53 protein-coding genes (1 of these 53 cut by a window edge) are annotated in these 57,671 nt (G+C 53.7%); 21 read left to right on the forward strand and 32 right to left on the reverse strand.

Features of this window, described 5'->3' with window-relative positions:
* The 9 genes from ACGHM3_RS23765 to ACGHM3_RS23805 all read right to left on the reverse strand — a co-directional run.
* Positions 1–1,494, reverse strand: the start of a protein-coding gene (locus ACGHM3_RS23765) for an LEPR-XLL domain-containing protein (protein WP_345424782.1). 2,964 nt of this gene lie to the left of the window's left edge; the window shows 1,494 of its 4,458 coding nt (coding positions 1–1,494); its start codon is at positions 1,492–1,494; its stop codon lies off the left edge, out of view.
* A gap of 11 nt (positions 1,495–1,505) precedes the next feature.
* Positions 1,506–2,354 carry an efflux RND transporter periplasmic adaptor subunit gene (locus tag ACGHM3_RS23770; protein WP_345424785.1) on the reverse strand — a complete coding sequence of 283 codons (849 nt, stop codon included), beginning with the start codon at positions 2,352–2,354 and terminating at the stop codon, positions 1,506–1,508.
* A gap of 306 nt (positions 2,355–2,660) precedes the next feature.
* Positions 2,661–4,835, reverse strand: a complete 2,175-nt coding sequence (locus ACGHM3_RS23775) for an efflux RND transporter periplasmic adaptor subunit (protein ID WP_345424788.1) — start codon at positions 4,833–4,835, stop codon at positions 2,661–2,663.
* On the reverse strand, positions 4,772–6,460 hold the full coding sequence (locus tag ACGHM3_RS23780; protein ID WP_345424791.1) for an HlyD family efflux transporter periplasmic adaptor subunit: 1,689 nt from the start codon (positions 6,458–6,460) through the stop codon (positions 4,772–4,774). The genes ACGHM3_RS23775 and ACGHM3_RS23780 overlap by 64 nt, the downstream gene beginning before the upstream one ends.
* A gap of 403 nt (positions 6,461–6,863) precedes the next feature.
* Complete coding sequence (gene phoU / locus ACGHM3_RS23785; RefSeq protein WP_345424794.1) at positions 6,864–7,595, reverse strand: phosphate signaling complex protein PhoU; 732 nt, start codon at positions 7,593–7,595, stop codon at positions 6,864–6,866.
* An 86-nt stretch (positions 7,596–7,681) separates the two neighbouring features.
* Positions 7,682–8,518, reverse strand: coding sequence for a phosphate ABC transporter ATP-binding protein PstB (gene pstB, locus ACGHM3_RS23790; protein ID WP_345424797.1), 837 nt, complete (start codon positions 8,516–8,518; stop codon positions 7,682–7,684).
* Between the two features lie 56 nt (positions 8,519–8,574).
* A complete protein-coding gene (gene pstA / locus ACGHM3_RS23795; protein ID WP_345424800.1) occupies positions 8,575–9,846 on the reverse strand; it encodes a phosphate ABC transporter permease PstA in 1,272 nt (423 codons plus the stop codon).
* Positions 9,839–11,251: a phosphate ABC transporter permease subunit PstC gene (pstC, locus tag ACGHM3_RS23800; RefSeq protein ID WP_345424803.1), complete on the reverse strand. Its 1,413-nt coding sequence runs from the start codon at positions 11,249–11,251 to the stop codon at positions 9,839–9,841. Before pstC ends, pstA begins: the two co-directional genes overlap by 8 nt.
* Positions 11,252–11,257: 6 nt before the next feature.
* Positions 11,258–12,301 (reverse strand): substrate-binding domain-containing protein, encoded by a 1,044-nt coding sequence (locus ACGHM3_RS23805; protein WP_345424806.1) that lies wholly within the window; start codon positions 12,299–12,301, stop codon positions 11,258–11,260.
* A 556-nt stretch (positions 12,302–12,857) separates the two neighbouring features.
* Between ACGHM3_RS23805 and ACGHM3_RS23810 the strand changes: the two genes are divergently transcribed.
* Genes ACGHM3_RS23810 through ACGHM3_RS23820 form a run of 3 tightly spaced genes read left to right on the forward strand, consistent with a single transcriptional unit; the run spans position 12,858 to position 15,260 of the window.
* Positions 12,858–13,448 (forward strand): TRAP transporter small permease subunit, encoded by a 591-nt coding sequence (locus ACGHM3_RS23810; RefSeq protein ID WP_345424809.1) that lies wholly within the window; start codon positions 12,858–12,860, stop codon positions 13,446–13,448.
* 8 nt (positions 13,449–13,456) lie between these two features.
* Positions 13,457–14,815 carry a TRAP transporter large permease subunit gene (locus tag ACGHM3_RS23815; protein ID WP_345424812.1) on the forward strand — a complete coding sequence of 453 codons (1,359 nt, stop codon included), beginning with the start codon at positions 13,457–13,459 and terminating at the stop codon, positions 14,813–14,815.
* Positions 14,816–14,858: 43 nt separating this feature from the next.
* Complete coding sequence (locus ACGHM3_RS23820; RefSeq protein WP_345424815.1) at positions 14,859–15,260, forward strand: acyl-CoA thioesterase; 402 nt, start codon at positions 14,859–14,861, stop codon at positions 15,258–15,260.
* Positions 15,261–15,368: 108 nt separating this feature from the next.
* On the opposite strand, the gene ACGHM3_RS23825 is transcribed toward ACGHM3_RS23820, so the two are convergent.
* Both ACGHM3_RS23825 and ACGHM3_RS23830 read right to left on the reverse strand, forming a co-directional pair.
* Positions 15,369–16,049 carry a hemolysin III family protein gene (locus ACGHM3_RS23825; RefSeq protein ID WP_345424818.1) on the reverse strand — a complete coding sequence of 227 codons (681 nt, stop codon included), beginning with the start codon at positions 16,047–16,049 and terminating at the stop codon, positions 15,369–15,371.
* Positions 16,050–16,220: 171 nt separating this feature from the next.
* The gene (locus ACGHM3_RS23830; protein ID WP_345424821.1) at positions 16,221–18,350 is read right to left on the reverse strand and encodes a PQQ-dependent dehydrogenase, methanol/ethanol family; all 2,130 of its coding nucleotides are present in this window, start codon (positions 18,348–18,350) and stop codon (positions 16,221–16,223) included.
* Positions 18,351–18,556: 206 nt separating this feature from the next.
* Here ACGHM3_RS23830 and ACGHM3_RS23835 point away from each other — a divergent pair, with 206 nt between their 5' ends.
* Positions 18,557–20,845 (forward strand): TonB-dependent receptor, encoded by a 2,289-nt coding sequence (locus tag ACGHM3_RS23835; RefSeq protein WP_345424824.1) that lies wholly within the window; start codon positions 18,557–18,559, stop codon positions 20,843–20,845.
* Between the two features lie 15 nt (positions 20,846–20,860).
* Positions 20,861–22,300 (forward strand): aldehyde dehydrogenase family protein, encoded by a 1,440-nt coding sequence (locus tag ACGHM3_RS23840; RefSeq protein WP_345424827.1) that lies wholly within the window; start codon positions 20,861–20,863, stop codon positions 22,298–22,300.
* Positions 22,301–22,333: 33 nt separating this feature from the next.
* On the opposite strand, the gene ACGHM3_RS23845 is transcribed toward ACGHM3_RS23840, so the two are convergent.
* A complete protein-coding gene (locus ACGHM3_RS23845) occupies positions 22,334–22,936 on the reverse strand; it encodes a MarR family transcriptional regulator (protein WP_345424830.1) in 603 nt (200 codons plus the stop codon).
* 101 nt (positions 22,937–23,037) lie between these two features.
* Here ACGHM3_RS23845 and ACGHM3_RS23850 point away from each other — a divergent pair, with 101 nt between their 5' ends.
* From ACGHM3_RS23850 to ACGHM3_RS23900, 11 genes are read left to right on the forward strand one after another with little or no spacing between them, the layout of a single operon-like run.
* Positions 23,038–24,237, forward strand: coding sequence for an amidase (locus ACGHM3_RS23850; protein ID WP_345424833.1), 1,200 nt, complete (start codon positions 23,038–23,040; stop codon positions 24,235–24,237).
* Positions 24,224–25,372, forward strand: a complete 1,149-nt coding sequence (locus ACGHM3_RS23855) for an acyl-CoA dehydrogenase family protein (protein ID WP_345424838.1) — start codon at positions 24,224–24,226, stop codon at positions 25,370–25,372. Before ACGHM3_RS23850 ends, ACGHM3_RS23855 begins: the two co-directional genes overlap by 14 nt.
* 26 nt (positions 25,373–25,398) lie before the next feature.
* Positions 25,399–25,752: an IacB protein gene (locus ACGHM3_RS23860; protein ID WP_345424841.1), complete on the forward strand. Its 354-nt coding sequence runs from the start codon at positions 25,399–25,401 to the stop codon at positions 25,750–25,752.
* 3 nt (positions 25,753–25,755) lie between these two features.
* The gene (locus ACGHM3_RS23865) at positions 25,756–26,301 is read left to right on the forward strand and encodes a nuclear transport factor 2 family protein (RefSeq protein WP_345424844.1); all 546 of its coding nucleotides are present in this window, start codon (positions 25,756–25,758) and stop codon (positions 26,299–26,301) included.
* Positions 26,294–27,583, forward strand: coding sequence for an aromatic ring-hydroxylating dioxygenase subunit alpha (locus tag ACGHM3_RS23870; protein ID WP_345424847.1), 1,290 nt, complete (start codon positions 26,294–26,296; stop codon positions 27,581–27,583). Before ACGHM3_RS23865 ends, ACGHM3_RS23870 begins: the two co-directional genes overlap by 8 nt.
* Entirely contained in the window at positions 27,576–28,055 is a 480-nt protein-coding gene (locus tag ACGHM3_RS23875; protein WP_345424850.1) for an aromatic-ring-hydroxylating dioxygenase subunit beta, read from the forward strand. The genes ACGHM3_RS23870 and ACGHM3_RS23875 overlap by 8 nt, the downstream gene beginning before the upstream one ends.
* Before the next feature lie 10 nt (positions 28,056–28,065).
* The gene (locus ACGHM3_RS23880) at positions 28,066–28,806 is read left to right on the forward strand and encodes an SDR family NAD(P)-dependent oxidoreductase (protein WP_345424853.1); all 741 of its coding nucleotides are present in this window, start codon (positions 28,066–28,068) and stop codon (positions 28,804–28,806) included.
* A 16-nt stretch (positions 28,807–28,822) separates the two neighbouring features.
* On the forward strand, positions 28,823–29,794 hold the full coding sequence (locus ACGHM3_RS23885) for a PDR/VanB family oxidoreductase (RefSeq protein ID WP_345424856.1): 972 nt from the start codon (positions 28,823–28,825) through the stop codon (positions 29,792–29,794).
* Positions 29,795–29,819: 25 nt separating this feature from the next.
* Positions 29,820–30,011, forward strand: a complete 192-nt coding sequence (locus tag ACGHM3_RS23890; RefSeq protein WP_345424859.1) for a 2-hydroxymuconate tautomerase — start codon at positions 29,820–29,822, stop codon at positions 30,009–30,011.
* A gap of 29 nt (positions 30,012–30,040) precedes the next feature.
* On the forward strand, positions 30,041–30,976 hold the full coding sequence (locus ACGHM3_RS23895; protein WP_345424862.1) for a flavin reductase: 936 nt from the start codon (positions 30,041–30,043) through the stop codon (positions 30,974–30,976).
* 24 nt (positions 30,977–31,000) lie between these two features.
* On the forward strand, positions 31,001–32,350 hold the full coding sequence (locus tag ACGHM3_RS23900) for an MFS transporter (RefSeq protein WP_345424865.1): 1,350 nt from the start codon (positions 31,001–31,003) through the stop codon (positions 32,348–32,350).
* Here ACGHM3_RS23900 and ACGHM3_RS23905 read toward each other — a convergent pair.
* From ACGHM3_RS23905 to ACGHM3_RS23920, 4 genes are all read right to left on the reverse strand, one after another.
* Positions 32,347–33,501, reverse strand: coding sequence for a TRAP transporter substrate-binding protein (locus ACGHM3_RS23905; RefSeq protein WP_345424868.1), 1,155 nt, complete (start codon positions 33,499–33,501; stop codon positions 32,347–32,349). The genes ACGHM3_RS23900 and ACGHM3_RS23905 overlap by 4 nt on opposite strands.
* 174 nt (positions 33,502–33,675) lie before the next feature.
* The gene (uvrD, locus tag ACGHM3_RS23910) at positions 33,676–35,856 is read right to left on the reverse strand and encodes a DNA helicase II (RefSeq protein WP_345424871.1); all 2,181 of its coding nucleotides are present in this window, start codon (positions 35,854–35,856) and stop codon (positions 33,676–33,678) included.
* A 141-nt stretch (positions 35,857–35,997) separates the two neighbouring features.
* Positions 35,998–37,218 (reverse strand): NAD(P)-dependent alcohol dehydrogenase, encoded by a 1,221-nt coding sequence (locus tag ACGHM3_RS23915; protein WP_345424874.1) that lies wholly within the window; start codon positions 37,216–37,218, stop codon positions 35,998–36,000.
* A 120-nt stretch (positions 37,219–37,338) separates the two neighbouring features.
* The gene (locus ACGHM3_RS23920; protein ID WP_345424877.1) at positions 37,339–38,466 is read right to left on the reverse strand and encodes a carboxymuconolactone decarboxylase family protein; all 1,128 of its coding nucleotides are present in this window, start codon (positions 38,464–38,466) and stop codon (positions 37,339–37,341) included.
* A 417-nt stretch (positions 38,467–38,883) separates the two neighbouring features.
* Here ACGHM3_RS23920 and hexR point away from each other — a divergent pair, with 417 nt between their 5' ends.
* Positions 38,884–39,732 (forward strand): transcriptional regulator HexR, encoded by an 849-nt coding sequence (gene hexR, locus ACGHM3_RS23925; RefSeq protein ID WP_345424880.1) that lies wholly within the window; start codon positions 38,884–38,886, stop codon positions 39,730–39,732.
* Here hexR and ACGHM3_RS23930 read toward each other — a convergent pair.
* Positions 39,721–40,488, reverse strand: coding sequence for a TlyA family RNA methyltransferase (locus tag ACGHM3_RS23930; protein ID WP_345424883.1), 768 nt, complete (start codon positions 40,486–40,488; stop codon positions 39,721–39,723). The two genes, hexR and ACGHM3_RS23930, sit on opposite strands and share 12 nt — an antisense overlap.
* Positions 40,489–40,510: 22 nt before the next feature.
* Between ACGHM3_RS23930 and ACGHM3_RS23935 the strand changes: the two genes are divergently transcribed.
* Complete coding sequence (locus tag ACGHM3_RS23935; protein ID WP_345424885.1) at positions 40,511–40,963, forward strand: GNAT family N-acetyltransferase; 453 nt, start codon at positions 40,511–40,513, stop codon at positions 40,961–40,963.
* Positions 40,964–41,006: 43 nt separating this feature from the next.
* Here the strand turns inward: ACGHM3_RS23935 and ACGHM3_RS23940 are convergent, their stop codons facing one another.
* The 3 genes from ACGHM3_RS23940 to ACGHM3_RS23950 are packed head-to-tail and all read right to left on the reverse strand — an operon-like array spanning position 41,007 to position 42,562.
* Positions 41,007–41,717, reverse strand: coding sequence for an LrgB family protein (locus ACGHM3_RS23940; RefSeq protein WP_345424888.1), 711 nt, complete (start codon positions 41,715–41,717; stop codon positions 41,007–41,009).
* The gene (locus ACGHM3_RS23945) at positions 41,714–42,052 is read right to left on the reverse strand and encodes a CidA/LrgA family protein (RefSeq protein WP_345424890.1); all 339 of its coding nucleotides are present in this window, start codon (positions 42,050–42,052) and stop codon (positions 41,714–41,716) included. Before ACGHM3_RS23945 ends, ACGHM3_RS23940 begins: the two co-directional genes overlap by 4 nt.
* Before the next feature lie 3 nt (positions 42,053–42,055).
* Complete coding sequence (locus ACGHM3_RS23950; RefSeq protein WP_345424892.1) at positions 42,056–42,562, reverse strand: disulfide bond formation protein B; 507 nt, start codon at positions 42,560–42,562, stop codon at positions 42,056–42,058.
* Positions 42,563–42,697: 135 nt separating this feature from the next.
* Here ACGHM3_RS23950 and ACGHM3_RS23955 point away from each other — a divergent pair, with 135 nt between their 5' ends.
* From ACGHM3_RS23955 to ACGHM3_RS23965, 3 genes are all read left to right on the forward strand, one after another.
* Positions 42,698–43,129 (forward strand): flagellar basal body-associated FliL family protein, encoded by a 432-nt coding sequence (locus ACGHM3_RS23955; protein WP_345424895.1) that lies wholly within the window; start codon positions 42,698–42,700, stop codon positions 43,127–43,129.
* A 261-nt stretch (positions 43,130–43,390) separates the two neighbouring features.
* Positions 43,391–44,197 (forward strand): AraC family transcriptional regulator, encoded by an 807-nt coding sequence (locus ACGHM3_RS23960; RefSeq protein ID WP_345424897.1) that lies wholly within the window; start codon positions 43,391–43,393, stop codon positions 44,195–44,197.
* A gap of 83 nt (positions 44,198–44,280) precedes the next feature.
* Entirely contained in the window at positions 44,281–44,856 is a 576-nt protein-coding gene (locus tag ACGHM3_RS23965; RefSeq protein ID WP_345424900.1) for a YbhB/YbcL family Raf kinase inhibitor-like protein, read from the forward strand.
* 207 nt (positions 44,857–45,063) lie between these two features.
* Here ACGHM3_RS23965 and ACGHM3_RS23970 read toward each other — a convergent pair whose 3' ends face one another.
* From ACGHM3_RS23970 to ACGHM3_RS24025, 12 genes are all read right to left on the reverse strand, one after another.
* On the reverse strand, positions 45,064–45,981 hold the full coding sequence (locus ACGHM3_RS23970) for a LysR family transcriptional regulator (RefSeq protein ID WP_345424902.1): 918 nt from the start codon (positions 45,979–45,981) through the stop codon (positions 45,064–45,066).
* Between the two features lie 30 nt (positions 45,982–46,011).
* Positions 46,012–48,354 carry a membrane-bound PQQ-dependent dehydrogenase, glucose/quinate/shikimate family gene (locus tag ACGHM3_RS23975; RefSeq protein WP_345424904.1) on the reverse strand — a complete coding sequence of 781 codons (2,343 nt, stop codon included), beginning with the start codon at positions 48,352–48,354 and terminating at the stop codon, positions 46,012–46,014.
* A 613-nt stretch (positions 48,355–48,967) separates the two neighbouring features.
* Entirely contained in the window at positions 48,968–49,159 is a 192-nt protein-coding gene (locus ACGHM3_RS23980) for a hypothetical protein (protein ID WP_345424907.1), read from the reverse strand.
* A gap of 1 nt (position 49,160) precedes the next feature.
* Positions 49,161–49,601 (reverse strand): hypothetical protein, encoded by a 441-nt coding sequence (locus ACGHM3_RS23985; protein ID WP_345424909.1) that lies wholly within the window; start codon positions 49,599–49,601, stop codon positions 49,161–49,163.
* 511 nt (positions 49,602–50,112) lie between these two features.
* Entirely contained in the window at positions 50,113–50,340 is a 228-nt protein-coding gene (locus ACGHM3_RS23990; protein WP_345424912.1) for a hypothetical protein, read from the reverse strand.
* 698 nt (positions 50,341–51,038) lie between these two features.
* The gene (locus ACGHM3_RS23995; RefSeq protein ID WP_345424914.1) at positions 51,039–51,380 is read right to left on the reverse strand and encodes a hypothetical protein; all 342 of its coding nucleotides are present in this window, start codon (positions 51,378–51,380) and stop codon (positions 51,039–51,041) included.
* Positions 51,381–51,409: 29 nt separating this feature from the next.
* Positions 51,410–52,387, reverse strand: coding sequence for a hypothetical protein (locus ACGHM3_RS24000; protein WP_345424917.1), 978 nt, complete (start codon positions 52,385–52,387; stop codon positions 51,410–51,412).
* Positions 52,388–52,564: 177 nt separating this feature from the next.
* Entirely contained in the window at positions 52,565–52,987 is a 423-nt protein-coding gene (locus tag ACGHM3_RS24005) for a hypothetical protein (protein WP_345424920.1), read from the reverse strand.
* A gap of 132 nt (positions 52,988–53,119) precedes the next feature.
* Positions 53,120–54,094, reverse strand: a complete 975-nt coding sequence (locus ACGHM3_RS24010; protein ID WP_345424922.1) for a CAP domain-containing protein — start codon at positions 54,092–54,094, stop codon at positions 53,120–53,122.
* 284 nt (positions 54,095–54,378) lie between these two features.
* Positions 54,379–54,903 carry an NAD(P)H-dependent oxidoreductase gene (locus ACGHM3_RS24015; RefSeq protein ID WP_345424925.1) on the reverse strand — a complete coding sequence of 175 codons (525 nt, stop codon included), beginning with the start codon at positions 54,901–54,903 and terminating at the stop codon, positions 54,379–54,381.
* Between the two features lie 199 nt (positions 54,904–55,102).
* A complete protein-coding gene (gshA, locus tag ACGHM3_RS24020) occupies positions 55,103–56,701 on the reverse strand; it encodes a glutamate--cysteine ligase (protein WP_345424928.1) in 1,599 nt (532 codons plus the stop codon).
* Positions 56,702–56,855: 154 nt separating this feature from the next.
* Complete coding sequence (locus ACGHM3_RS24025) at positions 56,856–57,296, reverse strand: hypothetical protein (protein ID WP_345424930.1); 441 nt, start codon at positions 57,294–57,296, stop codon at positions 56,856–56,858.
* Positions 57,297–57,671 lie beyond the last annotated feature (375 nt).

The raw sequence follows: 57,671 nt of genomic DNA on the forward strand, positions 1-57,671 counted from the left end.
AGAAATAAAGATCGAGCCGGCCGGGCCGTCGTTGATATTGGCAACGGCTGCGGTGGCAGCACTGGTAACCTGTTCATTGGTTCCGCCACCGTCGGTATAACTGATGCGGACCGTCATTTGGCTGCCGACATCGGCATCGCCTAAGGTGTAGGTTTGCCCGGTGGCCCCGGCGATGGCAACACCATCTCTAAACCACTGAAAACTTGCCCCGCCCATGCCATCTTCATCACTTAAGCTGGAGATAGCGGTAAGTGTTTCGTCCTCTGTAGCAACGCCTTCAATCACCAGAGAACCAGTGGGCTCGGCATTAACGTCTACCACGTAAGGCGCCACGCTTAAAGCATCAATGCTGGTAACGCCCTCTAAAGCAGTGGCGTAGGACAATTGCGATGTAATGGTCGCATCGGCGAGTTCTAGGTCGGTACTTGAGCCACTAAACGACAACGACAGCACCGCTTCGTCACCATCGGAGGCCACCAGCAACGTGCCAGCAGAGAAAGTCACGCCACCTACGGTTTGCTCGGTTTCTAACAGCTCCAGGCCATTAATTCCAGCGAGGTTGAGGTTCCAGCCAAAATCGTCTTCTTCGGTATCTCCTTCCTCAATTATTGCTGCGGTGGAAGGGGTGGTTAATACCAGAATATCGGTGTAGTAATATCGATAAATCGCTTCGTCATAGTCCTTGTCAGAGGACACAAATAAAATGTCGCCCGGGTTGAGCGTATTGCCGGCCACTGTGGTGGTTTGCTCCACAACGGTGAGCGCTTGCAGGTCATCATTGCTACCTGCAATTTGCTCTACCACCATAGAGAATGTACCGGCGGTGTAATCACCCACGGTATCTGGGCGGAAGGCTAAAACGTCGCCGCGTTTGCCAGTAAACCAGGAACCGTCGCTGTTCAGCAAGGCAGCGGTGCCGTCCACGGAAAACACAATATCACCGGCTTCAAGATCATACAGGCCGACCGAAACATCGTTATCTACAAAATGAATCGCATTTATGCCTGCGGTTTCGTCCAGCATAAATTTGGAGAGATCGAACTGCACATCGAAGCGGGCAGTTTCCGATCCCGAAGGTGCAAAACTCATACTGGTAGCAGAAACGGCGTCGCCCTCGGTCCAGCTACCCGAGCCCCCGGCCTCACCAATTGCCGCATCGACGTCATCCGCTGTGGATATCAATAAACCTTGCTCTTGAACGGTTTTTACGTAGTCAACTCGGTAGCCTTTGCCATCGGCGTGGGCCGTTACTACCGGTGAGGGCTCTTCCTCGGTTTGTGCCAGCCTCTCCAGTGCCACTGCGAGTTCTTGCGAGGCTTGGGCGGAATCATTAGCCAAGGCCAGTTCGGCATTAACGCCGTCGTCGAAAATCCCGGTAATGGGGTCTGCCGAAAGCAAAAGCCGTGGCTCCACCGCCTGCAAAGCAAACTGCGGGTTACCGGTGGCAACCGCTGCTCTGGGCAACCGGGGTTTGCGCTTGAAGAGTGACAACACGCTGGCTGGCCCTAGCGGGTGGTGACGCGTGGGGCTGGGGTTTGGTCGAACTCCATAACGCACTTAACCCCGGCCAGCACACTGTAGTCTGGGTTGGGCAGGGTGAGCTGTACGGCGATGGTGCCGCTGGCCACGTCGGCCACTCTGTCGATGGTGGTGACGGTGGCCACTACCGGGTTGGCGTTACTGGTTTCTGGGTGTATTTGAGCGCTTTGACCGGTTTGTAGCTGGGCCAGGTGCTCCACCGGCACGACAGTTTCTACCCGCAGCGGGTCCAGTTGGGCAATGCGCATAATGGCTTGGTCTTCAACGTATTCGCCGGGCTCTTTGTAGTGCTCCACCACAAAGCCATCGATGGGCGAGCGAATGGTTTTTTGCGCCAACTGCGCTTGGGCCCGCACTAATTCTAGCGAGCGAATCTCCACTAAGTCTTTGGCTTGCTGCAGGCGAAACTTAGACAGGGAAAATTCGCGATCGGCCTGGTCTTTGGTGTCGAAGGAGACGCTTTTTTTGTCGTACAGGGTATCAATGCGCTTCTTGCGTTTGCGATCGTAGTCGTAGTTGACGTTATTCACCTCAACCTCAGAGCTCACTTCCGAACGCGCCTTGGCCAAGGCCACCGAGGCCATTTCCACATCCGACTCTAGGCTCGCCGTTATCTCGCCCCGGCGCACAAAGGCACTTTCGTCCACGGCAATGGAGTGCAACACCCCCGGCACCGGGCTGGCCAACTCCACGCTACGAAACGGGCTGATAATACAATCCATGGGCGGAATTTGCTCCGCCGACAGGCTGCCAACACTGGCAAACAAGCCAGAGGCAAGGGTGAACAGTCGAACATCTAAACGCATAGGTCGCATTCGCTACAAATTTCCATGGGGGTAACTACATTCCTCGGCACGGATTCATTAGCCTTTAACAATGCGCTAATGAAAACGTGTACATAACGTACTACTTCAGCTTAGCAACGCAGCCGGGGGTTTGCCGGCAAGGAAGCTGCCGCCAAACCAGTAAGAATGACCATTGGGGAGAAGGGCAGTTTTTAGGTTTTTTACTCAAAAACGGTGGAGTAGAAGCGGCACGGGGATACGCGTAACAGCACGCTTTGGCGGCATCCGCTGCCAACGGGCCGCAGGCTTAGAGGTTTTAGTTGAGAGAGTGCAGCCCTAGCCCATATCTGAATGGGCCAGCCACCACCGCCGTAAATGACGCCATAGTTGCACCCCCACCGGTTGGTTTTGATGCACAAACTGCACGTGCAATCGGTTGGGCACCACCGGTGCCATCATCGATGCCGGTAGGTCCAACTCGGCCACAAACCAGCTTTGTAACGTGGTGAGGCCTTGGCTGTCGTTGGCGTCCACCGGAATATAACCGCCACCGGCAGACCCCAACACAGGGCTTGGCAGCTGATCAATGGCCTTGGGAGACAAGTTACTGATGTGCGCGGCAAAGGTGTGGTTAGGTTGCAATGCGGATTTTACTCGCACTGTACCGGCGCTGGCGCTTATGGCGGCGAGGTCTTGCTGATTGATCAGCACCTGGGCTTGCAGTTGCTGGCCATCGAACACGTGGGCCAGCACGTCGCCTTCCTCCACCCAGCGGCCGGGCAGATTTTGCGCCGCCGGCAGCGCCAACCGCCCTGCCCTGGGTGCGGTAAGTGTCAGGGAAGCCAGCTGCTGTTCTAAGTCCGCCAATTTGGCGGTGACCAACTCCATGGCCATGGCGGCGGCTTGGGCCTGGGCCGGTTGGCGCACCAACGAGGCCTGGCGCAGTTGTCGTTGCTCGGCCAGCTCGGCGCGCAGTTTGTTGGCCTGCAATTGCAGTTCGGTATTGCGCAGTTGAATAATCGGCGCACCGGCGGCCACCCACTGGCCATCCGCCACCAAAATGGTATCCACAAAACCTGGCGCGGCACTGAACACGGCGGCATCTGGCAGCTTAACCACACCCTGGGCGTAACTGGTGTGGGGCAATGGCATCACGAAGGCTAAGCAATACAGCGCCGCAGCACTGCCGGCCACTACGCCCAGCAAGCGCCACTCCCGCCGCTCGGCGTAGCATTTATGCCATTGCGACCACAGGCCCTTAGCCGCCGGCAGCAGCCATTGCCCAGCCAGAGCCCACAGAGCCACCAGCAAGCCTGCCCACAGCCAGCGCTGGGCCAAAAAGCTGACTATCCAGCACAAAATTAAGATGCGATAGGCTCCAGCCGCTATACCGTAGCCCGCTAACCAAGGTTTGTCACCGGGCAGCTCTGCTGGCGAGTGAGCGCTTGCCAACCCCAGACCGTAGCGCTGCCAGAGATAGCCTAAATATTGGTTGGCCCGGGAAGCGAGGCTGGGTATCTGTACCGCGTCGGCCAGTAGGTAGTAGCCGTCGAATTTCATCAGCGGGTTGGCGTTAAACAGCAAAGACGCCGCAAAACCAACCACCAACACATTGAACGCCAAATCCTGCAGTAGCCCCTGCCCTGCCATGGCCCAGGTGATAAGGCCCACCGCCGCCATGGCGCACTCAGCCAAGATTCCAGCGGCGGAAATCCACAGGCGTTGGCTTCGTGGCAGACTGTTGGCGGCACCGGCGTTGACGTAGGGCAAGGGCATAAACACCAAAAACATCACCCCCGCCTCACTGCACTGCCCACCAAAACGCCGGATCATTGCGCCATGGGCCCATTCGTGGAACAGCTTCATTACCACGTACACCAGCGGCAACCACAGCAAGTTGCCCGGGTCCAAAAATCGACTGTGCCAATGGTGCTTAAGCTCATAGCTATGGCCTGCAGCCACCAACACAGTAATCGCCATTAACGCCACCCAGCCCCACCAACCAGCGGCGCTGAACAATTTGTCGGTGACCGGTTGGCATCGCTTTAACCATGCATCGGGGTTGATCAGCGGCAAGCGCTGGGCCAATGGGTTTAACCAGCGCTGCCAGCGGCCGCGCTGGGAGCGGCTCACCAAATTTTGCGCCAGCACGGGGAAGTCACCTGCCAGCAAATTGGCCTGGTACAGGCCCAACAATAGCTGGGTGAGCTCGGCTTGGGGATCATCGCCGGGCCAGCTGTCTGCCAACCTGGCTACCGTGGTGTTGCCGTCCAACCGCTGCAAAACCGAGTAGGCGGCTGGGCTTATGTGAAAATGTTGCTGGTTAAGGGAATCTTCCACCACCGGCCAAGGGCTGCCGCGATAATGGTGGCAGTAGAGAATGACCTGTGGCTTTAGGCGTGGTTTTAGGCCTGCCAAGGTTTGCCATTGGGCGGTAGTCAGCGAGCTCACGGCGTAATCGCCCACCACTTCAACACCAACCAATGCCAAGGCCGATGTAACAGCACCCATATCAAATTGCGTCGGCCGGCATCCACCTTAGCAACGCCCTGCATGCCGGGCTGTAATACCAGCTCCGCCGGTAGATCGCTGAGCGTGGCTTCCACACGGTATTTTTGTGGGCCACCGGCATGGGCTTCGGCCACATGGGCAATGCGCTCTACCACAAAGCCCAAACCTTGGCCGGGCTGGGTGTTTAAGTACAAATCGCCGGCACTGCCGGGCGTTAGGTGAGCCATATTGCGTTCATCCACCAACAGCACCAGGCGAAACTCTCCGGCGGGCGCTATTTCAAAGAGCACCTGGCCCTTGTCCACCGGCGCACCCTCGCTGCGGGTTAAATCGCCCTGGATAATCACCCCAGCAAAGGGGGCTATGAGTTGGGTGCGGCCCAGTCGGTGCTCAATGATGTCCAACTGCGCTTGGCTCTGCGCCAACTGACTTTTAACCACCCGGGATTGCGACAAGTCGCTGTCCACCAAGGCTTGGCGATACTGCCGATCTAGCTCGGCAATCTCGTTGCCGATTTGTTTTTGCTCCAGCTTTAATTCGTCGTCATCAAGCTGGGCAATCAGATCGCCCTTATTTACGATATCCCCGGCGCGGAAAAAACTGCTGCGCACAAAGCCATCTGCCGGTGCCACTACGGCACGCTGGGTAATGCCCTCCAACTCTGCCTGGGCGCTGATGCGGTAATCCATGGGCAGCGCTAACAAAACAATCACCGCCGCCAGTGACAGCCAAAGCCAATAGCGGGGCTTGTGCCGATTTATCAGCCCACGGGCTTTTGCCAGCGGGCTTAGGCTGGCCTGCTGGCGTAGGGCCAGCACGGGTACCAGGGCCTGCCACAGTGAGGCAATCTCAGCCGGGGCGGCTTGCCCATCGTCTGCTAGCAAATACCAACAGCCACCCCAATGATCTAACACCGCCAGGGCGTCATCATCGGTGCTTGGGCTGCGAACGTCTCTGTCAGAGCCATCGGCCACTGGGGACTGCGCATCAAAGGCCTGGGCCAAGGCGGGCTTAGCCTGCAGCAGCAAACCTTGCACGGCATCCGCCTGTTGCCACACCTTGGCGGCATCCGATATGGCCAAAACCCGGGCTTTGGCGCTGCGGTTGGGTTGATACACCAAGGCTATTTGGTCGCACCGAACCTGCTTGGCCAAGCGGCTTACCAGCACCGTGTGGGCCGATGGCAAACGGTCGATGGCGATAAATTCTGCTATCAATTCCGCAATGGGTGGCTGAGCCGCGCCAACGGCAGCAGGGGCATTGTGCTTGAGCAGTTGGTACCAAACGGCACCGGCTTTTAAAAACTTGGCCAGTGAATCCCGGGCCTTGGCCTCGGCCAAATGAGTGGTGGCCACCACCACAAATTCGCCACCGTCGTCGCCTTTGCTCGTCAAGGGCAATGCAAAAAAGTCCCGATCGCCACGCTGCACAAAGCGTTCACTGGGAGAATTCGCGGCCAACTGGGCAAAGCGCAACAGCGCCTGCTCATCACCACCGGGCTTGGCCCAATGGCCCAGGGCCCCAGCCTCTCGCCCACGCATAACCACCACCAACGCTTCGTCAATTTTGGGCAGCATGGGGCACAGGCGCTGCAGCCACTGGCTGGCCAAGCTGTTGGGCGCCACGCAGCTGCTACTGGCGGGAGTTGAGTGGGCAAGATTGCTGATGGGATAACCTCAAATAACGATGCCCGCCGCCGAAACCGGCGCTGATTGATAGGGCTCTAGCGATGCATACAATTGCTTTTAAAGATAGACAAACAATTTTAAGCGCGCCGGTTTTTAGGGTTAGCGGTGGTTTTTGGGGTATTAGCACGGGCTTAAGGTCGGATAAGTGACTCAGCTATGCAAAATAAGACTTGGTACAGCTTCACCCAGTATCTGTCGTTGCGCAGGGACTCTGATCAGCTTTCGGTGTTTTGAAGATTAGGTTTTTATTTCGGGCTAGGGCCTGTTGATACAGCCCCACACCATTAAGCCAGCAATTGAAAACAATGGGGCCCAGAATTTAACGAGGACGGAAAAGGAACTAACGCACCTGTGGGTCGGAGGCGTTTACCTGGCGCTCCATTTCAGAAACGCTGGTGTGGCGAACGTCCAATCCGCGCACCAAATAGATAATGTGCTCGGCAATGTTTTTGGTGTGGTCGCCAATGCGTTCGATGGCGCGCAGGGCCCACATCACGTTCATTACCCGGCTGATGGAGCGCGGGTCTTCCATCATGTAGGTGATGAGTTCGCGGGTGGCGGATTTGTATTCGCGGTCGACGTTGGAGTCTTCCTTGGCCACCGCCATGGCGGTGTTGACGTCAAAGCGGGCAAAAGCATTGAGCATGTCGTCAACCATGCGCAACACGCTGTTGCCCAGGTGGCGCAGCTCAACGTAGCCCTGGCCATTGCCGCCGTCTTCCACCAAGGCCAACGCCATTTTGGCAACCTTATTGGCTTCGTCGCCCATGCGTTCTAGGTCGCGGGTGATTTTGGATACCGCTAACACCATGCGCAGGTCCGATGCCGCCGGTTGCCGCCGCACCAAAATGGAGGTGCAGTGTTCATCCAGCTCAACCTCGCGGGCGTCGACGTCATCTTCCACGGCAATCACTCGGCGTGCCAATTCAGCATCGGCCTGGCCGATGGCGGCAATGCTGTCGCGCACCTGTTCTTGTACCAGGCCACCCATTTCCAGCAGCTCGGTGCGCAGATCTTCTAGGTCGGCGTTGTAACGCTGGGAGATGTGTTGGTTGAGCTCTAAACGGTCCATAGATGTTCTTTTGCGTTATTTAGTACGGTTAAAGCGAGTACGGTTACAGTTTAGCGCACTGTGCCGAGCACACTATGGCAAGATTATTAGCCAATACGCCCGGTAATGTAGGCCTCAGTGAGGTGGTGCCCCGGCGTGGTAAACACCTTGCCGGTTTCGTTGACTTCCAACAGCCGGCCCATATGAAAGTAAGCGGTACGGTGCGAAACCCTGGCAGCTTGCTGCATTGAATGAGTCACAATAACAATAGTGTAGTTTTCGCTCAACTCGGCAATCAGCTCTTCGATGCGCGCCGTGGCGATGGGGTCCAAGGCCGAGCAGGGTTCATCCATTAAGATCACTTCTGGCTCAATGGCAATGGTGCGGGCGATACACAACCGCTGTTGCTGACCACCGGATAAGGTGGTGCCCGGCGACTCCAACCGATCCTTAACCTCACTCCACAAGCCCGCCCGCTTTAGACTGGTTTCTACAATCTCGTCCAGCTCGTAACGATTGCGGGTTAAACCGTGGATGCGAGCGCCGTAGGCCACGTTATCGTAAATGGATTTAGGGAAGGGATTGGGCTTTTGAAACACCATGCCTACCCGCGCCCGCAATGGCACCACATCTACCCCAGGGCGGTTAATGTCGTCGCTGTCCAAGCTGATGGCACCGGTAACCCGGCAGCCATCGATGGTGTCGTTCATGCGGTTTAGGCAGCGCAAAAAAGTGGATTTGCCACAGCCGCTGGGGCCAATCATGGCAATCACTTCGTTTTTGCCAATATCCATACTGACATCAAAAATCGCCCGCTTTTCGCCGTAATACACGTTTACATCGCGCAGCTCAAATTTGCTATCTTGGCTGTTGGGCAAAAACGGAGTACCGATGGTTTCGGTGACGTCCGTCTGTGTGCCTATCGGGGTATCGGCAAAAGGCATGATAAATCTCTGTGGCTAATTTCCGTGATGCAAGTCGAATCAGTTACGTGCGTCATTTACCAACGGCGCTGCAAATGGCGGCGCAGCAACACCGCCAGCGCGTTCATCACCATCAAAAACGCCAGTAACACCATAATGGCGGCAGAGGTTCGCTCGGTAAAGGCTCGCTCTGGGCTATCGGCCCACAAAAAAATCTGCACCGGCAACACCGTGGCCGGGTCGGTAAGGCTGTGGGGGATATCAGCAATAAAAGCAACCATACCAATCATCAACAACGGCGCCGTTTCGCCCAGCGCCTGGGCCATCCCAATAATGGCGCCGGTTAACATACCCGGCAAAGCCAGGGGCAAAACGTGGTGCATTATTACCTGCATTTTTGAAGCACCTAGGCCAAGGGCGGCCTCGCGAATGGAGGGCGGCACGGTTTTTATGGCCGCCCGGCTGGAAATAATCACCGTTGGCAAGGTCATCAGCGTTAATACCAACCCGCCCACTAAGGGAATCGACCTTGGCATACCCAAAAAATTAATAAACACCGCCAGGCCCAACAAACCGTAAATAATACTGGGCACGGCCGCCAAGTTGTTGATATTGATTTCGATAAAATCCGTCCAGCGATTTTTTGGGGCATACTCTTCAAGATACACCGCCGCGGCAACCCCCACCGGGAACGACAACACCAGCGTAACCAATAGCGTTAGTAGCGAGCCCATAAACGCGCCTTTAATGCCGGCCATTTCCGGCTCGCGGGAATCTCCGTGGCTAAACAACGCCCGGTTAAAGCGTTGATCAATGGCGCCATTACTCACCAACTGCTCTACCCAGCCTTTTTGCTGCGCGGTGAGCCTGCTGCCGTCTTTATTACGGAAATATTTTAAATACAAATCCACGTCATCGTCGGCCAACACCCACAGCGTTTGGGTTTTACCCAACCACTCGGGTTGCTCTTGCAGCAGCGCTTGCAATTCAAAGCCCGCGCCACTGCTGGCCAGTTGGTACAGCTCAAATTTGTCCCGCCGCTGGCTTACCTCGGGGAAAGTCTGCATTAAGTAATCGTTGATTAAGCCCTGGTAATCGGCCAGAGCCATTTGCATTGGGTCGTCTACATTTTTTATGCCCAAGCGTTGGCCGCTGTAGGTAACGTCCACTTTGATGTAGTGCGCCACAAAAGCGCCGGCACCCTTGCTAATGATGTCGGTAAACAGTACCAGCAAACACAGCAAACCAAAGGCAATGGAAGCCAAACCGTACCAGCGAAACCGCTTTTCTGCACGGTGGCGCTTGGCCAAACCCAGGGCGACTTTTTCCCCGGTGGAGAGCTTATTCATAGTGCTCCCGATATTTTTTTACTATGTGCAATGCAAAAAAGTTGAGCGACAGGGTAATAAAAAACAGCGCCAAACCCAGCGCGAACGCAGCCAGGGTTTTGGCGCTATCGAATTCTTGATCGCCCACCAACAGCGTTACAATTTGCACGGTTACGGTGGTGACTGATTCCAACGGGTTTAGGGTTAAATTTGCCGCTAGGCCTGCTGCCATTACCACAATCATGGTTTCGCCAATGGCCCGCGATACGGCCAATAAAATACCACCCACAATGCCGGGCAGTGCTGCTGGGATCACCACGCTTTTTATAGTCTCGGACGGGGTCGCCCCCAATGCCAGGGCGCCCTGGCGCAAGCTTTTTGGCACCGCAGTAATCACATCATCACTGAGCGAAGACACAAATGGAATAATCATAATGCCCATCACAAAGCCGGCGGCCAAAGCGCTCTCTGAGGAAACGTCCAAGCCTAAGCCTGTGAATAATTTGCTTACCACCGGCGCCACCGTTAGCGCGGCAAAAAACCCGTACACCACGGTGGGAATACCAGCCAACACTTCTAACATTGGCTTGACAATATTGCGCGCTCTGGGGCTTGCGTATTCGGATAAATAAATGGCGGCCATTAACCCCGTGGGCACGGCTACCAACATAGCCACCGCCGAAACCAACAGTGTGCCGGCAAATAACGGTACCGCCCCAAAGCTGCCGCTGCTGCCCACTTGATCTTCGTACAGTGCGGTTTGGGGGCTCCAATGCAAACCGAATAAAAAATCCAGCAGGGGCACTTTGGCAAAAAAGCGCAGGCTTTCGATGACCACAGAAAACACTATGCCGATGGTGATAAAAATGGCGATGCTGGCCGATGCTAACACCGCCCATTGGAATAATTTTTCGACATCGCGGCGGGCGTTCAGGCGCGGCGATATTTTTGCCCAAACCAGCACCGCAGCACTGATGGCTAACACCAATACCAACACGGTTTTGGCTAAGCGGTTAATGCCGGTGTAGGTTTTAATTTGCTCTGCCAAGGCAACCACCTCGGGTTGTTGATGGCCAAACAATCCCTGGCCCGCTGCCAAGTTTTGCGCGGCACTGAGCAATAAATTTAATTCCGATTCGGGCAATTGTTGTTGCGCCGCCGGCAAGCTGGCTCGCAACAATGCGGAAATCACATAGTCATCGGCCAAACTCCACAGCAACAACACAAGGGTGGCCGGCAGCAGGCACCACAGCGAGGTTAGCAAACCATAGTACAACGGCAAGGAGGACAACCTGGGCGCAGACACCCCAGTCGATGCCGTAGCAGACGCAATAGCGGAAACCCTGGCGTTAATGCGATTACGGCCCAAATAAAAAGCCACCACCGACAACAACACAAGCATCAACATCAACGCATTTAAGGTCATTGCAAACTACCGCTCACTGGGCAGTGCATTGAGCGCTGCAATTTGGTCGGTGACTTTGGTTCGGCTCTCCTTGGGTAAAGGAATCATGCCTTTTTGGGCCAAGTAACCCTCTTCGCCCCAGGCTTTATCGCTGGTGAATTCGGCCAGGTATTCTCGCAACCCCGGCACTACGCCAATGTGGGCGGTTTTAACGTAAAAATACAACGGCCGGGAAACCGGGTAGCTGCCGTTGGCGATGGCGGCGAAAGCCGGCGGGTAGCCGTCAATCATGGCACCTTTGATTTGATCGCTGTTTTGCTCCAAAAAGCTGTAGCCAAAAATACCTAGGGCTTTAGGGTTGGCCTTGAGTTTTTGCACAATCAGATTGTCGTTTTCGCCAGCATCAATAAAGGCACCGTCTTCACGCATACGGTGGCAGGTTTGCTCAAAGCGGTGCTTGTTGGTTTGCTCCAATTGCGCCAGCCATGGGAATTCTCGGCAGCCGGCAGCCATCACCAAATCGACAAAGGCATCCCGGGTTCCGGAGGTGGGCGGCGGCCCCAGCACGGCTATTTCGTAGGCCGGTAGTGCTGGGTTGATGTCTGCCCAGGTTTGGTTAGGGTTGGCGATCAATTCCCCAGCGCGCTGCGGGTGTGGCACCTGGGCGGCGAGGGCTAAATACAATTCTTTGCGACTCAGCCGCATGGGTGACGCGCTTAAATCTTGCCCTAAAATTATGCCATCGTAGCCAATCAGCACCTCAATCACCTCAGTAACGCCATGGCGCTGGCATTGGACCATCTCAGCGGGCTTGATTCGGCGCGAGGCATTCACAATATCGGGATAGGCCAGGCCTAGGCCTGCACAAAAGAGCTTAATACCACCGCCGGAGCCGGTGGCTTCAATTTTGGGTGTGCGGAACACGGTGGCACGGCCAAACCGCTCTGCCACCACCGTGGCAAAGGGATAAACCGTGGAGGACCCCACTATCTCAATGTATTGGCGTGCTGCCTGGGCGCGGGGCATAGACAGCACCACCAGTCCTAGCATCAACCATGTAAAGCGAGACAAAAGCAATTCCAAGCACCTGTTACATCACTGCGACGGCATCATCACAGGGTACTGCGGTAGCGCTATGCACCGTTACAGTACAACTTTGCGTGGCCGCACTACCCCAACTTGACTACAAGGGCGGAGATAATATTTCAGAAATATTAAAGAATTGTTACAGCTGCAGAGTTAGCCCCTATATCATGCTACCCAGCCTATACGACAGAATTGTGTAAACGGCAGCCTGTGCGTGGCAGGCAACACCGATAGCCGCGCAGTTTAGCGAATCAAAGGGGTTTTAACTTAAATGCCAGTACTCTCTACCTGCCTATCCTGGTTATAATGCTGCGCTGCGAAGAAACGCGCCTAACGCGGAGACTAACCAGGCGCTAGAGCCTTTGGCCGCAGGTTTTACCCGCACACTTAACATGGGTAAAAACACTAACATGGGTAAAAAAACGCTTTTAGTGTACATCGGCAGGCCACGACTGAAAGAGCGTGCCATAACAAAACCAATAACCAAAACTACAAGCACTACACATAACAACAATATTGTCAGGACCTTGAGGGGACTTCGGTGTCGTTTGAGTCAAAGGGCCACACTCCCGCCCAGCCACCAGCCAGCGTGCCAGAGCCATTCGGCCAGCGTCTTATTGGCGGGTTAGACCGCCTAGCCCAGCTTTGTGGTGCCTGCTGCGCAGCCATGATCCCGGTACTGGTTGCCATTACCGTATTGGTGGTGGTGCTGCGCCGAGGGTTTAACATCGGCTCCATCGCGCTGCAGGAATCCATCATTTATCTGCATGCGTGGATATTTCTAGTCGCCATGGCCTACACCCTAAGGGCCGACGGCCAGGTGCGCGTGGATATCTTTTACCGTAAGTTCTCGGCCAGTCAACAAGCTTGGGTGAATGCCATAGGTGGCCTCGTACTGCTGTTGCCACTGTGCGTGGTACTGCTGGTAACCACCAGCCAATACGCCCTGCGCAGCTGGCAGATCGGAGAAACCTCCGGCGACGCCGGCGGCCTGCCCTTTGTATACCTGCTAAAAAGCTTTATGCCACTGGCCTCCGCCCTACTGTTGGTGCAATGCCTCACCGAGGTGGCCGCCAGCACACTGACGTTGATTGAACGCCCGGTGCAGCGCAGTGACGAGGCAGGTGTCTAGGCCGCAGTATGGAATTGATCCCACTGATTTTGTTTGCCGTTGTGTGCTTGGTGCTGATGCTGGGCTACCCGGTGGCCTTTACCCTGGCGGGCTGCTCGCTGCTGTTTGCCGGCCTGGGCATTGTTACCGGCAGCTTTGACCCCAATCTGCTCAAAGCCCTGCCCGACCGCCTGTTTGGCACCATGAGCAACGCCACGCTGGTGGCTGTACCGCTGTTTGTGTACATGGGCGTGGTACTGGAAAAAAGCAAAATCGCCGAGGATCTGCTGCAAAATATGGCGCGGTTGTGCAGTTTTTTGCCCGGCGGGCTCGCCGTATCCGTGGTGTTGGTGGGCGCCCTACTGGCCGCTTCCACGGGCATTGTGGGCGCCACTGTGGTTACCATGGGGTTGATGTCCCTGCCCACCATGCTCAACCAGGGCTACAGTAAATCCCTGGCCACCGGTACCATTTGCGCCACCGGCACCCTGGGGCAGATTATTCCGCCCTCCATTGCCCTGGTGCTGCTGGGCGATGTGCTGTCCAGTGCCAACCAACGGGCGCAACTGAATATGGGAATTTTCAACCCAACGCCGGTGTCTGTTGGAGACATGTTTGTGGGCGCGGTGATCCCCGGCTTGCTGTTGGTGACTATGTATTTAGCCTATGTGCTGGTGATTGCCCGCTACCGGCCGCAGGCCGCAGGCGGCCATCAAAGTAAAGAAACCACCCACTGGCCCGCCCTGCTGCTGAGCTTGGCGCCGCCCCTAGCCCTGGTGTTTGTGGTATTAGGGTCTATTTTTGCCGGCGTGGCCACACCCACGGAGGCTGCCGGCGTAGGCGCCATGGGCGCCCTCTTGTTAGCAATGGCTAAGCGCAAGCTCACCTGGCAGGCGTTTAAAGAATCCTGCCTAGCCGCCACCAAAACTACGGTAATGGTGTTTACCATTCTGGTCGGCGCATCGGTGTTTTCTCTGGTGTTTCGTGGCTTTGGTGGCGAAGAATTGATCGAGGCCATTTTTCACAGCCTCCCCGGCGGTGCCTTCACCGCCACGCTGGTGGTGATGCTGGTCATTTTCTTGCTGGGATTTATTTTAGATTTTATCGAGATCACGTTTGTGGTGGTGCCGCTGGTAGCGCCGGTGTTATTAATGATGGGCATAGACCCCATTTGGCTGGGCATTATGATTGCGGTGAACCTACAAACCTCTTTCTTAACGCCACCGTTTGGCTTTGCGCTGTTTTACCTGCGCGGCGTTGCCCCCAAAAACGTGATGACTGCAGACATCTATACCGGCGTGGTGCCGTTTATTGTGCTGCAATTACTGCTGCTGATTGCCATGGCAATCTGGCCCGGACTGGTTACCTGGTTGCCATCCCAGGGCTAAAACAACGACCTTTTAATCCAACCGTGTTTGCCAAGGACATTTTATGAGTGACTACGACGATATGGACGAAACGCCACAACCCACCGGTGAACTGGCGTTACAAACCATTGCAATGCCCATTGCCACCAACGCCGATGGCGATGTGTTCGCCGGCTGGTTGATGTCACAAATGGATCTCGGCGGTTCCGTGGTTGCACAAGATATCGCCCACGGCCGCGTAACCACCGTGGCCACCGGCAGCATGGTGTTTTTACGCCCGGTACCCAAAGGCTGCCAAGTGCGCTGTTATGTGGATATTTTAGAGGTGGGTCGCTCGTCCATTAAAACCCTGGTGGAAGTGTGGCTTAAGAGCTCCTTCTCGGACGAACTGATGAAAGTCACCGAGGGCGAGTTTGTGTATGTCGCCATCGATGAAAATGGCCGCACCCGGCCGATTGAGGTCTAAACGTTTAATTTGAACACGTTATAAGGTGATGTGCCCTACTCCGCTTAATTTTGAGCGGAGTGTTTACGTTTGTTTTCTGTGGTGAAATGAGCTCGCGTGTCGCATTGATTAAATCATATCGTTATAGATTGCGATGTAATGACAGCAGGAGCCACCCAAAACAAAGAAATGCCAAATAGAGTGGGCGAAGGGCAAGCGACTTAGCGCGTAAAATATGACGCCCACGGTGTAAACGATACCGCCGGCAATTACGAGATTGATGGTTGTGGTCGACAGCGCCTGCATTAGCACGGGAGCCACCAATACCCCCACCCATCCCATAACGATGTAATTCACCACATGCAGGGCGTGCATTTTATTGGGCGCGATAATTTTTAATGTAATTCCCACGGCGGCCAAAACCCATATCACGGAAAACACTGCCCAGCCCCACACGCCACGAATACTCACCAGCAAAAATGGCGTATAGGTACCGGCAATTAATAAATAAATTGCGCAGTGATCCAGCAGGCGAAAAATATTTTTGGCTTTTTTGAAAGGGATACTGTGGTAGAGCGTTGAGGCAAGGTACAACAAAAATAAACTGCCGCCGTAAATAGAAACCGCCACAATGGTCCAGGCATCGGTGTGCACGCTGGCCATGGCAATTAATAACGTAACCGCAGAAATACTCACCAACGCCCCCACACCGTGGCTGATTGCATTGATTAACTCTTCCACCAAAGACGCTGGCCGATCTTGACGCATATACTGAGCCAAACGCGGCACTACAGCAGGCAAACGGTTCATAGGGCTCCAAGCAAAGTGGGCGACTTAATTTCAGTGTAGTCGATGGTTGGGTTGTAGGTAAGAATTACTAAGCTGTGGAAAACCCTAACGGTAAAAAGTTGCATTTAAAAGCACATTCTTCTGCTTTAACTCTATGGCGAGGGCCGCCCCCAGCAATGGCGGCCCCGTGGATTATCGGCTTAAACGCTGTGTCTCACCTACCCTGCGCGCCTGCTGGTTTCGATCAATCACATACTGGCGAATCTGCTCGATGTCTTGCTCAGACAACTCAGACGCAAAACTGATCATCCCACGCTCCGACAAAACACCATCGTACACCACCGACTTAAACGCCTGCCGACTCAAAGGCATGGCAGAATAGCGCAGATCTGGCAGCACACCACCGCCCACCGCTCCCGCGCCGTGGCAGTGCACGCAGTAACGATCGTAAGTAGCAAAACCCCGTGCAACCTTGCTTGGATCGGTGGTGATGTGGCTGGTATCGGGCAGGGTACGCGCCTGGGTGGTTGGCGCAGGCAGGGTAGAGGTGCCGCCCAATTTATAGGTGAGTAACCGGGAGCGATTGATCGGCTCGCCATCGGCGGAATCCCGGGTGAGGGGGCCGGTCATATTGGGGAAGACGCCGCCCCAACCGGCACTGACGGTAATGTACTGCTCGCCATCCACCATAAAGGTCACCGGCGGTGCCACAATGCCGGTTTGGGTGGGCTGCTGCCACAGCTGTTCGCCGGTGCTGGCATTATAGGCGGCCAAAAAGCCGGTGGCGGTGCCCTGGAACACCAAACCGCCCGCCGTGCTTAAAATGCCGCCGTTCCACACTCCAGGGTATTGCACCCGCCACACTTCTTTTTGCGCCACCGGGTCCCAGGCCAGCAGCATACCATAGGTGGCGTCCTGCACTTGTTTTAGGGCCTCGGGTTCGTCGGGGAAGGCGGCAATGGTGGTATCCACCCCCATATTCACCGTGAGTTTGGAGGGTTTTTGGTCAGGCTCGGCCAAATAGGGGTAGGCGCTAATGTGTGCAGGGATATACACCAAGCCGGTTTGCTGGCTGTAGGACATGGGGTGCCAGTTGTGGCCACCCATCCAAGATGGCGTGATCAGAGCAGGCGTGTCGGTTAGCCAATATTTGGCGGCATCGGCAATTTGCGGGCGGCCGGTGGCCATATCTACATGGCTGGCCCAGTTCACCGGCACATAAGGCTCGGCGGACAACAGCTCGCCGCTGGCGCGATCCAACAGGTAGAAAAAACCATTTTTGGGCGCCTGCATAACCACCTTACGCGGCTTGCTGGCCAATTCCAGCTCGGCCAATATCAAATGCTGGGTGGCGGTGTAATCCCAACCCTCTCCGGGCGTGGTTTGGTAGTGCCAGCGGTATTCGCCGGTATCGGCGTCCACCGCCACAATAGAGGATAAAAACCAGTTATCGCCCTTGCCGTTGCTGCGCAGCATAGGGTTCCAAGGGGAGCCATTACCCACACCAAAATACAGCAGGTTAAGCTCGGCATCAAAGGCCATGGAATCCCACACGGTGCCACCTCCGCCCAGCTTCCACCACTCACCATCCCAGGTGGCGGTTTGCGACTCCACCGGCTCAGTGCCGGTTGGGTCTCCTGGGCCGCCGGGCACGGTGTAAAAGCGCCACACCAGCTCACCGGTGCTAGTATCGTAGGCCGATATATAGCCCCTTACACCGTATTCCGCGCCGCCATTGCCGATAAATACTTTGCCGTTAGCCACCCTTGGCGCACCGGTGATGCTGTATTGCTTGCTGAGGTCAAAGGTTTGGGTCACCCACAGTTCTTTGCCGGTGTTGGCATCCAACGCGATCAGCCGGCCATCAATGGCGCCCATGTATAACCGACCATCGCCAAACGCTAACCCGCGATTAATAGCATCGCAGCAGGCCCGGCCGGCATTGGTTTTATCCACTTTGGCGTCGTACTCCCACATCACCTCACCGGTGGCAGCGTTTAGGGCGTGTACGTGGTTCCAAGCGGAAGAGGAGTAGAGCACGCCATCAATAATCAGCGGCGTGGCCTCCTGGGCGCGCTGCTCGGGTAGATCGTAATACCAGGCCAAGCTCAATTGGTTGATATTTTCTGCACCGATTTGGGTCAACGGGCTATAGCGCTGCTCGCTATTGGTTAGCCCGTGCTGGGCCCAATCGACCGTCTTAGACTGCTCTGCCACGGCCGACCTTTTACTTTCATTATCATCTATTTTTCGCTCCTCACCGCAACCCGCAAGGACTGCACCAAAGACCATAAAACACCCGACTTTGTAGCCTAAACTCATAACTTTACTGACTTTTCTCGCCGTTTTTAGTGGAAAACCAACCGCCATCTGACACATCACACCTTACCATTCTAGAAATTAAATCTGGGTATATAGCCAACCATATTAATTGATTTATCAATTAATAAATCGTAGTCTGGTCTGGTTGTTGCAATACTCCAGCCAGTCTTCAACGCTGCAAATTATTCAACTCTAGGGGTATTAACATGGAAGCGAGCCACACCGAAGTACGCACACCTACCGCCCGATGGCGCAACAAAAACTTGATTTGTACAGTATCGGTCCCCGTATTGCTGGCCTGCTCTTCGGCCTGGTCACAGCCCGGGGAACGCAGCGGTGTATCCGCCATGATGGAAGAAGTGACGATTACCGCCCGTAAAGTGGAAGAAGGGCTGCAGGATGCGCCAATTTCGGTGACGGCTTTTACCGGTGATGGCCTAGAGGCTCGCGGCATGGAAAACATCGAGGATGTGGGTGCCGTAACGCCTAACCTCAGCTACCAAAACAATGCTGGCGCCGGAGGCTCCTCCTCGGTGGCTACTGTGTACATTCGTGGCGTTGGCCAGCGTGATTTTCTGGGCACCATCGATAACGGCGTGGGTTTTTATATCGACGAGGTGTACATCGCTCGCACCGTCGGCGCCACGGTGGATTTGGTGGACGTAGACCGAATTGAAGTACTGCGCGGCCCACAGGGTACTCTGTTTGGCCGTAATAACGTGGGCGGTGCCATGGCCATTTACAGCAAACGCCCCACCGACGATTTTGAAGGTTACGCCGACGCCAGTTTTGGCACCGACAATATGCAGCGCTTTAAGCTTATGGTCAGCGGCCCCATCACCGATGATTTAAAGGGCAATTTCTCGGTGGTTGATGCCTCTCAAGAGGGTTATGTTGATCGCCCCGATGGCACCGATACCGGTGACGACAACCAAACCGCTGCCCGCGGTGGTTTATTGTGGGATGGCTCTGATGCGTTTGAAGTACATCTAACCGCTGACTACAGTACCGAAGAAGAAAACGGCCCAGCCTTTTTGTTGGTAGAATCCGGCGCTAGCTTGGCATCTGGTTTTGGTGCTTTTTATAACAACGCCGTGCCCGGTGCTTGCCCATACCCTGCCGGCTTAACCGCCAGCGATCCCGCCTGCTTTAATGATCAGTGGACCTCGGACGATGCCAACTACGGCACCTGGGATAATTATTCCAACACCGACACCTGGGGCACCACCCTGCGCGCTAAGTGGTTTATCAACGACAACCTAACCCTAAAATCCATCACCGCCTATCGCGACCTGGATTCCGAATTTACCCGCGATGCCGATAGCTCGCCACTATTGGTCACTCACTTCTACGACACCTTTGAAACAGAGCAATATTCCCAGGAATTTCAATTGCAGGGCTCTGCATTGGGTGGCGACTTAGATTGGATAGCGGGCCTGTATTATTTTAAGGAAGAGGGTAACAACACCAACATTTTGGATTTTGCCATCGCCAATTTTTACAGCAGTAACGATTTCACAACCGAAAGTGAAGCGATCTACGCACAGGGCACCTGGCACGCCAGTGACAAACTGGATTTTACTTTGGGCCTACGTTACACCCAGGAAGATAAATCCTTTGATCCATACCAGTATGTGATTTCCAGCAATATTGGCTACAACTCCGGGGATTTAGTGGTACCACCCGGCGTTTACACAACCGATGCATCGGAGGTAACGCCGATGGTCAACGCCTCTTACCATATCACCGACGAGCTTATGGCCTACGCCACCTACTCCGAAGGTTTTCGCTCCGGCGGCTTTGCCCAGCGTATTTTCCCACCGCTAGGCTATGTGCCTTCGTTTGATCCCGAATATGTAGACAGCTACGAAATCGGTTTGAAATACGACAGCGCTTCCCAACCCTTGGTCATTAACTTTGCCGCCTTCACTATGGATTACACCGATATCCAAGTGGCTTCGCAAAGCGAAGGCTACGTAGGATTGTTTGAAGACAACATCGGCAACGCTGAGATCACTGGCTTTGAACTGGAAATGAAGTGGGCCATGACCGACTCATTATTTATGGAATTGGGCACCGGCTACACCGATGCCGAATACACCCGTATTGATATCCAAGCACCGCTGGTGGCTGCCATTACCACCGACAGCGAGTTCGACCACGTACCCGAGTGGACTGCGAATCTCAGCCTGGCCCAGGATTTCAGTTTTGAAAACGGCAGTTTACTCACCGCTCGCTTAAGCGGCAGCTACCACACAGCTTTTTATAACAACGTAGCCAACACCGAAAGCATTAAAACCCCCGAGGTCGACATCTGGGATTTAACCCTGGGCTGGAGCTCGCCATCGGACGCCTACACCCTTGACCTAGGTGTGAAAAATCTTACCGACGAGCAATACATACTCTCTGGTTACGCCAGCAGCTCCATTGGTTTGGAGTCGGTAGTGCTGGATCGCGGCCGCCAATGGTTCGCCTCGGCTCGTTACAGCTTTTAAAAAACGGACAGCGACATGCAAAACTTCCCTTTAATGATTAATGGCGAGCCGGTGGAAACACCCCAGCACAGCGAAGTAATCAACCCCGCAACGGGGTTGCCCTTCGCAAGCTGTAGCCAAGCCGATGTTCATGTCGCCCAACAAGCCATTGGTGCAGCGGCGCAGGCGTTTGACAGCTGGAGCAAACTGTCCCACTCCCAACGGCAAGAGTACTGCCATCAAATCGGCGCGGTGATTGAAGCCAATATGCCGGAGCTGATGCAGCTTATCTGCCAAGAAACCGGTAAACCCATGGGCGGATTAAATGGTGTGGGCGCCGGCATGGAAGTGGGCGGCTCTGCCTTTTGGGCGCACTTTACCGCGGACCTAGAACTGCCGGTGGAAGTGCTGCAAGACGACGACAGCGGCCGGGTGGAATTGCACCGTAAACCCCTGGGTGTGGTGGCCAGCATTACGCCCTGGAATTGGCCGCTGTTGATTGCCACCTGGCATGTTATTCCGGCGCTATTGGCCGGCAATACCGTGGTGATTAAACCCTCGCCCTACACGCCCATTACCACGCTACGTATGGTAGAGCTGGCCAACAGTGTGCTGCCACCCGGCGTGCTGAATGCCATTACCGGCGACGGCGAAGTGGGCAACCTGCTCACCAGCCACCCGCAAATTGCCAAGGTGATTTTCACCGGCTCTACGCCCACGGGCCGCAAGATTATGGCCAGCGCCAGCGCTTCGCTAAAACGCTTAACTCTGGAGCTGGGCGGCAACGACGCCGGCATTGTGTTGCCCGGCACTAATCTGGATTCAGCACTGCCAGCTATTTTTGGTTGTTGCTTCCACAACAACGGCCAAACCTGTGCGGCACTGAAACGCCTTTACGTGCACCGCTCGCAATACCAGGCCGCGTGTGACGGCATGGCGGCCAAGGCGCGCACTATAAAGGTTGGCAACGGCTTAGAAGAGGGCACCGAATTGGGCCCGGTACAAAATGCCGCCCAGCTGGCCATCGTGGAATCCTTGGTGGCCGCTGCTAAAGAAGAGGGCGGCAAGGTGTTGTGCGGCGGTGAGCGCTTGCCCGGCGACGGTTATTTTTATGCGCCCACCGTGGTGGCAGGCCTCAGCAACGGCTCCCGCTTAGTGGACGAAGAGCCCTTCGGCCCGGTGCTGCCGATCGTTGCCTACGACAGCCTGGAAGAAGTCATCGAACTGGCCAACGACAACGACGCTGGTTTAGGCGGCTCAGTTTGGGCAGACGACCTCGACGACGCCCACGCTCTGGCCGGCAAGCTTGCCTGCGGCACGGTGTGGATCAACGACCACGGCGCGGTGCAGCCCAACATGCCTTTTGGTGGTGTAAAGCAATCCGGCCTGGGCGTGGAGTTCGGCTTAGAAGGCCTGAAAGAAATGACCAGCTGCCAATCGATTTGCATTAAGCCCTTAGCCCCAAAGCCCAGTTAGTCAGGGTTTTGGGTAGGCAATAAAGCGCGGCAATTAACCCGCTGTGGGCGGCATATTGTCGAATAATTTTTCAAGTATTTCGTTCAACAAGTGAAGCTGGCCATCGGATAGGTCATCGTAAATGTTATCGAACAAAGGCCGGGTGGTTTCGCTGATACTTTGCACCGTCTCCAAGCCCTTAGGGGTGATGCTAACAATAGTCACCCGGGCATCGTCCTCTTGCTGGGCGATATCCACCATTGCTTGATCGCGCAACTTATACACAGTGCGCGTGGTGGTGGGCAAACGGCTGGCGGCGTGGTGTGCAATGTCAGAAATACTCTGCGGGCCCAACTCTTTAAGCACCGCCAGTGTGCGCCAGGAGGTAATCGTAATGCCCAATTTTTTGAGCTGCAGCTCCATGTTATGGGTATAGCGATTGGCCACTCGGGTAATCCAGTAAAACGGAAAATTACTTGAACGAAATGGCTTAGCGGACGGGCGGTATTTTTCGAGGTCTTGGGTTTTATCTCGGGCCATTAATTGCAATCTCAGGGTTATGTCGTCGTAGTTTTTGGGCAAGGCCAATATCAACCGGATTGGCGGCGCTGTCCAGCAGGAATTTCCAACCGCGTCATCGCCGCTTGCTGCAGGCACTCTAATACTTGATTTTTCAAGTTTTGATGAATGTTATATGCTGCACCCAAAAACGAATTGAACCAAGACGACTGGGGCAAAAAAATTTGAACAGCAACCAGATGAATGCAACCAACATGCACACACAAGAGCCTAACAAACCGTTGAGTTCTGCCAATTGGACACAGCGCTTTCGCTTAGGCGATGGCAGCATCACCGTAGGTGTTAAAGACTGCATCGCTGTGGCCGGCTACGCCACCGCTTGTGGCAGTGAAGCCTGCGATGCCACCCCGGCGGCCGAGCACGCCGAGGTGGTGGCTCGCCTGTTGACCGGCGACTATACCCTCACCGGCAAAACCAACCTGCACGAGCTGGCCTTCGGCATGACCGGCGTTAACACCCACACCGGCACACCGATTAACCCGCGTTATCCGTTGTTGATTACCGGAGGCTCTTCCAGCGGCTCCGCCGCCGCGGTGGCCGCCGGCGAGGTGGACATTGCCCTTGGCACAGATACCGGAGGCTCGGTTCGTTTGCCGGCAGCCTGCTGCGGGATTTATGGGTTTAAACCCACCTACGGCCGAGTCAGCCGCCAGGGCCTAAAACCTGAACACTCCAGTCTCGATTGCGTGGGTTTATTCGCGCGCAGCCTGCCGCTGCTAAGCCATGCCCAGGCCACCTTGGATCCAGATTTTGGCCAAACGCCGTTCGCTGCTCAGCCCGCTCTAGAAGATCTGCGTATTGGCGTGTATCTGGACGGCAGCGTCGACTGGATGGCCCAACAAATACAAAGCACCCTGGCAGGCTTCAACCTCAATACTCAGCCGGCGAGCCTGCCCAGCTTTGATGCGGCCTACCAAGCCGGCATGACCTTAATCAGCCAAGAGACTGCGCAGGCCAATGCGGCCATCATCCACCACCCAAGACTTGGGGCCGACGTGCAGGCAAGGCTCATGGCCGGCAGCCAAATCACAAGCCAGCAGGCAGCTCAGGCCGAGGCCGTGCGCCGCCAATTTAAAGGCGAGCTGGCCGAGCTGTTTGAGCGTGTGGATGTATTAATTACCCCAGCCCTGGTGGACGTACCGCTCACTCGACAAGCCGCCATGGCCGGGCAACAAGATCTCAACCTCAGCCGATTTTTGCGGCCCTTCAATCTCAGTGGCAACCCTGCCCTGGTAATCCCTATTCACTACGCCGGCCCCCAGCCGGTGGCACTGCAACTGGTAGCTAACCACCACCGCGATGCCTGGCTCTGCGCCCTGGGGCAACACCTAATAACCACCTACAGCAGCATTCTGGGAGCAAACCATGTCCTTGCCTAAATTGGATAAAAGCCTCTGGGGCGGTACCGAGCTGGATCGCCTGTTACTGGATATTCGCGAACGCCGAGAGGAGTTTGAACAACAGCGCTTTATCAGCCACGACATCATCGAACGCTACAAAAATGTTGGCATCTACCGCGCATTTGTACCCACACAATTTGGCGGCGATGAACGAACCCCCGTGCAGTTTCTGCAATTAATCGAAACCATCGCCAGTGCCGATGGCTCCGCCGGTTGGGTGGCCAGCTTTGGTATGAACCCGGCGTATTTATCCGCCCTACCGCACGAGACCATCGCCAAAGTATGGGCCAACGGGCCGGATGTGGTATTTGCCGGTGGCATTTTTCCGCCTAAGCCTGCGGTGCGTAAAGACGGTGGCTTTTTGGTAAATGGCCGCTGGCAATTTGGCAGCGGCTGCATGGGAGCATCACTGATTGGCGTTGGCATTCAACCAGAAGTGGAGGGCGCTTTGCCGCGTATGGCGGTGCTGCCGCGCGATAAAGTCACCATCGACCAAAACAGTTGGAACGTACACGGCATGACCGCCACCGGCAGTTTTGATTTGGTGGTGGAAGATGTAGTGGTGCCGGAGGAGTGGACCTTTGTGCGCGGCGCGCCAGCCAATTTGGAGGGCCATTTTTTTAACTACCCATCGCTATCCTTGGCCGCCCAGGTATTGTCCGTCACCAGCGCCGGCGTTGCCCGCGAGGCGTTAGATTTGGTCTACGCCATGGGCGGCAAACGCGCTTCGGTTACCGGGGCGCCGGATATTGGCGATCGGCAATACGTGCAAACCGCGGTGGCCAAGGCCGAAGCACGGCTGCAATCGGCGCGTGCCTTTTTCTACGATGCCACCGAAGCCGCCTGGGACAGCATTTTAAGCCACGGCGAAGTACCCCCCCTGCAAACCAGTATGTTGCGCTTATCCACCAGCCACCTCACCCACGAGTGTGCCGAGGTTACCCGCGCAGCTTACAAACTGGCCGGCATGACCAGCGCCTACTACAGCCACCCGTTGTCGCGTTGCTTCCGCGATGCCCACCTGGCCACTCAACACGCCTTCATGGGCGAGATTACCTTTCAAAACGCAGGCGCCATGCTGTTTGGCAAACAACCGCTGCCCGGCTACCTGTAATTGTTTATTTATTGGAGATTAATTTTATGTCTGCACCACTTCGCGTTTTATTTTGCATTGGCATTAATCAAAATTTTATGGATGGCACCGCCGGCGAAATGAAAGATGTTTGGCAAGCCTTTAGCACCATGATGAAAAGCATCGATGAACTGCCCGGCGTAACCATTCTCGGCATTATGGATGACGATCGTATTCAGGTAGGGCCATCACCCACCGCGCCCTGGACTTGCTACATTATGGCCGACTGCCCCAACTACGACAGCGTGGTGGATGCCTGTAATTTTTTCCGCACCATCCCCGTGGGCGATGGCGAATTTAAATTGTGGAAATACGCCCGGGTTGAAGCGCGTATTGGCCGCGAACTGGTTGTGCCGGAGTAAATCGTGACACATGATATTGCCGCGTTAACCGCCCGCGTCAGTGCGTTGGAAAACGAGCGCTTGGTAAGTGCTTGCATGCACCGTTACATGCGTTTGTGCGATGACCTAAACGTAGACACCGACCTGCAACCGCTGCTGGAGTTATTTACCAGCGACGCGGTGTGGGAAGGCGAGGGCGACTATTACCGCAAAAAACTCGGCCGGCACATTGGTGTGGCCGCCATCGGTGACATGTTTGCCCGCTACACACGGCCGCCGGCGCATTTTCGTTTTAATTTGCACGTGCTCGGTAACGAGGTGATTCATGTTGCGGACAATACCGCCCAAGGCCAATGGGTGCTGGTACAACCCTCGGATTTCACCAGTGGCCTATCCCATTTAAACGCCGCCCAAATTAACGCCGATTTTAAATTCCACAACGGTCATTGGCGCATCAGCCATTTTCGTACCCGTAATTTATTCAGCCGCGCCATGAGCACCCCCTGGCAACAGGGCGAGTCGGTGCCGGTACCGCCGGCGACCACCGCCAAGGAGTCTACCCATGAGTAATGTTATCGCTCGCTGCGCGAGCACCATCCGCGATCTAGTACAAGAGGATCGCGTGCACAAATCCCTTTACAGCGACCCAGAATTGTTCGAGCAAGAACTGGATAAAGTCTTTAACAACACTTGGGTGTGGGTCGCCCACGAGTCCGAGGTGCCGGACAAAGGCAGCTACAAAACCGCCATGATTGGCCGCCACCCGGTGATCGTCTCCCGTGATCGCAAAAACCAAATTCACGTTTTGCAAAACCGCTGTCGCCATCGCGGCGCCACGGTGTGCGAAGGTAAACACGGTAAAACCAAGGCCTTTACCTGCCCCTACCACGGTTGGGGCTACGCCCTAGACGGCGAACTGCGCGCCCTGCCAAAGCCCGAAGAATACGAAGGCATTTTAGACAAAGCCGAACACGGCTTAGAGAAATTGCGCCACGAAAGTTACCAAGGCATGATCTTCGCCACCTTTCGCGATGACATCGAACCATTAGAAGACTTTTTGGGCGGCGCCAAAAAGTGGATCGATTTATTTATGAAGCAGGGCGGTGGTTATCCCGTCAAAGCATTGGGCGACCATCGTTTTCGCTTCCCAGGCAACTGGAAAATCCAATTGGAAAACACCACCGATGCCTACCATTTCCCAATCGTACATAAATCGTTTATTTCCTCCGTGGACGAAGCCACCCAGGACGTGTTCGACTTTTTAGACGGCGACGGCTACGTGGAAGATTTGGGCAATGGCCACAGCGTCATGGTAATGATCCCGGATTTGGTAGACCTAGAAGCCAACTTAGATGAACCCATCCCCAAGCGCTTTTCCGAGCTTGCCCAAACCCTAGCCGACGAAGGTCACAGCGACGAAGAAGTACGCAAGCTGGTGCGCGCCGCAGGCGGCAGTGGTTTTAATCTAAACCTGTTCCCCAATGTGGCCTGCTCCATGGCGTTTTTCCGCGTGCTTACGCCAATTAGCGTAAACAGCACCGAAATCCACCACGTGGCCATTGGCGGCGACGGCGCCCCGGCGGCATTTAACAAAATGCGCCTGCGGCTGCATGAGCATTTCCAAGGCCCCATGGGATTTGGCACGCCGGATGACGGCGAAGCCTGGGAGCGAGTACAGCGCGGCGCCAATGCCGGCAAGGATGGCTGGATACTGGTCAACCGTGGCATGAGCAAGCTGTCGCAATCCGACGATGGCAACGTCAAGGGCGCGGTCTGTTCCGAAACCGGCATGCGGTCGGCCTATAAGCAATATTTAAAATGCATGATCGCAGAGGAGAACAACCATGCTTGATACACAACTCACCGCTGCGGTTACCGCGTTTTTATCACTGGAAGCCGACCTCCTGGATTTTAAAGACTACGATGCTTGGTTGGATCTTTGGCAGGAATCGGGTTTGTACATTGTTCCGGTAGACCACAACGCCCAGGATTTTTCCGCCGTGCTCAACGTCGCCTACGACGACGCTGAAATGCGCCGTCTAAGAGTCCAGCGTTTATCCAGCGGCGAGGCGATATCCACCGCTCTAGCCAAGCCTACGGTACGCACCTTATCCAGAGTGCGAGTGCTGGCCAGCGGCTCTGAAGAAGTCCACGTACGGGCGGCCTGCTGTTTGTATGAAGACAACAAAAACGGCGTGCGCTCCTACCCCATTAATTTGGAATACAAGCTGGTTCCCACCGAGGGCAGCTTTAAAATCCAAGAAAAAATCGCCCGGGTGATGCAATCGGATCAGCACCTAACCACCATCAGCTATTTATTTTAAGGATGCCACCATGCCCCAAACAGCGGTAATTACCGGCGCGGCCAAAGGCATTGGCCAGGTGCTGGCGAAGGCGTTTTTACAGGCCGATTTCAATGTGCTGATGACCGACGCCGATGACCAAGCCTTAGCCGGCGCGCGAGACGAGCTAGCACACTACAACCGGGTGCAAACCCAGGTATTGGATGTGCGCAACAAAAACGATTTTGAGCAAGCATTGAATGTGGCCCAAGAGCACTTTGGCGCGGCGCAAGTGTTAATTAATAACGCCGCCATAACCCCAACCACTCCGGTATTGGAAATAACACCCGAGGAATTCAGCCAGGTGTTGGATATTAATTTGCGCGGCTGCTTTTTAGGTTGCCAAGTGTTCGGTGCTTATTTTGCTCAACAAAACCAAGGCCGTATTATTAATATGGCGTCACTGGCTGGGCAAATGGGCGGCACAGCCTCCGGTGCCCACTACGCCTCATCTAAGGCCGGCATTATTACCCTCACCAAAATCTTTGCTCGTCAATTCGCAGGCCAAGGCGTTACGGTCAATGCCGTGGCGCCCGGCCCGGTGCTGGTGGACTCCATTACTGAAAAAGTACCGCCGGAGAAACTGGCCGAAATTATTGACACGATGATTCCGGTAAAACAAATGAGCGACCCGCGATTAATCGCCGATATGGCGTTACTGTTGGCCAGTGACCAAGCGGCCACCGTTACCGGAGCTACCTGGGATGCCAACGGCGGAATATTTATGCGCTAGGCGCAATGGTGAAAGCATGACAAATCCAGATTTACTCGAAAAGAGCCTACAAGTAACCATCGACCACCGGCAGGACATCGACGGCCGCATCGCCATCCTCGATTTAATGCCCACGGCCGACGACTCTCTACCTGCGTTTAGCGCCGGTGCACACATTGATGTACACATTAATGACAATTTAATTCGCCAGTATTCGCTGTGTACTACGCCGGAGCAATTTGCCGGCTACCGATTGGCGGTGATGGAAGAGCCCAGCTCCCGTGGCGGCTCGCGCACCATATTCCAGCAATTTGCTGTGGGGCAAACCATTACCATTAGCCCGCCGCGCAATCATTTTGAGCTGCAACTGCCGGCGCAAAAGGTGTTGCTGCTGGCCGCCGGCATTGGTATTACGCCGTTGTACGCCATGGCTCAAACCCTCAAAGCCCAAGGCCAAGATTTTGAACTGCACTACTGCTTAAAAGAGCCCGGCACCGGCGCTTTTGAAGACGAGATAAAATCGCAGTTTAGTGAGCAATCGCATTTTCATTACAGCCGCGTGGCGGAGTCCGGCCGCCTGGATTTACCTGACTTGCTAAAAAGCCAAAGCCTGCAAACGCATATTTATTTGTGTGGCCCGGCGGGCTTTTTGGACTGGGCTTGTGACTGCGCCAAAGCCGCGGGATTGCCCGCAGACCAAGTCCACTTTGAATATTTTAACGCCGAGGTAGAACTCACCGGTAACGCCTTTGAGATTTATTGCAGCGAGAGTGATGTCAGCGTACAAGTTGGCCCCACGGACACCATTGCCCAGGCATTAAAAGCGGCAGGCGTTAAGGTGGATGTCTCCTGCGAAGAAGGCGTGTGCGGCACCTGTATTATGGATGTATTAGAAGGCGAACCCGAGCATCGCGATCACTTTTTAAGTGACGAAGAAAAAGCCGACAACGATCAAATTGCCGTGTGTTGCTCAAGGGCCAAATCCGCCAAATTAATTTTGGATTGTTAACCCACGGCGTTCAAAGGAGCCTGCCATGCCCATTATTCGCATCGAAATGCTGCAAGGCCGCAGCGACGAACAAAAAGAAGCGTTGATCAAGGAAGTCACCGACGCGGTTGTAAAATCCATTGCCGCACCACCGGAAAATATTACCGTTTCCATTGCCGAATTTTCCAAAACAAACTGGGGCCTGGGTGGCGTTACCGCCAAAAAGTTAGGCCGCTAACCCAATTAACAAACAAGGACCGTGTTGGTATGAACCAAGCACCCTTCGACCCGCGTGATTTTCGTCGCACCCTGGGGCAATTTCCCACCGGCGTTACCATTGTAACCACCCTCACCGCAGATGGCCAAGCCATTGGCTGTACCGCCAGCAGTTTTAACTCGGTATCGGTAGACCCGCCACTGGTGCTGTGGAGTATCGATAAAAGCTCCTTTAGCTGCCCCATATTTACCGAGGCAAAACACTTTGCGGTCAACGTGTTGTCCCGCGACCAAATGGATTTATCCAATAAATTTGCCGGCCGTGGTGAGGATAAATTTGCCGGAGTGGATTATCGCCGAGGGTTGGGTGATGCACCTTTGTTTGACCATTGTTCGGCACAGTTTGAGTGCCAAACCTGGCAGGTGTACGAAGGTGGCGACCACTTTATTATCGTTGGCGAAGTATTATCCTACATCCGCAACGAAGCCAAGCTGCCGTTGGTTTTTACCCAAGGTGGCTACGCCGTTGCCATGCAGCACCCGGCCGGTACCCATCGAGAGATTCAGGCCCATCGCAGCGATTTTTTATCCAATTATTTTTTGTATCTTCTGCGCAGCGCCTACACCTGCTATTCATCCAAGCTTTACCCGCTGTTATCCGAGCATTATCAAGTATCGCCGGAGGAATGGCGTACGCTCACCGTAATGGCACAAACTCCAAATATCAACTTGCAACAATTGGCCAACGATACCGCCCAACCCTTGGCGCAGAGCGAAGAAACCGTGAATTGGATGCTATCCAAAGGCTGGGTCACCTTTTGCTGCGCGGATAGCCAAGTCACCATCACCGACAGCGGACGCGCCCTGTGCGAGCAATTACTGAACCTGGCGCAAGAGCATGAAAAGGAAATCCTCAATCATGTGGGCATCGACCACGCCGAACAGTTAAAAAGCGATTTAAAAACCATTTGTGATGCCCTGGCATAGAGCCACCCATTTGAGGAACGCAAGATGAGCACAATGGCCAATACACACACTCAAGCCCAAATCCAAGCCCGAAGCGCAATGAGTAACGCCTTGGACCAACAACCCATGTCGTTTACCCAGTGGGCGATTTTTGTGGTGGCCTTGCTGCTAAATATGATTGATGGCTTTGATGTCGCAGCCTTGTCGTTTGCCGCCCATGGCTTGGGTGAGGAATTCAATTTAGCCGCCGGTAGCCTGGGGCAATTATTCAGTGTCGCCTTGGCCGGCATGATGATTGGCGCCATGTTTTTAGCGCCCCTGGCCGACAGCATTGGCCGCAAACCATTACTGGTTGCCTGCGTGCTGGCCATTGGTATTACCATGCTGGGCATGGCCCAGGCGCAAAGCCTGTGGCAAATGTTAACTTTGCGTTTTATTACCGGGCTGGGTGTGGGCGGCATGTTAGCCGGGCTGACTGCGTTAACCTCGGAATACACCCCGGCCAAATATCGCAGCCTAGCCATTGTGAGTATGACTGCGGGCTACCCGTTGGGCGTAAGCATCGGTGGCTTGCTGGCGGCACCCATGATCCCCGAGTACGGCTGGCGTGTTGTGTTTTACCTCGGTGGCGGTGCCACATTATTGATGGCGGCGGTTTTATTTGCCCTGGTGCCAGAGTCTCTGCAATTTTTATCCGGCCTAACCACCGCCAAAGCCCGGCGGGCACAACAAATCATATTGCTGCGCTTAGGCCTTCCGCAATTACCAGCGGAGTTAGAGCAACCGCAACCGGTTTGCCAACAAACACCCACACGCTTTGCCAGCATTCGGGCGCTATTTAGCCCAAGCTTGCGCGGGCAAACCTTGCAGTTGTGGCTCACCTTCTTTTTATGTTTTGTGAGCCTGTATTTTTTACTCAGCTGGATTCCCAAATTATTGGTCAACGCTGGCCTCAGCCAATCTTCTGGCGTGCTAGCTTCCACCGCCTTTACCGGCGGCGGCACCTTGGGCATTTTTGTGTTGGGTTGGTTGGCCACCTATTTTTCCCTGGCCCGCATCATCTGCGCTTTTTTATTGCTGGCAGCCGTGGGATTGGCACTGTTCGCCTGGCTGAACGGTTTACCTTATTTATTTGTATCCCTGGCCATTATTGGTTTTTTCCACGCCGGTGGTTTTACCGGTTTATACGCCGTGGCCGCAAAAATATACCCTGCACACGCTCGGGTTACCGGTATTGGTTGGGCGTTGGGGCTGGGCCGGTTTGGTGCGGTGGTGGGGCCTTACGTAGGCGGGTTATTAATTGCCGCCAATTTTAATTGGCAGCAAATATTTTTGGTGTTTGCCCTGCCCATTGCGGCCAGCGGTGTGTTGGCACTGGGTTTAAAGGCGCGCTAATCGGTTTTTTGTGAATCGGTTTCCCGCGTGTGGTAATAGGCCAATTCCGAAATGCGATGGTAGTTACCGGCGTTGCGCTGAAACTCAGTGTAAGACGCCAACACTTTGGCAAACAGCGGGTCTTTGGCGGCGGTTTCTGCGTAGTATTGGTCGGCTTTTTGTTTTAAAACGTTCAGCACTTCCGCGGGCAGTTCTAGTAATTCTACACCGTAGTTTTCCACCAATTCTTTTAACGCGGCATTGTTGGCGTTGGTATATTCGTCCAACATCATTTGGTTGGTTGCCTGGGCCGCCACTGCCACCACTGCTTTTAAATCCTCGGGCAGTGCATTGTAGGCATCTTGGTTTACGATGATTTCTAGCATGGCGCCAGGCTCGTGCCAGCCGGGGTAGTAGTAATATTTTGCTACCTGATGAAAGCCCATGGCCAAGTCGTTATAGGGCCCAACCCATTCAGTGGCATCAATGACGCCGGTTTGAAGCGAGGTGTACAACTCACCGCCGGGGATATTCACGGCAACACCACCGGCCCGGCTCCACACTTCGCCGCCCATGCCGGGGATGCGCATTTTTAAGCCTTTAATATCGGCGATGGTATTAATGCGTTTGTTGTACCAACCCGCCATCTGCACGCCGGTGTTACCGCCCGCAAAAGGCACTACATTAAATGGCGCGTAGGCCTCACGCCACAATTCCAAACCGCCACCGGCGTTGATCCAGCCATTGGTTTCTTGGGCGTTCATGCCAAAGGGAATGGCGGTAAAAAACGGTGAGGCGGGGATTTTGCCTTTCCAGTAATAGGCCGCACCGTGGCCGGCCTCAACACTGCCGGTGGACACGGCATCAAACACCCCCAGGGCCGGCACCAGCTCGCCGGCGCCGTGCACTTTAATTTGCAGTCGACCATTACTGGATTCATTCACCATGCGGGCAAAGTTTTCCGGCGCGGTGCCCAAACCGGGGAAATTCTTGGGCCAGGTGGTGACCATTTTCCAGCGGTACACCTGTTGTTGATCAGCCGTAGTTACCAGGGCGTTACTGGCGGTAACCGGGGAGCGCATTACCTGCCAAACATATAGGCCAAATAACAGCATTACCAGGGCCACCAAACCCACCACAACCGCAGGCAACAAACGCTGGTTATTAGACATGCCTCTTTCCTTAGTTTTATTTTTGTTCGGTAGCAAACGGCACCGTTAACACGCTACCGCTCCGGTCGACCAATATAGCCGACCAATGCAACCGGCCAATGTCCCGTTAAATGTATTCCACCCACCTGAGCCACCTGCCCTGTTTAAGGATGCCTTCTAACACCCTCTAACCACTTAGGCCGGCTGCAACTTGGCGTACTGCATTACCAGCCACTTATTGCCCACGTCATCGAAGTTGATTTGAATTCGGCTGTTGGGCCCACTGCCTTCGCAATGCAATATTACGCCTTCACCAAACATGGGGTGTACTACCCGTTGGCCCAGGGCGAAGCCACTGGCAGATGGGTCGTCACTTAGGCGAGGTTGCCGACGGCTGCCGTAGGCCGGGCGCTCGTTAAAGCTGGCCGGGCGCGATACGCTGGATTTAATGCGCACTTCCTGCAGGCAGTCGGCGGGGATTTCTTTTACAAAGCGCGATACAGTATTAAAGCTTTCTTTACCATGTATGCGGCGGGTTTCGGCGTAAGTAAGCACCAACTTCACCATGGCCCGGGTGATACCCACGTAGGCCAAGCGGCGCTCTTCCTCTAGCCGGGTTGGGTCTTCCACGCTCATCTTATGGGGGAACAGGTTCTCTTCCACACCGGCCACAAACACCAGTGGAAATTCCAAGCCCTTGGCCGAGTGCAGGGTCATTAGTTGTACGGCGTCTTCGAACTCATCGGCTTGTTCGTCGCCGGCATCCAGGGCGGCCTGGGCCAAGAATTCGTTGAGCGGATCCTGCTCTGGGTCTTCGGCGCTGAACAGACCACAGGCGCTGACCAATTCATCCAAGTTCTCTTTACGGGCCTGGCCTTTTTCGCCCTTTTCTTTGCCGTGGAATTCGTAGAGGCCGGAGCTGTGAATCACCCGCTCGGCCAGCTCACCCAAAGGTTCTTCCAAATACTGAGACAAGCCATCGATGAGTTCGCGGAACGCCAACAGCGCATTGCCGGCACGGTTACTGAGTGCCTTATTGGCCAACATTTGGCCACCGGCAGCCCACAGAGAGCAGCCCTGCTCGCGGGCAAAAAGCCGAATATCGTCGATGGTTTTGCCGCCAATGCCCCGGGTGGGGGTATTGATAATGCGCTCCAGGGCGGCGTCGTCTTCGCGGTTGACCATTAATCGCAGGTAGGCCAACACGTTTTTAATTTCTAGCCGGTCGTAGAAGCGCTGGCCACCGTATATGCGGTAGGGCACGGATTCGCGCAATAGTGCTTCTTCCAACACCCGAGATTGGGCGTTGGAGCGGTATAAGATCGCAATACTGTCGCGACGGTTACCGGCGGCCGTCCAGCTTTCAATTTGGTCGACGATAAAGCGGGCTTCGTCCTGCTCGTTAAAACCGGCGTAGAGGCTGATTTTTTCACCGTCTTCGCCGTCGGTGCGCAGGGTTTTACCCAGCCGGCCAAAGTTTTGGCTGATGACACCGTTGGCAGCGCGCAAAATAGTGCCGGTGGATCGGTAGTTTTGCTCCAAGCGCACCACCTGGGTTCCGGGGAAATCCTGGTCGAACTGCTGGATATTTTCGATTTTGGCGCCACGCCAGCCGTAGATGGACTGGTCGTCATCGCCCACCGCCGTTAACCAGCACTGCTGCCCGGCCAGCACTCGCAGCCAGGCGTATTGAATGGTGTTGGTGTCTTGGAATTCGTCCACCAAAATAAAGGGGAAGCGATCCTGGTAGTGCTTAAGCAGCTCCGGGTGGTTGAGCCACAGTTCGTGGGCGCGCAATAAAAGCTCGCCAAAATCCACTAGGCTGGCCCGGTTGCAGGCGCTTTCGTATTCGCGGTACACCGCCAGCATGGTGCGCTCGTACAAGTCGGCGCTTTCTACCACGTGCTTGGCCCGGCGGCCTTCGTCTTTGTGGCCGTTGATGTAACTCACCGCCGAACGCGCTGGCCAGCGCTTTTCGTCGATATTAAGCTCGTTGTACACCCGCTTTACCAGCCGCAATTGGTCGTCGCTGTCGAGAATTTGAAAGTTCTGCACCAGGCCGGCATCGCGCCAGTGGGCTTGCAGTAAGCGGTGGGCCAACCCGTGGAAGGTGCCCACCCACATGCCGCGCGGGTTCACCCCCATGAGTTCTTCGATGCGGCCACGCATTTCCCGGGCGGCCTTGTTGGTAAAGGTCACCGCCATAATGGAGTAGGGCGACACCCCCTCCACCTGGATCAGCCAGGCAATGCGGTGCACCAGCACGCGGGTTTTGCCCGAGCCAGCACCGGCCAGAATCAATTGATGCCCGGCGGGGGCGCTTACGGCCTCGCGCTGAGCAGGGTTGAGCTTATCGAGTAATATAGAAACGTCCATGGCGCGGCATTGTATCAGAGGCTAGAGGTTTTATGGTTTGATTGGGTTAACGCCACCCAATAATTACTGTAAAAACAACCAGTATACCCCAAGCCAATGGCCATGTATTGCTGCAGGCTCGCCGCTTAGCTAATCGGCGGTTTAAATCGTAGACGCATCAATCACGTAACGGTAGCGCGCCGTTTTGGCAACCACCTCCGCCCAGGCTTGGTTGATCTCCTCGGCATTGATGATTTGAATTTGCGGCAGCACCTTGTGCTCGGCGCAGTAATTCACAACATCTTGGGTCTCTTGCATATCGCCAATCAACGATGCGTTAAAGTTGACTCGGCTAAAGGCCAAGCCCAATGCGTTAACGGTGACCTCGGATTGCTCCGGCATTCCCACCTGGGTAAACACGCCAAATGGCTTCACTTGGCTGGCGTAGCCCGCCACATCAAAACCGTAGGGGATGGTGCTGATCATGCAGTCTAGCTTGCCGGCGTATTGGCTAAACGACTCCTCGCCGTCAACCACCACCACGTCTTTAGCACCAAAGCCTTTAATGTCGTCGACCTTTTCTGGGCTGGTGGTAAACGCAATCACATCCGCGCCTTTGGATGCCGCCAGCTTCACCGCCAAGTGGCCCAGGCCACCAATGCCTGCCACACCCACGCTGACCCCGGGTTTGAGATCGAACTTTAACAGCGGCGAATAGGTGGTCACACCGGCACACAACAGCGGTGCGGCATCTTGAAAGCGAATAGTCTCAGGGATATGCACCGCGTAATGATCGCGCACCACAATATTGGTGGCATAGCCGCCCTGGGAAATGCCCGTGGGGGACGAATCCTGAGGGTAGCCGTAGGTAAATACGGTATCTGGATGGTACTGCTCGCCGTGGTCGCAATCACTGCAGCCGTCCACCATGCAACCCACGCCGGCGCGGTCACCCACCTTAAATTTGGTTACCTTGCTACCCACCGCGGCCACTAGGCCAACAATCTCATGGCCGGGCACCTGAGGGTATTGCTGCGGCCCCCAATGGCCCTTCATTTGGTGAATATCGGAATGGCAGATGCTGGCGAATTTAATATCGATTAACACATCGTGCTCGCCCACCGGGCGACGTTCAAACTCCCAAGCGCTGAGCTCGCCGCTGTTATCAAAAGCGGCATAACCCTTGGATTTAACGTTTGAATTGTTGGTGTTCATGGTTGTTACCTCGTTGGAATTTAATACAGAAGTGGCAGCACTCAAGCCCGGGGCGAGGCTGCCTAATAGTGCCGAAGCACCACCGGCCAGGGCCGTGTGCTTCAGCCAATAACGACGGCCGGCGTTAACCGCGGTGGTCGTCGGGTGATCGGATTTAGGTCGGCCCATTGCAACTCCAAAAGCCTGAGCTAATGGCATCGCTCGGCAAGCTCGCCGAGCAGAATCCTGGGTGTGAATTAAAGAAAGATCGCGGAATGGAGCCTCGCCCAGCGCTGGGGCGAGGTAGATCTAATCGGCTTGGTGTTTCGTCAGCGCTTGCTCTATGCGAGCACCGGTGCTGCGAGTAACCCGGGCAGTAAGCAAGGTGGCTAGGTCGGTGAGTTGTTGGTCCGTTACGCCGGCATTTTTTGCCATGCGGATGTGGGCTTGCAGTTGCGAATCCGTGCCGCTGAGGCTGGCCAAAATCGCCACGGTTAATAGTTCGCGGTCTTTAACATCCAAAACACCTCGGGCAAACACATCGCCAAACAGATGCTTTTGCAAAAAGGTGTTGGCCCCCGGCGCAAAGTCAAACAATGGGCCAGCCACCTTTGCGCCGGACAATTCGGTTTGCACTTTTTCGCCCTGGGCTTGGCTGGCATCGGGTTTAGGCAATGCCTCTGGCTCGGGGCCGATAGTGGTCTTTTTACCGGCGTGCTCGCGGCTTTCCACCACCCCCATCAACGCGGCCAGTGCATTCAGAGATTTAGGAAAGCCCGCGTAGGGGTACAGGTGAATAAAGGCTTCTTTTAGCTCGTTGACACTAACGCCTTGGTCTAATGCGGACTCTAAACTGACCTGCAAACTGCCCATGGCACTGCTCGCGGCAAAGGCGATAGCCACGGCCATCTGTTGTTGACGCGGACTGAGCGCGGTGAGTTTGAGGGGTTGCTCTAGGGATTTAAGGGCTGCTTGATATTGCTCGTCGGTGACCTTGTCCTTCCACACCACGTTTTCGCCATCTTTACTGCCCGTCACCACAAAATGTGTCATGGCGGAATGTTCCGTGGCGCCGTGCCAGTGGTCTACCCCTTGTGGGCACCACACCGCTTCACCTTCGTGAAACTCCACAACTTGGCCATCTCGTGTGGCGGTAATGGCTGCGCCCTTGGTCACCACCATATGCTGGCCGGCGGGGTGCTCGTGCCACGCTGTGCGGGCACCGGGCTGGAAAGTCACATAGGCACCGGAGTAGGGCACAGAGTCACCGGGGAACGCCACTTGCACATCCACTTGGCCGGTGAAGGTTTTATCGGGGCCGGAAAAACTCGGCAAACTGCCGACTGGGTAGACCTCTTGCTGGGCGCTTGCCGCCTCCGCGCTGAGCCCGGCAATGGCCACCAGCGCCGCCGCGGTTAGGCGAGATTCGTTAGACATTAGTACCTCCTTCCATCCATCAAACAGATTGGTTATTTCTGTTGATTATTGGAGCACGAATCCGCCCACCGGGTATTACACAATCGTTTTAATTTATTGCCTATTTATACGCAACTAAAAAGACGCAACTAAAAGACACCCATGTTAAAACGGATATAAAGCAGAGTATTATTGCCCGTTTGTACAATTTTGTTGTAAAGCTTACAACAGCCTGCTGTAGGCACTAAGCCTCCCATTCACTCGCAGCAAAACCCAATCTCTCCCCAGGGCCTAGCCCAAAGAGAGGCTCTATTCCGCCGGATGGCAGTTAAATTCGCCTTTATATTCGGTAGACTTTGTAGTAAAACTACAAGATTCCCTAAGAAGCTCGTAAAAAAGCGACAAACTTGTAGTCAAATTTTACTAAAGATAATGACCGTGACTTCAGAGGACATCATTCAGCGCATCAAGCAGGCTCGCAGCGAGATGCGCAAATCGGAATGCAAGGTGGCGGACTACGTGTTGGCCGACCCGCAGGCCGTTATCCACATGCGCATTGTCGACCTGGCCAACGATGCCCAGGTCAGCGAGCCCACCGTGGTGCGTTTTTGCCGTGCATTGGGTACGCGTGGGTTTCAAGATTTTAAGCTCAGTCTGGCCCAACAGCTCACCAAGCCGGCCACCAATTTTGGCCGCGTGGCGGTGCACGCCGACGACAGCGTCGCCGCCATCAGCCGCAAACTGTTTGATGCCACCGTAGATACGCTACTGGAAGTTCGCGATCAGCTGGACGAAACCAAGCTGGAGGCCGCCATCAACGCCGTGGCCCAGGCCAAGCGGGTGGAGTTCTTTGGCTTTGGTGCCTCCGGCGCCGTGGCCATGGACGCACAGCACAAGTTTTTCCGCCTGCGCGTGGCTACCTCGGCCTGCTCCGACCACCACGTTCAGCATATGTCTGCCATGAGCATGAGCGAGGGCGACGTGGTGTTGGCCATTTCTCAAAGCGGCCGCACCAAAGCACTGATCAAATCCATGCACCTGGCCAAAAATCGTGGTGCAACGGTGATTGCCATCACCCCCAGCGGCTCGCCGGTGGCCCAGGAAGCCAATATTCACATTGCCGTGGATGTGGATGAAGACTTAGAAGTGCACACGCCGCTGACCTCACGCATCGCACATTTAACGGTGATCGACATCCTGGCCCTGGGCGTGGCCCAGCACAAAGGTGAAGACCTACAAGAGCATCTCTACCTGCTAAAACGCAGCTTGTCCGACCTAAAGCTTTAGCGCCGCCAGTAGAAACTCGCGGTTGCCATCGCCGCCGGTGATGGGGCTTGGCCGGTAGTCTTTCACCCGTAACCCCAGGCCCTCTACACAGGCTTCTATACTCTGGCGTACCTGCTCAAACAGCGCCTCATCGCGCACCAAACCGCCCTTGCCTACGCCCTCTTTGCCCACCTCAAACTGAGGTTTTACCAAGCTCAGCAGCCAACCACCCGGGCGCATTAAGGCCGGCAAATTGGGCAGGATTAGGGTTTGCGAAATAAACGAGACATCCATAACAATCACATCAAAGCCCTGGGGGGCGTGCTGGGCCAGGTCGATGCCAGACAGATCCCGGGCATTAACGCCTTCCAAACAGACCACCCGAGGATCTTGCCGCAGCTTGGGCGCCAGCTGATCCCGACCGACTTCCAAGCCCACCACCTTGGCCGCACCCTGCTGCAACAAAAAATCAGTGAATCCCCCCGTAGATTGACCCACGTCTAACGCGGTAACATTGCTGCAACTTACGCTGTTAGCGCTGGCGATTTCGGCCAGCTTGAATGCCCCGCGCGACACGTAAGGATTTAATGCGCCATCGGCCACCTGCACCCGAGCCGTTGCCAGTAAGGCAACCGAAGGTTTGGCCACCGTCTGCCATTGGCCTGCCACTTGCTGTGTTACAGCGCCGGCTTTGATTAACCGCGCCGCCTCCGCCCGAGACGACGCCAGACCGTGATTTACGAGCCATTGATCGGCCCGACTTTTAAGCTCTGTCATAGAATTTAAAGGATGTAAAACTGTGACTATTGTCAACCTACCCGCCAGTGCAACCCGGCCCCTCCGCCAGCAATTGTTGCGCCCCCACCAAAGCGTTGAACAATTGGTGTACGACGGCGACAACGAAGCCGAAACCCGCCATTTTTGCGCGTTTAACGACAAGGGTCAGCACGTGGGTATTGTCAGTATTTATCTGCAAACCATTCGTGGCCAGCAAGCCTGGCAACTGCGAGCCATGGCCACCATACCGGAAGTACGCGGCCAAGGGTACGGCAAACAACTGGTGGAGGCGGCAGAACGCTACGCCTGCACCAGCGACAAACGCCGAGGTCTAAAACAAACCCACATTTGGGCCAACGCCCGTGCCGCTGCCGAGGCATTTTACGTACGCTTGGGCTATGTACCCGAAGGCGAGCTATTTGAGGTCGCCGAGATAGGGCCGCATCGACTGATACGCAAGTATATAAATCATTAAGGAAAGGGGTTATCGGGCTTGCTGGCTTGTGCTCACGCCGCCACTAAAAAGCCCACAGGTGCACGTAGGGAATCAAAAACGCACTAAACGCCCCGGTCAACCCCATACCCAAACCGGCCAATGCGCCACAGCGAACACTCACCTCAAACGCTCTAACCGTACCCAAGCCGTGGGCATTAATGCCCAAACACAGCCCTTGCAGGCGGTCGTCGGTGAGGCCCACCAGCTTAAAAATGGGCGGCGCGAGTATGGCGCCGATAACGCCGGTAATAACCGATATAGCCGTGGTAAGCACCACCATGGAGCCAATGCTGTGGGCCAGGCCCAGTGCGATCGGGCTAGTCACCGATTTGGGGAGCAGCGCTTCCAGCACCGCCTGCTCAGCCCCCATCAACCAGGCCACGCCCAGGGCCGCCGCCGGGGCAATAAAACTGCCCAGCACCACCACCAAAAGAGCCGGTAGGGCGATGCCCTTCAAAGCCCGGATCTCAGCCCGCAAGGGCACCGCCAAGGCCACAATCAATGGGCCGAGAAAGAACATCACCACGGCGTTGTTGGCAAAGTAATCGTCAAACTCGAGTGGAACCAGGGTAATAATCAGCGCCGTAACCGAGGCGCCAATCAAAACCGGGTGAAATATCACGTTGTTGTTGCTGGCCTTATAGGCCATCAACCCTAATTGAAACGTGGCCACGGTAAGCAGAACACTCACCACCGGAGCGTTGGTCAACTCGTTGAGGAAGGAAGCGGTCATTGCCGGCTCACCAGCCATTTCAACACCAGCGCACAAAGCGTGAGCGAAATAGCGGTACCAATTACCAAGGCGCCCACCAGCGCGGGCCACTGGCCGGTGACCTCCGGCGGCAAAAAGTACAGGCCCGCCGCCGGGGGTAAAAACATCACCCCCAGGTTTTTGATCAGGGTTTCGCTGACCACCTGAAGGGATTTGGGCGTGGGCGCCACCGCCAAATAAGCAAACAACAGCACCATGCCCACCACCGGCCCCGGCACAATCCAACCCAGGCCACGGCTGATGGCCTCACCCAAGCATTGGAATAACAGCAGCCACGCTAAGCCCTGAATCAGCACCTGTTAGGCCTTACGTACCAATTGCCACACATTGATGGCGGCCAAACCGATAAATGCCACCAGCGTCCAGCCGGGGATACTAACCCCAAGGAAAGTCCAAACCGTTTCAGCGCAGTTGCCATCGCCCTGTAGCAGCAGGCTAAAGGCTTGGCCTAGGGGGAAGTTCTCTAGCATATAGCCCAGTGAGGGGCCGCAGGCTGGCACCATGTCCTCTGGTAGGCTTTGCAACCACAGCTGACGGCTGGAAAAGCCACCGCCAATCACCGCCAATAACACGCCCAAAACCGCGCATACCCGGCGACCCAGGCCGGTAAAGCCGGCCGCGGCGGCAATGGCAGCCACCACACCCACAGCTATAATAAAAACACGTTGTGTAATACACAGCGCGCAGGGAATTAGCCCCAGCGCATATTGAAAATACAGGCCAATGCCGATTAAACCGGCGCAACCTACAGCGAGAATGACGTTCGTCGAGCGGATGCCCGGCAATAAAGTTTTTACTTCTGACACAAATGTTTCCTTAGCATCGGCCGATACAGTGGCAGTGTAACCCTTTTGGGCCTGTTTAGACCATGAACACGCTGGTGCCCGCCGGGACCACAGATTTTGGCAGCACACGCTGATACACCAGCAAATGGAGAAACCATGTTGACGATAAAACGACAACTTAGCCTCTGGTTAATAATGACCGTAGCCGCTTTGTTTGCCACCCAAGCAAATGCCCAAGACGAGGAAGAAGGTGGCGAAAGCCAACCCTCGGCAGTATACGTACCGCTAAGGCCATCCTTTGTGGTGAACTACGGCGGCGCCGGCCGTATGCGCTATATCAAAGCGGACATCACCGTGCGCGCAAAAGACACACCCACCGCCGACCAAATTCGCTACCACATGCCTTACATTCGCAACAACATAGTGCTGCTGCTATCCAAACAAACCGACGAGGCCATAGACACCCAAGAAGGCAAAGAAATCCTTCGCCAGGCTGCCTTACAAGAAGTGCACCTAGTGCTCGAAGCCGAAGAAGAAGAAAGCGGAGCCACCGATTTGTACTTTGATAACTTTATCGTGCAGCACTAACGCCGAACTCTAGGCAAGAATTCCCATAAAGCGCTTAGACCGAGAACAACCGCCGCCAGCACCGGCCAAGAAAACCACACTACACGCCCATCGCAATCTAAACGTGGGCGTGGTAGCACGTGCGAACCTCACTCGCCCTGATACGCTTTCCATTAGCCGTAACCAGCGATAACCCAGTCAGATCACAAATGGCTAGTCATCTGGCTTCTGGGCTATATTAAACAGTTGCAAAACTGCGGGTAACAGCAATAACCTTGGCCCATGCAAACGTTAATTGAAGCCGCCCAAGAGGTGTTAGCACAAGACACGGCCCTGCCTTTTGCTGCTATCCACTCCGTTAAAGAGCAACATATCGTCAACGTCCCGGTGATGAAACCAATGCTGATTTGCATATTGGACGGTTACAAGAAGCTAGGCCAAATCGACCCCATTGAATGCGCACCGGGTGAGTTTGTTTTTCTGTCCAACCAACCCAAAATAGAAATGCGTAACGTCCCCAGTGCACACCATTATTTTGCGTTGGTGATAGAATTCGAAAACCAGGATTTCGACTGCCTGCCCACCGATTTTGGCCCCACAGCGAAGCATATTACCGGTACAATCGATACCACGTTTGGCAATACGCTGCTTCAGTTTGTGCAGTGGTGCGCCTTTGCACCCCAAGCATTGTGGCCACTAAGGCGCCAAGAATTACTGCTTACGCTGCACCACCTAGGCTACACAAAGGTCAGCCAACTTAGAGCAGCCCCCAGCATTAGCCACCAACTGCACGCTCTTTTAAACCAAAACATCGCCGCCAATATCAGCTCGGCAGAACTGGCCGAAAGCCTTGCCATGAGCGAATCCACGTTACGCAGAAAACTCTCCGACGCCGGTCTTAATCTGCAAACCATTAAAGAAAACATTCGCATGGGCCATGGCCTGGGCTTACTACAATCCACTAACCTGCCCATTAATCACATCGCCGAACAATGCGGCTACGCATCGCAATCGCGCTTTACCGATAAGTTTAAACAGCGCTTTGGTCTAACCCCCACTGAACTCAGAAAAACCCGATTGATCGATTAAGGCGAAACCTTGCGCGATTTAGGGTAACTCGGCGGGGTTAAATAAGGCATGATAAAAATACCAACGCAAATTAGGAGCAGCCCATGAGATTCCTTACAAAAACCTCCATTAGAAAAACCGTCACAGCCTTTTCATTCTCAGCGCTGATTGCCGGCTTCGTCCAGGCAGAAGAATTTACTCTCACCAGCACCGACATTGGCCATGGCGAGTTTATGAACGAAGCGCAAGTGTTTCAGGGATTTGGTTGCGAGGGGGGCAATAGCTCACCGCAACTCAGCTGGAGCGGCGCGCCTAAAGGCACCAAAGCCTTTGCTATTTTTGCCTACGACCCAGACGCTCCCACCGGCAGTGGCTGGTGGCACTGGCAAGCGGTGAACATCCCTGCCAAAGTCACCAGTTTGGCTGCAGGCGCCGGCACCAGTGACGGCGCTAAAATGCCTAAAAGCAGCCTACAAACCGAAAACGACTACGGCGTAAAAGGCTTCGGCGGCGCTTGCCCACCGCCCAAAGACGGCGCCCATCGCTATCAATTTACGGTGTATGCGTTACCTCAAATGCTGGAGTTACCGGCTAACCCCTCCGCGGCGTTGACGGGGTTTATGGTTAACGCTAACGCCTTGGGATCGGCAACCATCGAGGCACTGTACAAACGAGACTGATAGAATTTGAGAAGAGATAAACAAGGCGCCGAGCTTTTTCGGTGTCTTGTTGGGGCGGGCAACACGGCGTTTAGGGGAGCTTCTAATATGTATTGAACTCCCAAAACAAACTTACATTTGTGATTGGATATTAAAGAGTGGCGGTACTTTAAGAGCCTCTTGGCCTACCGTTTATCAAAAACTTTGCCAACGCAGCAAAAGCCCATGTCAGAGCGGTGATTTTTCTGGCAAAGACTGCCTTAGCGCCTGAATAATTAATTCCATCGCTGGTCGCTGTAAGGTTTTACTCGGATAGAAAAAATAAAAGCCGCTGTAGGGTTCACACCAATCGTCTAAAACTCTTTGCAATAATCCAACTTGTAAATAGTATTGCACCGTTTGATCTGGCAAGTAACTCAAACCTATGCCGGCCAATGCTGCTGTTAAACTGGCCGCACCTGAATTAGTAATTAAAGCCGAGGGCACTTCCATTTCGATGGTTTCCTCTCCCTGCTCAAATTCCCAGCGGTAAAGGCCCCCATGCGTCGGCAAGCGAATATTAATGCAGCGATGGCGCAATAAATCCTGCGGGGTTTTAGGAATACCATGCCGCCGAAAATAATCCGGAGTAGCAACAATTGCGGTGCACACAGGCGGCGTTAATGGAATGGCGATCATATCCTTAGGTAAGTTTTCGCCATTGCGAATGCCGGCGTCAAAACCTTTGCTGACGATATCTACCATGCCGTAATCTAAGTCTGCTTCCAACACAACATTCGGATTAGCACTCAAAACCGTAGCTAGCTTGGGCAACAACGCATCCAAACCTGCATTAGTGGCGGAAATTTTAATCACTCCTGAAACTTCACCATAGGAAGATTTAATACCTTCGACCACGGAGTCGACTTGCTCAAACAAAGGCCTAAGTTGCTCGATTAATGCAACCCCTTCGTTGGTAACACTCGCAGAACGAGTAGTACGATTCACCAAACGAAAACCCAAATTGGCTTCCATATCACGAATAATTTGACTCAGCCGAGATTGAGAAACACCTAAAATAGCGGCACTTTTGGTAAAATTTTTGGTCTCCGCCAACACCGTAAATGCCTTAAAATCATTTGAGATGGGCGAAGTTATTTTTTTCATGGTCTGGCCTAGTGTAGGGTTATGTTTGGTTTATTCCTGGGGCAAAGCAAATGCAATCACATGGTCCCCCAGCTCTCCACTGGCATCCGTACCGCCTGCAGCAATTAGCACGTACTGCCGGCCACCTGCCCGGTAGGTCATTGGCGTGGTTTCTGCTCCTAAGGGTAAACGCCCTTTCCATAACTCATCACCAGTGTTCGCATCATAAGCGCGTAAATAATAATCCTGTGTGCCGGCCATAAACAGTAAGCCTCCGGCTGTAACGATAGACGAGCCGCGCGATGGCATGCCAATGGGTATCGGTAGGCGCGTTTTTGCACCAAATAACACGCTGTCTTCAACGGTTCCCAGCGGGATTTGCCAAATCATTTGCCCATTATTGAGATCAATCGCCGCTAACGTTCCAAACGGCGGCTCCTGACAGGGCACCCCTAAAGGCGACAAAAACACGCCTTGCTCTATGCCCCAAGGTGTACCCAGCTGCTGGCCGCGCACGCCCTCGCTGGATGGCCCACCGTAGCGCTCATCAAATACTTCGCGCGGAACAAGTTGAGAAATGGTACCAATGCGACCATCGTTAACGTATAGGATACCTCTGCTCTCATCAATGGCCACCGACCCCCAGTTCATACCACCAAACCAACTGGGCAGATGCAGCGTTTTTACCTCGCTGGGTGGTGTAAACGGGCCTTCGTAGCGCAACTGCTTAAAGTAAATCCGGCACAGTAGTTGATCAAACGGGGAAATTCCCCAAGCATCCCGCTCCATTAATGGCTCCCCGCCGATGAATGGCATACCAACCGATAGCGGTTGCGTTGGCGCCGTGTAGTCATCGGCAACGCTGCCCTGTGGCACGGGCGTTTCGACCACTTCCGCCACGGGTTCGCCATTGCGCCGATCAAGCATGTATATTTGGCCCGTTTGGGTGGTTTGCACCAGTACAGGAATACTCTCACCATCGGCACCACGCACCTGCGTTAAAGCCGGTTGCGACGGTACATCAAAATCCCAAATATCGTGGTGTACCGTTTGAAAATGCCAGCGCTCCTGGCCGGTTTTAAGCTCCAAAGCGACCACGGCGGAACCGTAGGTTTCATCGGCCTCGTCTCTGTGGCCACCCCAAAAGTCTGGTGTGGCGTTGCCGGTGGGTAAATACACGAGCCCCAATTCTAGGTCGAAGGAAGGCTTGGACCACACATTGGGCGTGCCGCGGCTATAGGTGCCACCGTCCTCCGGTAGTGGATTATTAGCCGGGTTACCAACATCCCAAGCCCAAATCAGCTTGCCGTCTATCGCGCTGAATGCTCGCACCACGCCGGACGGTTTGCCCACTTCGTGGTTATCCCACACCAAGCCACCCACAATAATCAGATCCCCGGCAACCGTGGTCGCGGCCGTTGGAAAGTAAAACCCAGGCTTAACGTCCCCCATGCCGGCTTTCAGATCAACCACACCACTATTGCCAAAATCAGCACAAACTTGGCCGTTATCTGCGTCAACGGCAACGATTCGGGCATCCACCGTTGTGGTAATAATTCTGCGCTGGCAATTGACAGAGGCCTGTGTGCTGCTCTGGGGTACCTCAAAATACCCAACTCCACGGCATCGCGGCCGATTACTGCCGTCCGAATGCGTATCGTAGCGCCAAATCTCTTCACCCGTTTCTCCGTTTAGCGCGAATAGACGATTGGTATGTGTGCAACCGTATACCACACCATCCACCGCCAATGGTGTAACTACAAAACCCTCTCCGGTACCGACTTTAGGGATGTCTCCAGTGCGATACTGCCATGCTTGCTCCAGCTGCGTTACGTTATGGGTGGTAATGTCAGTTAATTCAGAAAATCGTGTGCCACCGGCGTTTTTACCCCAGTAACGCCAATCTCCGGTATCCCCTGTTATTTGCTTTACCGAAATAGCAGGCGGCTGCTTTGGCGTCATTAAAGGGCGCGGCACAAGAGTGATCAACGCAAACACACATGCAGCCCCACAGCAAGCCAAACTCGCAGCGCGAGGCACCATAATGCGCACAGAAAACCGCTGTGCCAGCGCTGACGCAGCCAGCCAAAGCACCAGTGCCAGCACAACCGTGAAGTAAAATAAACGAGAGAACAACGGCCAGAAATCCAGACCGGATTCAAATAAAGACCAAACCACGGTGATGACATAAAAGCCACTGTAAACCATCGCCGACAAGGCAGTGTTCTTAATCCACAGCACTGCAGTGATCATTAGCCACACACCGGCCAGCAGATAATACCAACTGCCTCCTAGCGCCATCAGTCGAAAGCCGTTAACCAGGAAGAACAGCCCACTCAAAATCAATAACGCCGCCACGCAGGCTGCAAATACCTTATGTGCGGTATGCCACATATCTCGCCCTTTTCCTTGCCAAATGAGGTAATAACACCGATTTGGAGCCAGCATATCGGGATTTGGCGGCAGGGTAATTAATAGATGCCAGGAAGCACCTATTAGCGAAACTAATAAATGGCCAGGGATATTGCAGCACAGCGCTAGCTAGTTTGATCGGCGCCGTTTTAATATTCGAGATTAAGGAGAAGTAGGGTGTAGGGGCATCGCCGAGTGGGATACGAGGCAGACGAAAATCGGCAAGACAACGGCTTCACGGCAGCTTTATTGACTGCGCTGCCAAAGCAAAAGTGCTTTGCGGAAGAATATCAGTGATCAGCAAACTCCCAAACCTAGGCTGGTAAAGCCAACGTTTGGGCAACATTTAAAATATCCCAACCACCAGCAAATTCAACGCCCAGTCTGTTTTTAGAGCTTGGGTAATTTTAGTATCTTGATGGTTACCTCGCCGAACCAGACATAGCGCACAAGCTATACCAGCACAAATGAGAATACAATCGCTAGATAGACAAAACTCGCCACACTGAATAGCGCATTTTGCGCTATGCAATGTAAAGCGGAACGCTCAACGGTACCGGCGTTTACAGTTACGATGGGCCATCTTTCGATAATGTTACTTTTCGTACTTGGTTTTATACTCTTCTTCGAAGCCAATAATCATTGTATCGATGAGCATCGCATCATTAGAAAGAAAAACACGCTCACCATCATCTTCATGCATTTCATTCATCTTATCGACTGTTTCTTCCAATAATTTCTTAAGCCCACGTATCACGAGCCGATGTTCTTTTGCCTCAAGCTCCATATTACTTCCCTTCAGCGTTCTTCGTTTGTTTGACCTCAAACATTCTTTCTGCAGATAATGCCAACTCTTCAAGCAAAGATATATATTTCGTCAAAGGCATATCAAATAAAGGTCTTATAGTATAATGAGTTGGCATAGAAGATGGTTTAGGATTAAAGTCCATGCTAATTCTTAGCCCTGGAGGAACTGCAGTACCCTTAGGGATTTTCCACCAAAAGCCGCCAAATCCTGGTTTCTCTCTATCGAATGTAGAGATGCCACCAGTATCTTTAGAGACGTAATCCGTACCGTTCTTTTTGTAAATTTGAATATCAAAGCTCTGCTCTAACGTTCTCGGGGGTAATGTTCGAAGCTTATGTAACTGCGGACTATTCTTCGCACCGTTTCTGTATAAATTAACCGGAACGACTTTGACGTACATTTCTACAACTGTGTGACTCATCGATACTCTCCTATTTGGATATTACAGCGAGCTGAAGCCGCCATACCTAAAGTTCAGAATTACACCACTCATTGATTACTTTTTCATTGCTCAATAGCTTTGCATACATTTTATCGGTGTAGCCATGCGCATTATTGTTACAATTACTAATATTACTCGGAGCACGCTTCCCGTCTGTTTGATTTTTACACTAACCATCAACTCCAAAACAATAAAGGCTACATAAATTCATCGACGGGCTACCCTCCAATGTAACAGAGAAAGATTTGTTTTTAACATCTAAAACGGTGCAAAGATACATATCCACCACGTACCGACAAATATTACGATCAATCCCGTCGGAAACTGAAAAAAACCTTTTGGCCCGCACGTAATTCACTGCAGATAAGCAAGTCTTTTAATGGTCTAGAGAAAGAAGATGGTCAGCCAGCCTCATCAATTTTCACCCCCACAGATTGAAAAGAACAATGCTCGTAATGCTCTAATCTCCATTGCTCAGCGTCATCTTCGGTTACTTTTTTCCCCCTAGTAAAATAGCAATAGATTCGCCATCTATTGATCTCGTAGCACGCCCACCATTTGAAGCGACTACACAAACACAAGTTCCGTTTAATTCTATTTTTACAACTTGGTCATTCTGCAGCAACACGCATGCTTCATCACTGCCCGCCAAGCCTGTCACTCTGTAACCACCACCGCAGGCTGAAAGCAACAAAGTAGAGAAGATCAGGTCCTTCAAAGATCGTCCTCTCTGCCATTAAGGACCGCTTGATGCGACCGATCATCCTGCACTCTAAAATGCCTAGAGAATTCAAGTCTATATGAGTCATTATTGAAACAAAAGAAAACAAATAAAGAGGCCAAAACACTAATGCAAAAAGACGGTCGAAAGACGATGTATTTTCTTCTAACACCACTCGACCAGCATAAAACCCTGCCATTGGGCTCTTGGCAAGAATTTCGGTAACGCGTCTCGGCAAAGTCAAAGCCTGAGCTTCATCAAGATATTCCAACCACTGGCAAAATCAACGCCCAGAGCACCACGAGGGGCAGGTTTCTTTCTCAAGTACGTACTATGAATTGGCCGAACACTACTAATAAAATAAGTGCACCCAAGAGCACACAGGTAGATAAACCCTGTAGTTTTGAAAACAGTGTCATTTGATCGCCAAAAATTCCTTCAAAGAGTTATCCCAAGCTCCACCGTTTTTCTTGAAACCATCATTCACAACCATTTAGGTAGCAGCTGCTGAACCAGCCACAATTGTCCAGCGATAATAGATAGACCTAGCCAGCCTATCAGCGTTGCTACCACAAGCAGGCATAGCTCCGTTGCACCGACATTCTCGGCGGCTTTTCCCAGAGATGCACTCGCAGCGAAACCATTAGTGCGAATGATTGAAATTAATAACCTAAAACCACTTGCAGTTCATTCGTTCAGTCAAAAAAACCAACCGTATTCAACAACATCAGCAGCAACATTGAAACTACAGAGAACACATAGAGGTACCAAAACACCTTAGCCAAACCGCGATCAAAGGGCGACGTATTTTGTTCTAAAATTACGCGGTCAGCATAAAATCCCGATATGGGGCTTTTCGCAAGTACCCGAGTAATTTTTTTTGGCAGAGCCAAAGCTTGGGCAACATTTAAAATATCCCAACCGCTAGCGAACTCAACGCCCAGTTTGTTTTTCGTGTCAGGATTCTTTCTTAGTTTACGCACTGTAATCTGGCCAAACACCACGAAAAGTATGGCTGCGACTAAAAGTACGCACATAGATAATCCTAGCAATTTTGAATATAAGGTCACCTCACCCCCAAAACGCCCATCAAGGAATCATACCAACCGCCGCCATTTGTTTTTATTTCACTATTCACTGCCATAGAAGTAGCTGCAGCGGCTCCAGCCACGGCAATTCCACCAACAATCAAACCCACCCAACCTACTGGAGTGGCTACCATTAACATACCCAAAGCTGCGGATCCGGCATTAACCACTAGCGTTCCCGCGGCTGCACTCGCAGCGAAACTACTAGACTCAATAAACAACTCACGCTCCCAATTACCACCCGCTTTATACTCATTGTGAATATTACCCACTCGGCTGGTAAAGTCGATCACGGCCAGGCCATTGCCCAGAACTTTGGCATGCTTGGTAAATTTGAGTAGGTTATGGGCCTGCGCCTGGGAGGTAACTTCTAGCTTTGTGATGTCTCGGCTGCTGTTGGCGATATTGGTAGCCCGCTTAATGCTGGAAAGTGGCGTACCTTTGCGGGATTTATTTGCCGCGTTTACTGCCTTAAGCTCGTGCCTAAAACGGGTTTGTAGTTTATCAAAAGCGGCCTGTGCTTTTTGCCTGGCAATTTCTTTTACCGGTTTGCTCGCACCCTTGGCATCCGCGTATTCCAATAACGCGTCTTGGTACTCTTGCACGGCGCCGGCGAAACCACCCAAACGGTTAGCGTAGACGCTGGTAGACGCGCCAACAACGCCAATGTTGTATTCCAAGAGTTTACTGGTTATGTCAGACAGCGCCAGCGTATTATCTGCGCCGTAAGATAGGGCTAAATGGGTGAGCTCTCGATTTGTTTGCGGGTTAGATAACCGGTCTAAAAGATATTGGCTGGAGGCACTCACATCTTGACCAAACACATAAGGGGTAAATGCGGATAGTGCACCGGGATTGGAACCCCCTCGGCCATGGAGAAGTTCTGAGTCCATACCGTACAGATTATGCATAGTACTTGCATCCGTTGGCCGCTTACAAAATACTAGTTCGTTCATTGCTACCTCCTTGTACCCTTATTAGTAAAATTCTAACCTGCCGCACATCGTCGGCAGAAAGTAATACGCTCTTTAATCGATACCGCTAGCCGACAAATGCTTACTACGGCATTCGTTGCTACGGATTTCCTATCTTAGAACCGATATAAATAATTTAGTAAAGCGACTGCTTTTAGCCTAGTCCCATCGATAGCTTGCAAAAACCTTTTGGCTTACCGGTAATTCACTGCAGACGAGCAGATCTTTTATCGGACGTGACAATAAATAAGGTTGCCCAACAGGATCAATTTTTACACCGGCGGACTGAAACGAACAGTACTCAAAACCTTGAATATTCCACTGTTGCGCTTGTTCACTGGAGATTCTTCTGCCTAATAAAATGGCAACCACGTCACCACCCACTGTTTTGGTGGATAGCTCGCCACTGGGATCGCTGACCCAAACACATGGGCCTTCTAATTCTGTTTTAAATAATTGGCCATGTCGACCAAAAGCGCATAGGCCATCGTCATACGCTAGGTGAGTAATTTGGACTGTATTTCCGCAAGCAGTGAGTAGCAGTACAGAGAGCAAAATAGCCTTCACAGGATCAACTCCCATTAATTAGGCCTTTTATTATAAAGCCGCTGTTTTAACGACTTGTAACCTTATGTTTAATTGAGAATCAAAGGTGATTTAGGTCCACCTACCCCCGGCACTCAGCGAAAGCACCAGGGGCCCAAGCAGCATTACTTATTGCGGCGCACCGAAATTCACCGTCCAGTAATAATTGTACGTAGAACTGCTGTTTTGTTTCATAGCGCCGCCCATTTCGGTGAAGCCCTGGCCCATAATATTGGTGCAGTGGCCTGGGCTTTGTAACCAAGCGTTTACCGCCGAGCTTACTGTAGCGCCGCCAGCAAAGATATTTTCACCTGCGGTACGGTAGTTGTAGCCCAGGTTGCTCATGCGGTCGAAGGGCGATAGGCCATCGCTGCCAGTGTGGCTAAAGAAATCGTTGGTGGCCATGTCCTGGCTGTGATTGGCAGCGGCTTGGCCCAGCTTACAGTTCCAAGTCAAAGCTGGCGCTGCAGGCATATAGGTGTTGCCGCACTGGCGGCCGGTGCTGCGTGCGTTGTTATGGGCATCCAACAGTTGCTGTTGCATTGGGGTTATGCAGCCCGTTGTGGGTGGTGGCGTGGACTCGTACAGCTTTACGTTTTTAAAAACACTAACGTTTTGCGGGTTGTTTACGTCGTTATCGCTCACAAACACCACGCGCAGGTTGGTACCGGTGTAGTACTGGCCAATGGGGATGGTGAATTTTTGGTTTTTACCGTCGGTGCGGTCGTAGGTATATTCGCCGCGGATGCCCCAGTTCTGTGAGCCCGCCAATTTGAATATGCGCTGGCTGGATACGGCGTTGTCGTTTTCCAAACCAATGCCGTGGATTTCGCCGTTCTTGCGTGGGCGGAATAAAAACTCCAATACGGTGTTGGGAGTTACGTCGTAGTATTCTTGCGTGGCTTGCCAGCGGTTGCCGCGCATCACCAGGGCACCATATTGGTTTACGAATACGGTGCCGCTGTTGGAGTCTTGGTTGGCGAAGGCCACGGTGTTGTTGAGGTTAACACTTTGCGCCAGTGCCGTGTGTGAAACAGCAGAAGCGGCGACGATAGCACCAGCCGCCATTATTCTGGTCAGGGTTCTTTTGGTTGTAGCTGTCATGTGGAATCCAATTCGCTTTTTACTTTGCGCGAATTGTGGGCAAGCCTGCCCCATTTAGAAGTGACTCAGTCTTCACTTCTTTGAGCTAATATTCATCAATTGTTCAGTTTGAGAAACCGTTCACAGCCCGCCACCCTGGCTTAGCTTGTGGGGACCTGCTACTGCGTTTCTACAGCCAGAGGCGCAACGCAGCAGGCGGGGCACCATAGCAAGAGGAGCAATGCTCTTCGCCGATAGCTGAGCGCCCATTACTACCCCCAACGGCCCGAGCATCTGTTCAATGACTAAGACTCAATAAACTGCTTAAAGCTCTCGGCATGGGTTTGCAAAAACTCTACTGTGCCATCGTCCACAATTTTGCCTTCTATTACTTTGTCGTAGGCGCCGCCAATCATTACCTCGGGTTTATTCAGCAACCGCATATTTAAAAATACGCCTACTTGTCGTAGGTGGTACTGCATACGGGCAGTGCCAATAGCACCAGGGCTGGCACCAATAATGGCCGTGGGTTTGCCGGCAAACGGTTGCGGTTCAGCACGAGACCACCAGTCCAAGGCATTTTTCAATACGCCGGGCACCGAGTAGTTGTACTCCGGGGAAAAAATCAAAACCCCGTCGCAATCGGCAATGGCTTGGGCGCGTTGTTGGATAAAATCGGGGGCTTGGATGTCTTGGTTGTAAAGCGGCATATCGCCGATGGCGAACTCTTCGAATTGGAAAACGTCTTTATTAAACTCTGCGTACTGTTCGAACACAGCACGGTTTACAGATTCTTTACGTAAGCTGCCAATAACAACGGCGATTTTCATGGTCTTTTTGCCTTCACATTAAGTTAAGTGGAATGCCTTTAAGACCGGATAAATCACCGCTAATTCCTTGTAATCTTTGCAAACGTTGGCGTTCTGATTTCCAAATAGACTGCCCTACTACAGGCAGCCCAATCGGTTTTAGAACACGCTTTTGAATGCTCGGCGCCACGCCAAAACGTCGCCGGCGAAACTCCCCGCTTTACAGCTGAGCCTTAGCGCAAAAATCGTACTGATCGTAATAGTGTTGCAGGTATTCTTCAAAGCTGGCGTTATCCTGCTCTTCGATCTGCTCTTGCTTTTGCAGCGAGGTAACGGCCGCAGTTTTAAAGGCCTCAAACTCCTGCTCGTCCACCGGCAGGTCAGCAAAGTGGCGAGCATGCTGCTGGGCCAGGGAGTCCACCAGCTCAAAAAAGCCGACGTTTTGCTCGCGCATATCGTTCAGTAGGCGGCCAGAAGGTGTAAGGCTTGGGTCGTGCAGGTATTGGGTAAAACGCTGCAGCGCATTACTGTGGCCCTGCTCGTTGCTGACGCTGTCCAAAAGCTCGGCAATGGGAGCCATTTTATCCATCAGCTCCAAGCCCCAATCTTTTAGCAGTGGCTCGTCATCACCTTTAATTAAACGCACCTCGGGGTTACGCCCTTGGTATACCGTGCGTTTTTGGTTTTCTTGCATGGCCCGGTATTCTTTTTCGTAGGTGTGGGGGCTATCTTGCAGGCAGCAATATAATAAGAAGGTATCCAAAAACAGCATTTCATCGCGGCCAATACCCAATGGTTCGTAAGGGTTTAAATCCAAGCATCGCACTTCAATGTATTCAATGCCGCGATAGTACAGCGCCGTTAACGCGGTTTCGCCGGGCCGGGCGGTGCGCTTGGGGCGAATTGGGCTGTAGAACTCATTTTCGATTTGCAGCAACGAGGTGTTCAACTGCTGGGCGTAGCCGGTTTTATCAAACAGGCCGATTTCCGCGTAAGGCGGATAGCTGGTTTTAATGGCGGCGCACAAGGTGTGCAGGTAGTAATCCAGCTTGTTGTAGTCAATGTGCAGGCTCTTTTGAGCATCGCTTTGGTAACCCAAATCACCCATGCGTAACGACGTAGCGTAGGGGTGGTATAAGGTGCGGCCGGTTTCATCCCAGGCTTCTAATTTGTGATCGCGCCCCTTTACAAAGCAGCCACACACCGCCGGCGAAGCACCAAACAGATAAATCAGCAGCCAATAGTAACGGCGGAAGTTCCGAATTAAATCGAAGTAACGCTCGGTACGGTACTGCTGCATATCTTTGCTGCTACGATCACGAGCATGCAAATAGGCCCAAAAAGGGCTGGGCAAACTAAAGTTGTAATGAATGCCGGCAATGGTTTGCATTTTACGGCCGTAGCGCTGGCCCAACCCCAGGCGGTAGATGGTTTTCATGCGGCCACCGTTGGAATCGCCGTATTGGCCCACGGGGATTTGGTCGTCCTCGGGCAACTTACACGGCATGCTGGCCGGCCACAGAATCTCTTGCTGCAAGTTGCTGTAGGTAAATTGATGTACCGCGCGCAGTTGGTCTAATACGATATCCACCTGATGGGAAGGCGGAGTAATGAACTCCAACAAGGCCTCGCTAAAATCGGTGGTGATTTGCGAATGGGTTAAAGCAGAGCCCAACGCCCTGGGGTGCTCGGTAAGCGCCAATGCGCCATCGCCGCCCACTCGCAGGCTTTCTTTTTCAACCCCGCGCATCATGCCGCTGATGAGCGCCGCATTGGCGGTCTCTTTTAAACTGTTAATTAACTCATGAAGGTCAGCCACAACCGCTCCTGATTGACTAAGGGGTAAACTATTAAAGATGGTTCGCAGGGCCGCCGCCTGCGACGACCCGCCATATTTGTTCGCTGCTGTATGAATCACTGCAAGGGTAAGACGTTGCTATTGCAGCAAGCAGCAACTCGGCGCTTGATAGAGGTTAGGCGCTTTCTTGCTGAAAGAAGTCCAGGGTCTTGGTATCACCCTCGGCCTCAGAGTCGTCGGCGGCCGCTTCTGTCTTGGCTTGCTCGGCTTGCCCATCAGCCAATGGCGTAGAGCTTTCATCAGTGCCTTCGGCTCGCACCTCACCCTGCATCTGTGCATTCTCTGCCAGAGCATCCTCAGCACCGGCAACTTCCACCTGTGGCACGTTTACAACCCATTCTTCAGGGATAATTGGCTGGCCCTTCTCGGTCGCCTGTACTTCTTCCACTGTAATACGCTGGCCAAAATCCCGTGCGCTGATTTCAAACACTTCATTCAAAGCTTCGTCTTTAAACTTAGCGCGGAACAGGCTGTTGGCCTCTCTACCGGACACCCACTCGCCTTGGCGGTTAATAAATAAGCTATCTTGGTTTCGTAGTACAAATAATGTGCTCATGCCTTACTCTTAATTGGCCTGTAAGTCGTTTTCTCAGACGTGGCGCCGCCCACAATGGGGGGTTAGAGCACGTCCCTCGGCCATTGGTTCTGCTGACCAGTTCGCCGGGGCCAATTTATACCCCAAAAACAGCGAAATGTTTACCACCCTAGGCAATTCGGCGCCCATATCGTGCTAAACAAAACTGTCACATTGACGCTATACCCTAGCTCGCCCGGCGCCGATCCATGCCAAGGACTATACTGCGCAAAGTGTTAAATAAGCTGCATAACTCGCCGACAACCTCTTAAGAGCAAAGCAGCCTAGCAGGCGTAAGCGAGACAAAGCCGCACAAAGCCGGCACAAAGGCATCTCATCGAGCCAGCTTAGGCCTGC

Source organism: Halioxenophilus aromaticivorans, assembly GCF_042850945.1.
Taxonomy (GTDB): Bacteria; Pseudomonadota; Gammaproteobacteria; order Pseudomonadales; family Cellvibrionaceae; genus Halioxenophilus; species Halioxenophilus aromaticivorans.

Excerpts from the sequence above, each read along its gene's own strand:
- ACGHM3_RS23770 (WP_345424785.1), bottom strand. The coding sequence starts at position 2,354 with ATGCGACCTATGCGTTTAGATGTTCGACTGTTCACCCTTGCCTCTGGC.
- ACGHM3_RS23775 (WP_345424788.1), bottom strand. The coding sequence starts at position 4,835 with ATGGGTGCTGTTACATCGGCCTTGGCATTGGTTGGTGTTGAAGTGGTG.
- phoU (WP_345424794.1), bottom strand. The coding sequence starts at position 7,595 with ATGGACCGTTTAGAGCTCAACCAACACATCTCCCAGCGTTACAACGCC.
- pstB (WP_345424797.1), bottom strand. The coding sequence starts at position 8,518 with ATGCCTTTTGCCGATACCCCGATAGGCACACAGACGGACGTCACCGAA.
- pstA (WP_345424800.1), bottom strand. The coding sequence starts at position 9,846 with ATGAATAAGCTCTCCACCGGGGAAAAAGTCGCCCTGGGTTTGGCCAAG.
- pstC (WP_345424803.1), bottom strand. The coding sequence starts at position 11,251 with ATGACCTTAAATGCGTTGATGTTGATGCTTGTGTTGTTGTCGGTGGTG.
- ACGHM3_RS23815 (WP_345424812.1), top strand. The coding sequence starts at position 13,457 with ATGGAATTGATCCCACTGATTTTGTTTGCCGTTGTGTGCTTGGTGCTG.
- ACGHM3_RS23820 (WP_345424815.1), top strand. The coding sequence starts at position 14,859 with ATGAGTGACTACGACGATATGGACGAAACGCCACAACCCACCGGTGAA.
- ACGHM3_RS23825 (WP_345424818.1), bottom strand. The coding sequence starts at position 16,049 with ATGAACCGTTTGCCTGCTGTAGTGCCGCGTTTGGCTCAGTATATGCGT.
- ACGHM3_RS23830 (WP_345424821.1), bottom strand. The coding sequence starts at position 18,350 with ATGAGTTTAGGCTACAAAGTCGGGTGTTTTATGGTCTTTGGTGCAGTC.
- ACGHM3_RS23835 (WP_345424824.1), top strand. The coding sequence starts at position 18,557 with ATGGAAGCGAGCCACACCGAAGTACGCACACCTACCGCCCGATGGCGC.
- ACGHM3_RS23840 (WP_345424827.1), top strand. The coding sequence starts at position 20,861 with ATGCAAAACTTCCCTTTAATGATTAATGGCGAGCCGGTGGAAACACCC.
- ACGHM3_RS23850 (WP_345424833.1), top strand. The coding sequence starts at position 23,038 with ATGAATGCAACCAACATGCACACACAAGAGCCTAACAAACCGTTGAGT.
- ACGHM3_RS23855 (WP_345424838.1), top strand. The coding sequence starts at position 24,224 with ATGTCCTTGCCTAAATTGGATAAAAGCCTCTGGGGCGGTACCGAGCTG.
- ACGHM3_RS23860 (WP_345424841.1), top strand. The coding sequence starts at position 25,399 with ATGTCTGCACCACTTCGCGTTTTATTTTGCATTGGCATTAATCAAAAT.
- ACGHM3_RS23870 (WP_345424847.1), top strand. The coding sequence starts at position 26,294 with ATGAGTAATGTTATCGCTCGCTGCGCGAGCACCATCCGCGATCTAGTA.
- ACGHM3_RS23875 (WP_345424850.1), top strand. The coding sequence starts at position 27,576 with ATGCTTGATACACAACTCACCGCTGCGGTTACCGCGTTTTTATCACTG.
- ACGHM3_RS23880 (WP_345424853.1), top strand. The coding sequence starts at position 28,066 with ATGCCCCAAACAGCGGTAATTACCGGCGCGGCCAAAGGCATTGGCCAG.
- ACGHM3_RS23885 (WP_345424856.1), top strand. The coding sequence starts at position 28,823 with ATGACAAATCCAGATTTACTCGAAAAGAGCCTACAAGTAACCATCGAC.
- ACGHM3_RS23890 (WP_345424859.1), top strand. The coding sequence starts at position 29,820 with ATGCCCATTATTCGCATCGAAATGCTGCAAGGCCGCAGCGACGAACAA.
- ACGHM3_RS23895 (WP_345424862.1), top strand. The coding sequence starts at position 30,041 with ATGAACCAAGCACCCTTCGACCCGCGTGATTTTCGTCGCACCCTGGGG.
- ACGHM3_RS23900 (WP_345424865.1), top strand. The coding sequence starts at position 31,001 with ATGAGCACAATGGCCAATACACACACTCAAGCCCAAATCCAAGCCCGA.
- ACGHM3_RS23905 (WP_345424868.1), bottom strand. The coding sequence starts at position 33,501 with ATGTCTAATAACCAGCGTTTGTTGCCTGCGGTTGTGGTGGGTTTGGTG.
- uvrD (WP_345424871.1), bottom strand. The coding sequence starts at position 35,856 with ATGGACGTTTCTATATTACTCGATAAGCTCAACCCTGCTCAGCGCGAG.
- ACGHM3_RS23915 (WP_345424874.1), bottom strand. The coding sequence starts at position 37,218 with ATGGGCCGACCTAAATCCGATCACCCGACGACCACCGCGGTTAACGCC.
- ACGHM3_RS23920 (WP_345424877.1), bottom strand. The coding sequence starts at position 38,466 with ATGTCTAACGAATCTCGCCTAACCGCGGCGGCGCTGGTGGCCATTGCC.
- ACGHM3_RS23930 (WP_345424883.1), bottom strand. The coding sequence starts at position 40,488 with ATGACAGAGCTTAAAAGTCGGGCCGATCAATGGCTCGTAAATCACGGT.
- ACGHM3_RS23940 (WP_345424888.1), bottom strand. The coding sequence starts at position 41,717 with ATGACCGCTTCCTTCCTCAACGAGTTGACCAACGCTCCGGTGGTGAGT.
- ACGHM3_RS23955 (WP_345424895.1), top strand. The coding sequence starts at position 42,698 with ATGTTGACGATAAAACGACAACTTAGCCTCTGGTTAATAATGACCGTA.
- ACGHM3_RS23960 (WP_345424897.1), top strand. The coding sequence starts at position 43,391 with ATGCAAACGTTAATTGAAGCCGCCCAAGAGGTGTTAGCACAAGACACG.
- ACGHM3_RS23965 (WP_345424900.1), top strand. The coding sequence starts at position 44,281 with ATGAGATTCCTTACAAAAACCTCCATTAGAAAAACCGTCACAGCCTTT.
- ACGHM3_RS23970 (WP_345424902.1), bottom strand. The coding sequence starts at position 45,981 with ATGAAAAAAATAACTTCGCCCATCTCAAATGATTTTAAGGCATTTACG.
- ACGHM3_RS23975 (WP_345424904.1), bottom strand. The coding sequence starts at position 48,354 with ATGTGGCATACCGCACATAAGGTATTTGCAGCCTGCGTGGCGGCGTTA.
- ACGHM3_RS23980 (WP_345424907.1), bottom strand. The coding sequence starts at position 49,159 with ATGGAGCTTGAGGCAAAAGAACATCGGCTCGTGATACGTGGGCTTAAG.
- ACGHM3_RS23985 (WP_345424909.1), bottom strand. The coding sequence starts at position 49,601 with ATGAGTCACACAGTTGTAGAAATGTACGTCAAAGTCGTTCCGGTTAAT.
- ACGHM3_RS23995 (WP_345424914.1), bottom strand. The coding sequence starts at position 51,380 with ATGTGCGTACTTTTAGTCGCAGCCATACTTTTCGTGGTGTTTGGCCAG.
- ACGHM3_RS24000 (WP_345424917.1), bottom strand. The coding sequence starts at position 52,387 with ATGAACGAACTAGTATTTTGTAAGCGGCCAACGGATGCAAGTACTATG.
- ACGHM3_RS24005 (WP_345424920.1), bottom strand. The coding sequence starts at position 52,987 with ATGGGAGTTGATCCTGTGAAGGCTATTTTGCTCTCTGTACTGCTACTC.
- ACGHM3_RS24010 (WP_345424922.1), bottom strand. The coding sequence starts at position 54,094 with ATGACAGCTACAACCAAAAGAACCCTGACCAGAATAATGGCGGCTGGT.
- ACGHM3_RS24015 (WP_345424925.1), bottom strand. The coding sequence starts at position 54,903 with ATGAAAATCGCCGTTGTTATTGGCAGCTTACGTAAAGAATCTGTAAAC.
- ACGHM3_RS24025 (WP_345424930.1), bottom strand. The coding sequence starts at position 57,296 with ATGAGCACATTATTTGTACTACGAAACCAAGATAGCTTATTTATTAAC.